Annotated in this window: 47 protein-coding genes, 1 tRNA gene and 1 pseudogene (2 of these 49 cut by a window edge); 33 read left to right on the top strand and 16 right to left on the bottom strand. The window is 35.3% G+C overall.

Annotated features, from left to right (window positions below):
• The 3 genes from BLQ19_RS06945 to BLQ19_RS06935 form a co-directional block, all read right to left on the bottom strand.
• Positions 1 to 2485 carry the 5' portion of a PAS domain S-box protein gene (locus BLQ19_RS06945; RefSeq protein ID WP_175444407.1) on the bottom strand. Its footprint begins 995 nt before the window's first position, so only the first 2485 of its 3480 coding nucleotides appear in the window; it begins with the start codon at positions 2483 to 2485; the stop codon falls past the left edge of the window.
• Between the two features lie 163 nt (positions 2486 to 2648).
• Complete coding sequence (locus tag BLQ19_RS06940; RefSeq protein WP_074537837.1) at positions 2649 to 4856, bottom strand: SulP family inorganic anion transporter; 2208 nt, start codon at positions 4854 to 4856, stop codon at positions 2649 to 2651.
• A complete protein-coding gene (locus tag BLQ19_RS06935; protein ID WP_074537836.1) occupies positions 4853 to 5716 on the bottom strand; it encodes a universal stress protein in 864 nt (287 codons plus the stop codon). Before BLQ19_RS06935 ends, BLQ19_RS06940 begins: the two co-directional genes overlap by 4 nt.
• Before the next feature lie 199 nt (positions 5717 to 5915).
• On the opposite strand from BLQ19_RS06935, the gene BLQ19_RS06930 reads away from it, so the two are divergent.
• Positions 5916 to 7751, top strand: a complete 1836-nt coding sequence (locus BLQ19_RS06930) for a cation:proton antiporter (protein ID WP_025616330.1) — start codon at positions 5916 to 5918, stop codon at positions 7749 to 7751.
• A gap of 74 nt (positions 7752 to 7825) precedes the next feature.
• Here BLQ19_RS06930 and BLQ19_RS06925 read toward each other — a convergent pair whose 3' ends face one another.
• Entirely contained in the window at positions 7826 to 8023 is a 198-nt protein-coding gene (locus BLQ19_RS06925) for a hypothetical protein (RefSeq protein WP_074537835.1), read from the bottom strand.
• Between the two features lie 39 nt (positions 8024 to 8062).
• A complete protein-coding gene (locus BLQ19_RS06920; RefSeq protein ID WP_074537834.1) occupies positions 8063 to 8620 on the bottom strand; it encodes a hypothetical protein in 558 nt (185 codons plus the stop codon).
• 217 nt (positions 8621 to 8837) lie between these two features.
• Between BLQ19_RS06920 and BLQ19_RS06915 the strand changes: the two genes are divergently transcribed.
• Positions 8838 to 9107, top strand: a complete 270-nt coding sequence (locus BLQ19_RS06915) for a hypothetical protein (RefSeq protein WP_139150212.1) — start codon at positions 8838 to 8840, stop codon at positions 9105 to 9107.
• Positions 9108 to 9167: 60 nt separating this feature from the next.
• Here the strand turns inward: BLQ19_RS06915 and lepA are convergent, their stop codons facing one another.
• Entirely contained in the window at positions 9168 to 10964 is a 1797-nt protein-coding gene (lepA, locus tag BLQ19_RS06910; RefSeq protein ID WP_074537832.1) for a translation elongation factor 4, read from the bottom strand.
• 389 nt (positions 10965 to 11353) lie between these two features.
• On the opposite strand from lepA, the gene dusB reads away from it, so the two are divergent.
• Together dusB and BLQ19_RS06900 are read left to right on the top strand one after the other, a co-directional pair.
• Positions 11354 to 12352, top strand: coding sequence for a tRNA dihydrouridine synthase DusB (dusB, locus tag BLQ19_RS06905; RefSeq protein WP_025616334.1), 999 nt, complete (start codon positions 11354 to 11356; stop codon positions 12350 to 12352).
• 88 nt (positions 12353 to 12440) lie between these two features.
• Positions 12441 to 13040: a hypothetical protein gene (locus tag BLQ19_RS06900; RefSeq protein WP_029450458.1), complete on the top strand. Its 600-nt coding sequence runs from the start codon at positions 12441 to 12443 to the stop codon at positions 13038 to 13040.
• An 8-nt stretch (positions 13041 to 13048) separates the two neighbouring features.
• Here BLQ19_RS06900 and BLQ19_RS06895 read toward each other — a convergent pair whose 3' ends face one another.
• Together BLQ19_RS06895 and rbfA are read right to left on the bottom strand one after the other, a co-directional pair.
• A complete protein-coding gene (locus BLQ19_RS06895) occupies positions 13049 to 14251 on the bottom strand; it encodes an ABC transporter permease (RefSeq protein ID WP_074537831.1) in 1203 nt (400 codons plus the stop codon).
• A 3-nt stretch (positions 14252 to 14254) separates the two neighbouring features.
• Positions 14255 to 14647: a 30S ribosome-binding factor RbfA gene (gene rbfA, locus BLQ19_RS06890; protein WP_025616337.1), complete on the bottom strand. Its 393-nt coding sequence runs from the start codon at positions 14645 to 14647 to the stop codon at positions 14255 to 14257.
• A gap of 60 nt (positions 14648 to 14707) precedes the next feature.
• Between rbfA and mce the strand changes: the two genes are divergently transcribed.
• The 20 genes and pseudogenes from mce (at position 14708) to BLQ19_RS06790 (ending at position 38420) form a co-directional block, all read left to right on the top strand.
• Positions 14708 to 15118: a methylmalonyl-CoA epimerase gene (gene mce / locus BLQ19_RS06885; RefSeq protein WP_074537830.1), complete on the top strand. Its 411-nt coding sequence runs from the start codon at positions 14708 to 14710 to the stop codon at positions 15116 to 15118.
• Between the two features lie 112 nt (positions 15119 to 15230).
• Positions 15231 to 15304 (top strand) — tRNA-Ile (locus BLQ19_RS06880).
• 367 nt (positions 15305 to 15671) lie between these two features.
• On the top strand, positions 15672 to 16340 hold the full coding sequence (locus BLQ19_RS06875) for an RNA polymerase sigma factor (protein WP_029447552.1): 669 nt from the start codon (positions 15672 to 15674) through the stop codon (positions 16338 to 16340).
• A gap of 126 nt (positions 16341 to 16466) precedes the next feature.
• Positions 16467 to 17516, top strand: a complete 1050-nt coding sequence (locus tag BLQ19_RS06870) for a FecR family protein (RefSeq protein ID WP_074537829.1) — start codon at positions 16467 to 16469, stop codon at positions 17514 to 17516.
• A gap of 136 nt (positions 17517 to 17652) precedes the next feature.
• Positions 17653 to 20259: a SusC/RagA family TonB-linked outer membrane protein gene (locus tag BLQ19_RS06865; protein WP_074537828.1), complete on the top strand. Its 2607-nt coding sequence runs from the start codon at positions 17653 to 17655 to the stop codon at positions 20257 to 20259.
• 264 nt (positions 20260 to 20523) lie between these two features.
• The gene (locus tag BLQ19_RS06860) at positions 20524 to 20994 is read left to right on the top strand and encodes a hypothetical protein (RefSeq protein ID WP_074537827.1); all 471 of its coding nucleotides are present in this window, start codon (positions 20524 to 20526) and stop codon (positions 20992 to 20994) included.
• A gap of 12 nt (positions 20995 to 21006) precedes the next feature.
• A complete protein-coding gene (locus tag BLQ19_RS06855) occupies positions 21007 to 22410 on the top strand; it encodes a RagB/SusD family nutrient uptake outer membrane protein (RefSeq protein ID WP_074537957.1) in 1404 nt (467 codons plus the stop codon).
• Between the two features lie 152 nt (positions 22411 to 22562).
• Complete coding sequence (locus tag BLQ19_RS06850) at positions 22563 to 23714, top strand: dipeptidase (protein WP_074537826.1); 1152 nt, start codon at positions 22563 to 22565, stop codon at positions 23712 to 23714.
• Positions 23715 to 23770: 56 nt separating this feature from the next.
• A complete protein-coding gene (locus BLQ19_RS06845; protein ID WP_074537825.1) occupies positions 23771 to 25768 on the top strand; it encodes an amidohydrolase family protein in 1998 nt (665 codons plus the stop codon).
• Positions 25769 to 25855: 87 nt separating this feature from the next.
• Entirely contained in the window at positions 25856 to 26977 is a 1122-nt protein-coding gene (locus BLQ19_RS06840) for an FG-GAP repeat domain-containing protein (protein WP_074537824.1), read from the top strand.
• 42 nt (positions 26978 to 27019) lie between these two features.
• Complete coding sequence (locus tag BLQ19_RS06835) at positions 27020 to 29086, top strand: amidohydrolase family protein (protein ID WP_074537823.1); 2067 nt, start codon at positions 27020 to 27022, stop codon at positions 29084 to 29086.
• 8 nt (positions 29087 to 29094) lie between these two features.
• On the top strand, positions 29095 to 29580 hold the full coding sequence (locus BLQ19_RS06830; RefSeq protein ID WP_083332211.1) for a RidA family protein: 486 nt from the start codon (positions 29095 to 29097) through the stop codon (positions 29578 to 29580).
• A 77-nt stretch (positions 29581 to 29657) separates the two neighbouring features.
• Positions 29658 to 30569, top strand: a complete 912-nt coding sequence (locus BLQ19_RS06825) for an MBL fold metallo-hydrolase (protein WP_175444406.1) — start codon at positions 29658 to 29660, stop codon at positions 30567 to 30569.
• Positions 30570 to 30627: 58 nt separating this feature from the next.
• Complete coding sequence (locus BLQ19_RS06820; RefSeq protein ID WP_074537821.1) at positions 30628 to 31491, top strand: creatininase family protein; 864 nt, start codon at positions 30628 to 30630, stop codon at positions 31489 to 31491.
• Positions 31492 to 31525: 34 nt separating this feature from the next.
• Entirely contained in the window at positions 31526 to 32002 is a 477-nt protein-coding gene (locus BLQ19_RS06815) for a hypothetical protein (RefSeq protein ID WP_139150211.1), read from the top strand.
• Between the two features lie 18 nt (positions 32003 to 32020).
• Positions 32021 to 32416: pseudogene (locus tag BLQ19_RS06810) on the top strand (BPSS1187 family protein); the annotation flags it as partial.
• Positions 32417 to 32502: 86 nt separating this feature from the next.
• Positions 32503 to 33306, top strand: coding sequence for an aspartate/glutamate racemase family protein (locus BLQ19_RS06805; protein WP_083332210.1), 804 nt, complete (start codon positions 32503 to 32505; stop codon positions 33304 to 33306).
• A 2-nt stretch (positions 33307 to 33308) separates the two neighbouring features.
• Positions 33309 to 34751: an SLC13 family permease gene (locus BLQ19_RS06800; protein WP_029450469.1), complete on the top strand. Its 1443-nt coding sequence runs from the start codon at positions 33309 to 33311 to the stop codon at positions 34749 to 34751.
• A 250-nt stretch (positions 34752 to 35001) separates the two neighbouring features.
• The gene (locus BLQ19_RS06795) at positions 35002 to 37638 is read left to right on the top strand and encodes an MGH1-like glycoside hydrolase domain-containing protein (RefSeq protein ID WP_074537818.1); all 2637 of its coding nucleotides are present in this window, start codon (positions 35002 to 35004) and stop codon (positions 37636 to 37638) included.
• Between the two features lie 122 nt (positions 37639 to 37760).
• A complete protein-coding gene (locus BLQ19_RS06790) occupies positions 37761 to 38420 on the top strand; it encodes a M90 family metallopeptidase (protein ID WP_217637577.1) in 660 nt (219 codons plus the stop codon).
• Positions 38421 to 38422: 2 nt separating this feature from the next.
• Here BLQ19_RS06790 and BLQ19_RS06785 read toward each other — a convergent pair whose 3' ends face one another.
• Positions 38423 to 39337 carry an alpha/beta hydrolase gene (locus BLQ19_RS06785; protein ID WP_175444405.1) on the bottom strand — a complete coding sequence of 305 codons (915 nt, stop codon included), beginning with the start codon at positions 39335 to 39337 and terminating at the stop codon, positions 38423 to 38425.
• 97 nt (positions 39338 to 39434) lie between these two features.
• On the opposite strand from BLQ19_RS06785, the gene BLQ19_RS06780 reads away from it, so the two are divergent.
• Together BLQ19_RS06780 and BLQ19_RS06775 are read left to right on the top strand one after the other, a co-directional pair.
• On the top strand, positions 39435 to 40142 hold the full coding sequence (locus tag BLQ19_RS06780; RefSeq protein ID WP_074537955.1) for a DUF1003 domain-containing protein: 708 nt from the start codon (positions 39435 to 39437) through the stop codon (positions 40140 to 40142).
• Entirely contained in the window at positions 40139 to 40912 is a 774-nt protein-coding gene (locus tag BLQ19_RS06775) for a patatin-like phospholipase family protein (protein ID WP_074537817.1), read from the top strand. Before BLQ19_RS06780 ends, BLQ19_RS06775 begins: the two co-directional genes overlap by 4 nt.
• A gap of 27 nt (positions 40913 to 40939) precedes the next feature.
• Here the strand turns inward: BLQ19_RS06775 and BLQ19_RS06770 are convergent, their stop codons facing one another.
• The 7 genes from BLQ19_RS06770 to nirB form a co-directional block, all read right to left on the bottom strand.
• Positions 40940 to 41809: a DUF4249 family protein gene (locus tag BLQ19_RS06770; protein ID WP_074537816.1), complete on the bottom strand. Its 870-nt coding sequence runs from the start codon at positions 41807 to 41809 to the stop codon at positions 40940 to 40942.
• Positions 41810 to 41813: 4 nt separating this feature from the next.
• Positions 41814 to 44234 carry a TonB-dependent receptor gene (locus tag BLQ19_RS06765; RefSeq protein WP_074537815.1) on the bottom strand — a complete coding sequence of 807 codons (2421 nt, stop codon included), beginning with the start codon at positions 44232 to 44234 and terminating at the stop codon, positions 41814 to 41816.
• 258 nt (positions 44235 to 44492) lie between these two features.
• On the bottom strand, positions 44493 to 44855 hold the full coding sequence (locus BLQ19_RS06760; protein WP_025616367.1) for a DUF7009 family protein: 363 nt from the start codon (positions 44853 to 44855) through the stop codon (positions 44493 to 44495).
• A 10-nt stretch (positions 44856 to 44865) separates the two neighbouring features.
• A complete protein-coding gene (locus BLQ19_RS06755) occupies positions 44866 to 46716 on the bottom strand; it encodes a sensor histidine kinase (protein WP_074537814.1) in 1851 nt (616 codons plus the stop codon).
• A gap of 36 nt (positions 46717 to 46752) precedes the next feature.
• On the bottom strand, positions 46753 to 47343 hold the full coding sequence (locus BLQ19_RS06750) for a DUF4202 domain-containing protein (protein ID WP_024482460.1): 591 nt from the start codon (positions 47341 to 47343) through the stop codon (positions 46753 to 46755).
• 24 nt (positions 47344 to 47367) lie between these two features.
• Positions 47368 to 47748: a nitrite reductase small subunit NirD gene (gene nirD / locus BLQ19_RS06745; RefSeq protein ID WP_175444404.1), complete on the bottom strand. Its 381-nt coding sequence runs from the start codon at positions 47746 to 47748 to the stop codon at positions 47368 to 47370.
• A 41-nt stretch (positions 47749 to 47789) separates the two neighbouring features.
• Positions 47790 to 50303, bottom strand: coding sequence for a nitrite reductase large subunit NirB (gene nirB, locus BLQ19_RS06740; protein WP_024482462.1), 2514 nt, complete (start codon positions 50301 to 50303; stop codon positions 47790 to 47792).
• A 130-nt stretch (positions 50304 to 50433) separates the two neighbouring features.
• Here nirB and cobA point away from each other — a divergent pair, with 130 nt between their 5' ends.
• The 7 genes from cobA to BLQ19_RS06705 form a co-directional block, all read left to right on the top strand.
• Positions 50434 to 51204: a uroporphyrinogen-III C-methyltransferase gene (gene cobA / locus BLQ19_RS06735; protein ID WP_369798356.1), complete on the top strand. Its 771-nt coding sequence runs from the start codon at positions 50434 to 50436 to the stop codon at positions 51202 to 51204.
• A gap of 310 nt (positions 51205 to 51514) precedes the next feature.
• Positions 51515 to 52921 carry an MFS transporter gene (locus tag BLQ19_RS06730; protein ID WP_024482464.1) on the top strand — a complete coding sequence of 469 codons (1407 nt, stop codon included), beginning with the start codon at positions 51515 to 51517 and terminating at the stop codon, positions 52919 to 52921.
• Positions 52922 to 52934: 13 nt separating this feature from the next.
• Positions 52935 to 53693 (top strand): Crp/Fnr family transcriptional regulator, encoded by a 759-nt coding sequence (locus tag BLQ19_RS06725; RefSeq protein WP_254788268.1) that lies wholly within the window; start codon positions 52935 to 52937, stop codon positions 53691 to 53693.
• 261 nt (positions 53694 to 53954) lie between these two features.
• Positions 53955 to 55328 carry a CmpA/NrtA family ABC transporter substrate-binding protein gene (locus BLQ19_RS06720; RefSeq protein ID WP_074537813.1) on the top strand — a complete coding sequence of 458 codons (1374 nt, stop codon included), beginning with the start codon at positions 53955 to 53957 and terminating at the stop codon, positions 55326 to 55328.
• 31 nt (positions 55329 to 55359) lie between these two features.
• Positions 55360 to 56460: an ABC transporter permease gene (locus BLQ19_RS06715; protein ID WP_024482467.1), complete on the top strand. Its 1101-nt coding sequence runs from the start codon at positions 55360 to 55362 to the stop codon at positions 56458 to 56460.
• Positions 56461 to 56479: 19 nt separating this feature from the next.
• Complete coding sequence (locus BLQ19_RS06710) at positions 56480 to 57325, top strand: ABC transporter ATP-binding protein (RefSeq protein ID WP_024482468.1); 846 nt, start codon at positions 56480 to 56482, stop codon at positions 57323 to 57325.
• Between the two features lie 10 nt (positions 57326 to 57335).
• On the top strand, positions 57336 to 57671 hold the 5' end (the start) of the coding sequence (locus tag BLQ19_RS06705; protein WP_074537812.1) for an ABC transporter ATP-binding protein. It continues 492 nt past the right edge of the window; 336 of the gene's 828 nt are visible here — the first part of the coding sequence; its start codon is at positions 57336 to 57338; its stop codon lies beyond the right edge, outside the window.

The following is a 57671-nucleotide window of genomic DNA, read 5'->3' as shown; positions in this document are numbered from 1 at the left end:
TTAGATTTTCTCGGGTAGTTTCAAGCAAATTGGCTACCGTATCATTAGCTTCAAGAATGATCCTATTGGCATCTACGATAACTTTTCCAACGAGGTTAGAATGAAAGGATTTATAAAATTTCTCTTGACTTTCTTTAAGTTCTTCTTTAACTCGTATCGTATCTGTCATGTCTATAACAGTACCGTGAAATTTATGGATCTCATCATTTTCATCGACCAAAATTTCTAGTTCTACTAACACATGATGTATAGAATTGTCTTTATGAACTACGCGATAACTAAAAGGGGTATTGTCTTTATTTTGAATTCTGTGGTTGATTAATTCTTTATGTTTTATTCTGTCTTCCGGGTGTATACATAAAGACGCATTTTCAAAAGTTAAGGGGGTATCTGGATGCAAATCAAATATAGTATACATTTCGTTAGACCATTCCAAGCTATTGTCTTGCATATCCCAGCTCCAGTAGCCTATTTTTCCAATACGAATAGCAGATTCCATTTTAGCTTTGGTTTTTAATACCTGCTCCTCGGTTTTTTTTATTTTAGTGATGTCTTTAAAATACACTGAAATTCCTTCAGCAGACGGGTACATTCTATATTCATACCAGCGGTCAAACTCTTCTCTATACTGTTTGATATACCTATACTGCTGCGTCTGCATGGCCTCCAGAAGCATTTTATAGGCATCAGTTTGCGTAAAATAGGGTAAAGTATCCCAAGCAACGGTGCCTATAAGTTCTGAGTATGATTTTCCTATGGCATCACAAGCTTTGGCGTTTACATAATTAAATTTCCAATCTTTGTCTAAGGCTACAAAGCCATCAGAAATACGTTCCGTCAATTCTCTATATTTAAGCGCACTGTTACGAAGTATCTCTGCTGTTTCTTCGCGTTCGGTAACATCTTGAATAATGCATAGAAAATGATGATTGGGCATCATTTTTACATTGGCCTGAGCGGTAAAAGTAGTCCCATCTTTGCGGAGCATTTTTTTCAGCGCTTGAATGGTCTTTCCTTCGGTGAGCTCTTTTATCCTTAAAGGTTGTGCTTCTAAATCCTCAGGGAGAATTAAGGCTATAAGACTGCTACCTACACAAACGTCTTTAGTGCTCCTAAACATCTTACAAAATTGGTGGTTAACATCTGTAATAGTTAACTCTTTATTTAAAAGGAAAATACCATCTGAAGCCTCTTCTACAAGCATTCTATATTTTTCTTCGCTCTCTTTTATCTGTTTTGCATTTTTACTCGCAATTTGTTCTAATGCAATGCGCGGACTTACATCTCTAACAATTCCTTGTACAAGTTTATTAGGGAGTACCGTAGCACTGATCTCACCATAGAATTCCGAGCCGTCTTTTCGTAACAATATACGTTGAGAAATCAAAGAGTTTTCTTGAAAAATTTTGTGAATTCTTTGCGGTATTTCTTTAGCGTTCTCTTTAGTGACTAATGCGGAAATATTGAGTTTTAATAATTCTGATTTTGTGTATCCGAAAAGCTCACAGGCTTTGATGTTTACTTCTAGAAGGTTACCGTGTTTGTCACCTAGTAAGATACCATCGGAGGCTTGTTCTACTAGATTTCTATATTTTTCTTCGCTTTCTACGAGTTCTAAATTTTTTTTCCGAACCAGTTTATCTAGGTGTTTGGGTTGTTTAAATAGATACCAAGCCATACTACCCGCAAGGATAGAAATAAACAAACCGATAACACCAAATAGTAGTATTCCTACAATAGGCATGCTTTCTTTTGCAGATACGTAAAGTTTCCACTCACCATGCGGCATTTCTACGGTTGATGAAAATGAATTTGAAGTAATATTATCATAAGTAGAAAAGTATATCTTTTCAGTTTTATCCGGATTTACCTTGGTGAGGCGGTATAAAAACTGGCTGTCTTTGTTATGAAGTTTAGCAGATTTTAGAACGTTATTTAAAGAAATAACAGCAGAGGTGAAACCTTCAAATTTGTTGTCTTTAAAAATAGGGGTTCTCCCCACAAATCCTATCCCACCCTGTTTAAGACGTATAGGGCCAGTTACAAAATAGTCCTTCCTTTTAATGGTTTCATTAGCACCTTTTTTTCCGAGAGAATCCTTTAAGATATTAAACCCTAAAACGTTATTTTCCTCTATAGGAAATACATGAGTTATGACACCTTGTTTATTTACAATTTCTAAGGCGCTAATTTCTTTGTGGGTAACAATCAATAAATTGGAAATAGAATCAAAATTTTTAGGTACGCCGTAATGCGCAACGATAAAAGCCAAGGTCTGTGTGGTGGAATAGCCTTGATCTAGCGTTTTTTTAAACTCTTGTTCCACCCAATTGGCTTGAGTGACTAAATTCTTTTGCTTTTGGGTTTCAAAAAGGAGGTAGCGTTGGTAATTAAGAAATTGCGTTAAAGCTAATGTGATTGCAAATACGGTTAGACCAAAGGTAAGAGGGCTCTTAAAAAACCGAAAAATATTTTCTAGTTTCATTATTTGGTCGGTGTTTAGTTTTTTAGGCAATTTAACTCCCCATAAAGTATAACCTAGTAATACCATAGGGAGATTACTGTAAATTACAAAAAAGGATAATTCCTACAAAAGAAACCGTCTATATTTATTAGAATTCACCTATTTAATCAATTAACAAGACGTATTACTTTAGTAAAGAATGTAATTGCTCTCCAAAATAGATCATTGCTTTTACTTCTTGTACACTTAGTAAGCGTTCTTTTTTAAAGATTAATAAAGAACTGCCGTTAGACTCCACATGGTAATACGGATTGCTTTCAAAGAATAAAATTAGTTCATCATTAAAGATTCTTTTAATGTCGAGCTCATTAGCTCCTTTAAGGTAAAAGCGCTTATTAAAATCTGGCCTGTTTTCAATAGTAATATCTTTTAAACCGGCCAATTTATAAAGCATCTCTAGCAAACCTTCCTTGTCTAATGTAAAAACGGGTATTTTGTGATCTAGGCGCAAATGTAACACCGTAGTTTTTACTATTTCTTTAGCGATAAATGCCCCTTCTGTAAACTCTACATCAAAGACACTTTTCTGTTTATCCTTTTTGGATAATGAATTGTAAATAAAATTAATTTCTTTGGTTCTAAAGAATATAAAATTAGATAAGAAATCTACTTCTTTATTTTTTTTAGGAACATAGTTCCACCCTAATTTTTCTGCCGTTAACTCTATGTTTTTTTGGCGTTTGGTAAAGTAATTTTCAATAGGTTTAAGTGCCTTCAGGGGTAATATTTTCCGAATAGCAAAAGGGTGTTTAGAATCGGCCTCATGCTTATCTAGCCCTATAAGCTCTATACTTCCACCTTTTTTAGAAAAGGTTTGCACGTAATTTTCTACCCCTTCAAAAGAGGTATGGTCCACAAAGCTACACATAGAAAAATCTAAAATAACATGTTCATTTTCAGGAATCATGTCTAGCTTATTTTTCAGTTTATAAAAGTTGATAAAACTGCAGAAATATTTAATGCTCACATAATAATTATCACCATCTAATTCTTTAAACATAAGAATATTTGGCTTAAATAAATGTTTAAAAAATAAACCGAAACTGTGGTTGATAACCACGTGTATAATAAAGGTGATAAGAATACCTACACTAATACCCGTCATTAAATTGGTGAATAGGGTAGTTAATAACGTGGCTAGGAAAATTAATATTTGCTCCTTACCAATTTTGGCAATCTTTTGGAAGTTTTTTGGTGTAGCAAGCTTATATCCTGTATAGACCAAGATAGCGGCCAATGCAGCTAATGGGATGCTTCGTAATTGCTCTTGAAACAAAACAATAAATAATACTAAAAATAGGGCATGAAATAAATTTGCAGAGCGGTTAGAGGCTTTGTTGTTAACGTTTACAGAGCTTCTTGCAATCACGGTCACCACATTAAGTCCGCCTAAAAAACCACTAATAGTTGTAGCTAAGCCTAGCGCTTTTAAATCTTTATTTACATTAGATCTTCTAGATTGTGGATCCAATTTATCAACCGCTTTTATGCTTAATAATGATTCTATACTAGAAATGAATGTTAGGGCAAAAACTACGGCAATAAATTTTTTAGAATAGACTATGGAAAAATCTGGGAATGCTAAAGAACTGAATACATTATCCGGAATGTTTACTAAAAATTTAGCGTCCATTGGGTAAGCAATATCCATTCCTTTATAAACATAGCTCAACCCTATCGTTAAGATTAAAATCCACATAGGTGCTGGAATTAACTGGAAGTATTTATTTCTAATTTTCGAATAAAAAACCATGATACAAAGACTTATAATTCCAATAGCAGCAGCAAATAATTTACTTTGGTTGCCTTCTGTGAAAAGTTGTAATAAGCCTTCTGGAATTTGTAGAAGTAAGGAAATAATACTACCGTGTTCATTATTATGGCCAATCATAATATGAAACTGTTTGGACAAAATACCAAGGCCAATGGCGGCAAGCATTCCTTCAATAGCCGATGCAGGGAAAAAATCTGCTAATCGCCCCATTTTTAAAAAGCCTAAAAGCATTAGGAGGGCACCAGAAATGACTATGGCGGCTAAAGTATATAAATACCCTTGGTACATATCTCCGCCACCTAGAGTGGTTATGGCTCCAAGAACTACAATGACCAAGCCATTTCCCGGCCCTGTAATTGTTACATTCGATCCTCCTAAAATAGACACTACAATACCGCCTACCACAGCGGCTATAATACCTGAAATTGGAGGTGCCTCACTGGCAATAGCTAATCCCAAACCTAAAGGAAGCGCTATTAAAGACACAACAAACCCCGCAAAAATATTTTTAGGAAGGTCTTTTATAAATGAAGCAGATTTCTTTTGTTTAGGTGTCAATTTGGTCTACGGATTATTAATAAATCTGTTGGAAGGTCAGATAAAATATATTCAATATCATGTGGGAATAAACGGTCTATGAAGCGTGTTTTTTTAGGTGCATTCATTACTAATAAATCGGCCCTGACCACTTCTGCATAATGCCCAATAGAATACCCTCTTTCTCCAAAGATATTTTGAGTTTTAATTTTTATATTTTGAGTATACGTATCGCACTGGTCGCTGACAATTTTACGTACTCTAGAGTCTTCTCTATGTTTTAATCGTTCTTTCATGATATTCGCTTTTTTAAGCGATTTATCATCTTCTACTTTAACGTGTATTTCTCGTTGTAAAATTTCTTCTACAATGGTAATTTGTTGCGCACCAAGAGCATTAGCCACATAAAAAGCATCTTCAATAGCAAGCGGAGTATCTGGGGCATCTAAGCCATTCACTACAATGTTTTTACAGGACACCCTTTCTTCAGAGGGCTTAATTAATAACAGTACGGAACAACACACCTTACGGGTTAATTTACGAGCAATAGAGCCTACGTAAAATTGGTAAGCGTTCTCATGCTGTAATGCCCCCAGGATAAGTAAATCTATCTTTGAATTTTTACAAGAATCTAAAATAACCTGAATAGGGTCTCCTGGAATCCACTGAATTTCTACGGTTAAGTTTTCTATAGACAGTTCATTTAAAATCGCCGTTATCTTATCAGACTTTTCGGCGGTCTTCTCACCAACATGAAGTAAAATTAATTTTGAATTGAAAAACCTTGCAATTCGTGTAGTTTCAATAATGTTTACTCTAAGTTTTGGTGAAAAAGCGAATCCAAATAATATGGTTTTAAATGGATGTATTTTTTCTTTCATAACTTATCGTTAGCCTTGTAATTCAATACAATAATACAGCTATGTTATTTAGGATAATAATTTGAAGGCGATAAATGTGAAATTACAACCATAGGATTAGACCTTTTAGGGGTAGTTTTTATGGTCTTTAGAACATTAATTCTTACTGTTCAATTCATAGTTTACGAATAAAAGCAGTATTTTTCCCCTAAAAATAAGAATGGTTGAACTTGCGGGGATTATTGTTCTGGGTATAATAGCCCAATGGGTGGCATGGAGGTTAAAATTACCTGCCATTTTACCACTGATATTGATTGGATTATTAGTGGGACCAATTGCAACACTATACACAGAAGACGGTCTTAAATTAATAGAACCAATTTGGAATGGTGAAAAAGGCCTTTTTCCAGGAGAAAGTTTATACTACTTTGTTTCCTTAGCGATTAGTATTATTCTTTTTGAAGGGGGTTTAACCTTAAAGAGGAATGAAATTAAGAATGTAGGACCTGTGATTACTAAACTAATCACTTTAGGGAGTGTGGTTACCTTCTTTGGTGCCGGTATAGCTGCGCACTATATTTTTGGATTAAATTGGCAAATATCGTTCCTGTTCTCAGCATTGATCATTGTTACTGGGCCAACAGTAATTACACCTATATTACGTAATATTCCGCTAAAGAAAGATATCTCTACGGTCCTAAAATGGGAAGGTATTTTAATAGATCCTATTGGTGCCCTAGCAGCCGTTTTGGTGTTTGAATTTATAAGTGTAGGTGAAGGACAAGCCTATACGCAAACGGCATTGATTGAGTTTGGTAAAATCTTGCTCTTTGGGACCACTTTTGGTTTCACGTTTGCACATGCACTAACTTTTGCCATCAAAAAGAATTTTATACCACATTACCTGCTCAATGTAGTTTCATTGTCCTTGGTATTAATGGTGTTTGTAATGTCTGATGTTTTTGCTCATGAATCAGGGCTATTAGCCGTAGTGGTTATGGGAATGGTCTTGGGGAACATTAACCTGCCGAACCTTAAAGAATTATTGTACTTTAAAGAATCATTGAGTGTTTTATTAATTTCGATCTTATTTATTCTCCTTGCGGCAAATATTAATATTAGCGATTTAGCGCTTATCTACAACTGGCAAACAGCGGTGCTTTTTGCAGTAATTGTTTTTATCATTAGGCCCTTGGGTGTGTTTTTAAGCACGCAGGGATCATCCCTTAAGCTTAATGAAAAGCTTTTTATAAGTTGGGTAGGTCCAAGAGGGATTGTGGCGGCAGGTATCGCCTCGTTATTTGGCTCCAAGCTATTAGCAAAAGGAGAAGCGGGTGCAGAGTACATTACGCCTTTGGTGTTTATGATTGTTTTAGGAACGGTAATTTTAAACGCTACAACTGCCCGTTTATTTGCGAAGCTCGTTGGTGTTTTCTTAAAAAAATCTAACGGGATACTAATTATAGGAGCTTCTAAAGTCTCTAGAATTATTGGGAGTTATTTACAAAAGAATAATAGGCATGTGGTGCTTATTGATAACAACCAAACCAATGTAGATAAAGCTAAGAATATGGGATTAGAAGCTATTGCTGCCAACATCTATTCAGATACATTGAGTGATAACATAGAATTGAACGATGTTGGGTATTTAATGGCGTTAACGGGGAATTCTGACATCAATAGATATGCCATCAGTAAATTCTCTAAACATTTTGGAGAGAATGGTGCTTTTAGATTGGTAACCGACGATGAAATGAGTAATCCGGATACGAATCCTAAAGAGGGACTTTTTTCACATACAGATGATTTTATAAAGTTAACAGAAGCGGTACGTAAGTATCCGTCTATCCATGAAATAGATTTAAAATCTACGGAGCATTATAATAGTTTGATTGAAATTACGAAGGCAGATCCTAATTCAATTCCAGTATTTTTGAAAACACCAGAAGGAGATTTAAAGATCATCTCTTCTTTTAGTGAGGAGTTTGAAGATATTACGGAACAATTTAAATTGGTGTATTTAGGGAAACGTTTTGAAGACGATCAAGAAGCCTAGCCTAAATTAAAACGTATTAAAAAGCCCTTTGTATGAAATATACAAAGGGCTTTTTAAGTAGTATCGTAGGGGTATTATAGGGTAACCTCTTCAGTAACTCCATTAGGATAAATTATGTTGGCTTTGTTATCACAAGTACCATCACCCAGATCTATAATAACCTCAATTCCATTTTTAGATAAGGTAAATTGTCCATCAGAGAAATACTCACAATCTAATAATTTGGTTAAATTTTCAGTAACGGTCACTCTATAGGTATCTCCGTTTTCCACAAGAGCCCAAGTACCTGTTACGGCAATGACAATATTATCTTAAGCAAAAATGATACTAGCTGTTTTAGTTCCTGCTTCGGTAATTACTTCACCATCCTCCAGGATAATAACCATATCTGAAGTTACGGTAAAGTTTATATCACCTTCATTCTCAGTGGTACTTATCGTAAATGTTCTTGTGCCGTTTAATTGGATGGTTCCAATATAAAAATTGCTATAGGTTGCTGTAAAAGTAGTATTTGTCTCTCCTATAGTATAGGTGGCATTTATAGTGCCGCTGACGTTATCTGTTTCGTTGTAAATACAATTATTAAAGATCATGGTGAAACCAGCATCGGTATAGGTGGTATTATAACATTCTGTGTCTTTCTGAGAAGAAAACCTTTTTCCAGTGCTATTCTTGCCTAAAAAAGCTTCGGTGATAGCATTGTCTACAATACCTGAATAATCATCAATAGCTAATACTTTTTGAACCTCAAATTCCGAAATTTCTATAGCTTCAGAATTGGTATTATCTGTGGAGCAGCTAGTTAGGGCCAAACCAAATAAAGCAATAAGTATAAAAGTAGAATATTTTAGTTGGTTGAGCTTTTTCATGACATTTACAATCAGGTTCTATTTTGTAACGTAAAAAGTTCGCAAATAGTATACCAATTCTTAAAATTTGTTAAAAAAAAGATCAATTTTAAGTTTTTACCTAGTATTTGACTTCATCCACGCGATAGGCGATTTAATTTCTTTTTGCAGTAATTGGCAATATCACTTAAAATAATCTGTTTTGAAATACATAACCAAAACCAAAACTATTTTTTTTATGAAAAAATCAATTTTATTCGCCGCACTAATAGGAAGTGTTTTATTTTTTTCTTGCGCTAAAGATAACGATGATAAAGGCATCTGCGAAAGTTGCGAACTTATAGGGGTTTCTATAACAGCTTGTGATAATGGTGATGGTACAGTCGTTATTTCCTCTGGGGGGAATTCTGAAACTATTTCTGAAGAAGAACTGGGAGGCTTGAGTCCGGAGGACTATGTAAAGGGAATCTGCTCTGCTGGTGCTATTGACTTGGGGCAAGCCAATTAATTAGGCGTGTTTATTCCATAGTATATAAAAAAAGGCTACATTTTAATGTAGCCTTTTTTGTTAATCGTTTAGCTTTAAAACAGCCATAAATGCTTCTTGCGGTACTTCTACGTTACCTACCTGACGCATTCGTTTTTTACCTTTTTTCTGTTTCTCTAAAAGTTTACGTTTACGAGAAATATCACCACCATAACATTTGGCGGTAACGTCTTTACGTAAGGCTTTTGTTGTTTCTCTTGAAATTACTTTTGCTCCAATAGCTGCTTGAATAGGAATATCAAACTGCTGACGCGGGATTAGTTCTTTTAACTTTTCACACATTCTTTTACCGATATTAACGGCATTATCTGCGTGAATAAGTGCAGATAGGGCATCTACTGGTTGTGCGTTTAATAAAATATCTACACGTACTAATTTAGAGGTACGCATTCCAATAGGCGTATAGTCAAAAGAAGCATAGCCTTTAGAAACTGTTTTTAATCGATCATAAAAATCGAAAACTATTTCTGCCAAAGGAATATCAAAATTAAGTTCAACACGTTCTGTTGTTAAATATGTCTGATTGGTGATAACCCCTCTTTTTTCAATACAAAGAGACATAACATTACCAACAAAATCTGATTTAGTAATGATTGTAGCTTTTATATACGGCTCTTCTACACGATCTATACTAGACGGATCGGGTAAATCTGTAGGGTTATTAACTATTAACGCTGTATCAGGGTTTTTACGAGTGTATGCATGGTAACTAACGTTAGGTACCGTAGTAATTACGGTCATGTTAAATTCACGCTCTAAGCGCTCTTGAATAATTTCCATATGAAGCATTCCTAAGAAACCACAACGGAAACCAAAACCTAAGGCTACACTACTTTCTGGGGCAAATACTAAGGAAGCGTCATTAAGTTGTAACTTTTCCATAGAAGCTCTAAGCTCTTCAAATTCGTCGGTATCAACAGGGTAAATACCAGCAAAAACCATCGGTTTTACATCTTCAAAACCAGCAATCGGGTTTTTTGTAGGGTTCGCGGCATCCGTAATTGTATCACCTACTTTTACTTCACGAGCATCTTTTATTCCTGTAATTAAGTAACCAACATCACCAGCCTTAACACTTTGCTTTGGGTGTTGTGTTAGTTTTAAAGTACCTACTTCATCAGCAAAATAGTCACTGTCTGTAGCTACGAATTTTATTTTTTGACCTTTTTTTATTTCACCATTAATAACTCTAAAATAGGTTTCTACCCCTCTGAAAGGATTGTAAACAGAGTCAAATACTAAAGCTTGTAATGATTCATCAGGGTTTCCTTTTGGAGGAGGAATACGCTCAATAATTGCCGTTAAAATTTCTTCGATACCAATACCTGTTTTAGCACTGGCAGGAATAACTTCACTAGGATCACAGCCTAATAAATCAACGATATCATCCGTAACTTCTTCAGGGTTAGCACTTGGTAAATCTACTTTGTTTAATACGGGAATAATTTCTAAATCGTTCTCAAGGGCAAGGTATAAGTTACTTATCGTTTGTGCTTGAATACTTTGTGCAGCATCAACAATTAATAAGGCACCTTCACAAGCCGCAATAGATCTAGAAACTTCATAAGAGAAATCTACGTGGCCAGGAGTATCAATAAGGTTTAATATGTATTGCTCACCTTTATAGGTGTAGTCCATTTGTATAGCGTGACTTTTAATGGTAATACCACGTTCACGCTCTAAATCCATACTATCTAACAATTGTTCTTTTTTCTCTCGATCTGTAACAGAACCAGTGAAATCTAACAATCTATCTGCCAAAGTACTTTTACCATGGTCAATATGTGCAATAATACAGAAGTTTCTAATGTTTTTCATGTAAGCTGAATAAGTTCAGTTGACTAAAATTATGGTTTATCAAAAAAAATATATCGAAAACCAATTGCAAATATAAGTGATTTGTTGAGCATTAAATATGACAAGAATAGAAATAAGAATGAAATACGATTAAAAGCAGTAAAATAAGAACAGATTGTACTTTTTTTTGACAAAAAACAAGTTTAACATGCTAAAATAGTTGATAAAAAATGCGTTCTCCTACCTAAAATAGTACGGTGACTTTTTTCTTTCTATAATTGGGTATATTCCTAAAAATGAAGTTTAAACAGGCTAATGCTTTAGAATTCCTTAAATACTTGCGTTCATAATTAGGGTGTGATAACTTCCTAAAAATTACGTAATTTTGCCTCGTATTAAATTAGAAAGTTTTGCCAAAAATAGGAGACATACAACTGCCAGATTTCCCATTATTACTTGCGCCGATGGAAGACGTGAGCGATCCACCTTTTCGCGCGCTATGTAAAGAGCAAGGCGCAGATGTGGTATATACGGAGTTTATCTCGTCTGAGGGTTTGATTCGTGACGCTGCTAAAAGTGTTATGAAATTAGATATCTATGAGAAAGAACGTCCGGTGGGGATTCAAATTTTTGGTGCCAATCTAGAATCGATGTTACAATCCGTAGCGATTGTAGAAAAGTCTAATCCAGATATAATAGATATTAACTTTGGTTGCCCTGTAAAAAAGGTAGTAAGTAAAGGAGCTGGTGCAGGTATTTTAAAAGATATAGATCTTATGGTTTCTTTGACGGAAGCCATGGTTAAGCATACTAAATTACCTATTACGGTAAAGACACGTTTGGGTTGGGATGATGATTCTATTAAAATTGTTGAGGTTGCAGAGCGTTTACAAGATGTAGGTTGTAAGGCCATTGCTATTCATGGAAGAACGCGGGCACAGATGTATAAAGGTGATGCCAATTGGGGGCCGATAGCAGAAGTGAAGAACAACCAAAGAATGCATATTCCTGTTTTTGGAAATGGCGATGTTAATACGCCAGAAGCGGCGATGAAAATGCGTGATGAATACGGATTAGATGGTGCTATGATAGGTAGAGCTAGTATTGGTTATCCTTGGTTTTTTAATGAGGTAAAGCACTTTTTTAAAACAGGAGAACATTTAGCACCGCCTACTATTCAAGAACGTGTAGAAGCTGCACAGCGTCATTTGCAAATGGCAATAGATTGGAAAGGGGAACAATTAGGTGTTTTTGAAACAAGAAGACACTATACCAATTACTTTAAAGGTATTCCTAATTTTAAGGAATATAGAATGAAAATGGTAACCAGTGATCATTCAGAAGATGTTTTTAAAGCTTTTGAAGAAGTGCTAAAGATTTTTGGGGACTACGAGTTTGACTCCATCTAATTAGTGTATTTCAATGGTTAAAGTTAAGAAAACTAACTTTTTACTTCTACTCATTATTACCTGTGTTACTATTAACTGTAAACAAGATATGGAAGTTTTTAGCTTTCATCATTTTGATAGAAAAGCAGATACCATTAATATAGATTTTTCATTGAATAATATCGATTTTATTCATTCTCTTGAAAAAAATAATAAAATAAATCTTTGCCAGGAAAGATATAAATTAGGTGTATTTGAGCTAGAAAATTCTAAATATATATTTCCTGTAATTATTGACAAGGACTGTAATGATGCAGTATTAATTCATAATATCATTGATGTAATATGTAATGAGAACAACCAAGTACTAGTAGAAAGCGAATTGGTTGGTCTTAATGAAAACCTTAAGAATGAAATTTTCAGACACACTAAAGAAAGGCTAGATTCAAAAAAGTATAATGGTCTTTTTTATAACTTTAATTGGGATGTAAGGTTGGGTGAAGTGGCAAATAAAAAAAAATTAGTTGAGGTTTTGAAAGGAATTGATCTAGTATTAGAATACAAATCCATGGAACTATTAGAAAAACCTTTAAGGTCTCTTAGTGAAAAGGAATTAGAAAAATTGAACGATAACTTTTACGCTATTATTTTAATTGTAGATTATTCTCCAATTACTAATGTGCCACCACCTCCTTTGATGATTAATTAACGTGCCTCTTAAGTTAATAGCGCCTTATTAATTCTACTGCTTGCAATTTTTGATGCGATAATTCCTAAGACCGTAATCGTAGCTAAAACCACCAATACGTTTGCCCATAGATATTCTACTGGGTAGGCTAAATCTCCACTAATCTTTAACCACTCAAAAAGAAGTTGTGACCAAATTAATAGTGATCCTAAGGCTACACCTATGAGTCCGCCTAAAAAGGTAACAATGACCCCTTGAATAAAGTAAATTCTTCTTAATTGGCGAATGCTGGTACCTAAACTATATAGGGTTTTAGAATTTCCTTGTTGGTCTAAAATCATCATAATAAAAGCTCCGACTACGTTGAACAAAGCGATGATTAATACCAGGGTGAATATTAAATAAGTCGCCATGTTTTCGGTATTTAACATGCGGTAAAGTATGCTATTAAGCTCTTTTCTATTTTTTAAAAGGATGTCTTTTCCAAGAATTGCTTTAATTTCTTCTCGAGTCTTTTCGGCAGTATCGGAATTCGAAAATTTAAAATTGACTCCAGAAACTTCGGAGCGCTCTTTATCTAATAAAGCTTGTACCAAAGCAAGATCAGCAAATACATACTTATTATCTAGATCTGCTTCTACAGCATAAACGCCACTAATTACCACACGTGCTGTATTGAAAAATTTAGCATTAGGGCCTTGCTGAGTTAAAGATTGGGTTCCTGCTCTAGGTACTAAAATTTCTAGAGGACTGCGGACATTGTTAATAGATAATCCAAGGAGGTTAGCAATTCCTATACCTGTGACTACTTGCTGTTCATTGATCCACGTACCAATGTATAAAATACTATCTATTTGGGTAACGTTATTGTAGTTGGTGTCTACCCCTTTAACATAAGCAATATGGTCTTTTTGCTTGTGGGTAAGATAAACGCGGTCTTCTAATTCTTTTGAGTAGGCAGTTATTCCTTCAAGCGTACCAAGTTTCTCTTCTTGTTCTGGAGAGATATGAAAAAACTTACCAGTTACGGGTAAGGCTTTTAAATCTGGATCAAAAGAATTAGTATAAGAAAGGCTATATGTTTTTAAGCCAGAAAATCCAGAAAGGACTATAAATAGTGCTGCTGAGCCAATGACAATAACGCAAAAAGTAACCAAATTGATGATATTGACGGCACTTTGCTTACTTTTTGACCTTACGTAACGCTTGGCGATGTACAGCGGAAAATTCAATGACTATGCTTTTTTTCTTTTTTCTAATAAATCAGGATTGTCAATTGGGTTATCCTTTCCTTTTAAAGATTTTTCTATTCCGTCTATATATTCTAACGAATCATCTAAGAAGAACATAAGTTCTGGCATACGACGTAATTGATTTTTTGTACGCTGCGCTAGTTCATGTTTAATTAATGGCTGATTAGACTTCATGCCTTTTAATAACTCCTCAGCATCTTTTGTTGGAAAAATACTTACGTATACTTTTGCAATAGAAAGATCTGTAGTAACAAGAACTTTTGAAACGGAAATTAAAGTCCCTCTAAGTCCACCATCTGTTGCGGCTCTTTGTAAGACATCAGCGATATCTTTCTGTATGACGCCACCTATTTTTTTTTGTCTCTGTGTTTCCATGGGACAAAAATACGCAGATTATTGCGTATTTTAGTGCATTAGTACTATATAGTAGAAAAAATGAAAAAAATTGAGCATATTGGTATTGCTGTTAACAACTTAGAAACCTCTAATGACTTGTTCGAGAAGCTTTTGGGGGCGGCGCCTTATAAAGAAGAAGAAGTACAATCGGAAGGGGTAAAAACATCATTTTTCAAGAACGGGCCTAATAAAATAGAACTTTTAGAATCAACCAATATAGACGGACCTATTGCAAAATTTTTAGAAAAAAAAGGGGAAGGCGTTCATCATATAGCTTTTGCAGTAGATGATATTGTAGCAGAAATCGCACGATTGAAAGCAGAGGGCTTTACTATTTTAAATGAAGTTCCTAAAAAGGGTGCAGATAATAAATTGGTGGCTTTTGTGCATCCTAAAACTACAAATGGGGTATTAATAGAGCTTTGTCAAGAGGCTCCAGAAACGCTCTAATTTTTTGTATATCAGTACAATTAGAAATAAAATTGGGATTTGTAGCATTTTTGTAAAAGAGAATGCTTGCAACGTATAAAAATAAGTGGTAATATTGCATCCGCAAATTGCCGGTCCTATAGCTCAGTTGGTTAGAGCACCTGACTCATAATCAGGTGGTCCCTGGTTCGAGCCCAGGTGGGACCACTTTTACAGTTTGTTAAGCCTTTCGAGAAATCGAGAGGCTTTTTTTATTTCTATTCCTACCCCAACCATTATGAAGCTTATACTCCTTTTTATGGGATTAAATCCTCAATAAGCCGCGCCAGCATTTAGAAGTGTTCTTTATGATTTTAGAATTAGTAGTGCGCTTCTTAATCAAATTAGTTTTATATTATATGTATCATATTGTCAATATATGTAAACATTACATATCATATACTTAAAATACCTACTGATAATTTATGATTTTATTTTTTTTGATAAAAAATCAATAATAGTGTCTATAAGAAGATCATATATTACTTATTTAGTATGAAGGCATAAGCAGAACATAATTATAAATTCAAGTATCATGCAAGAATATGGTGAGTTAGCATTGGCTTTAGCTACAGAAAGAAATCGAGATACGGACGAACAGATGTTCACACATCAGCCAGAAATTAGCAGTACAGATTTCTTTATAGAGAAGGAAAAGGAAATTTTAATTTGGCAAAAATTAATTGATGGAGACAAGGCTGCTTTAGGTAATCTGTATGATATCTATATCAACATCTTATTTACCTATGGTATGTATCATTCCAAAGATAAAAGCTATGTTTCTGATTGTATCCATGATTTATTTGTAGACCTATATAAGTACAGAAATAATTTATCTATGACGGATAATGTAAAATATTACTTGTTTAGATCTTTAAAGCGTAAAATCAATAAAAAGTACAGAACTAAAAATTTGGCTGTCTCTTTAGATGATTTTCAATTTAAGCCAGATTTTACCAAAGCAAACCATATTAGTTCTTGTGAGAAGTCTATCATCCATCAAGAAGGTATTAAAGAGCGAAACGAAAAATTGGCAGAAGCGATAAGTACCTTAACCAAAAAACAGCAGAAAATACTTTTTTTAAGGTTCGATCAGGAAAAATCTTACGAAGAAATTTCAACAATTATGGATATTTCTATACAAACTGCAAGAACATCAATCTACCGTGCTATTAAAACCTTGCGAAAGCTAAAATTTTATTAATTCAAATAAATTGGATTAATGATGTCTATAAAAAATAAACTAATTACTTATTAGTAATAGAATTCAATTCAAATAGTCAATTTAATTAAAGTTTAAAAGGTAAGATTATTGAATCTAAGTAAAGACATGAAAGAAATTAAATCTAAATATAATAACCAGTTATCTGAAGTTGAGAAAGCGTTGTTGAAGAAGAACATACTTGCTTCTATAGACAAGACTTCAAAAAAGAAGAAACACTTTGGGAAGGCATTGTCTATCGCATTTGTTTTGATACTCTTTGTTTCTGGTTTTTTTTGGTATCAGAATAGAACGCAAGAAAGTTCTATTGCAGATGTGGTATCTACTTCAAAGAATTTAAATGTTAATGATTCTGATAAGGTAGTATTGATTTTAGGAAGTGGTGAATATTTAAAAATAGACCCAAATAATAAAAGCATTAACTACTCTAATACAGGCCAGAAAATAACTTTAGGCAATTCAAAAGAAGTAAACCAAGAGACTTCTAAAAATAATAAAACGGTGTACAATACCCTGTTAGTTCCTTTTGGGGAACGCACAAAAATAAATTTATCTGACGGGAGTACTGTTTGGTTAAATTCCGGATCAAAAATGGTGTATCCTGCTGTTTTTAATGGGGATAGAAGAGAAGTATATTTAGAGGGAGAAGCTATTTTTGATGTAGCTCATAATAAATATCACCCTTTTATAGTAATGTCTCAGGACCAAGAGATAGAGGTGTTAGGAACTGTTTTTGGCGTAACCAGTTATGCAGATGAAAGCACAATAAACACAGTACTAAAGAGTGGTAGTGTACAAATTAGCTACAAAAACGAAACCTCATCAGGACACCTCGATAAAATGAAAATTACTCCTGGAACAAAGGCGAGTTATGATAAAAATAACAAAAGTATTTTTTCAGAAAAGGTAAATGTTGATCATTATTTTTCTTGGAGAGATGGTGTGTTTGTATTCAGGAAAAACGATTTAAAGCATATTATGAAAAGGATTTCTAGGTACTACAATAAAAATATACTGATTGAAGACGAAACCTTGAGCTCAGAAAGTTTTTCTGGGTATTTAGATTTAAATGAAGATATAGAGAGTGTCTTAAAAAATATTAAGGCGAGTACAAATATGAACTACAGCTTTAAAGGAAATAGTATCATCATTAATTAAAACACACCGTGAATGAATTAAACCTATTATTTATTTGAATTAGTAAAAAAAACCAGAAGATGCGTCCAACATCTTCTGGGAATTTAAATCAAGATCACTTAAAACTAAGTGACATTAATTAACCAAAACCAAAAATATGAAAAAAACTTTAAGTTTAGGAATCCTTACGCTTATGAGAATATTTTTATTGTTTATTACTATCGGTCTTTCAAGCGCTTATGCCAATTTGGCTATGGGGCAAAATAAGATGGATGTGGAACTTAACAATTTATCCGTAGAGCAATTTTTTAGTGAAATTCAGAGTACTAGTAATTACATCTTTTTTTACAAGGATGATGTTATCAGTACCAATAAGAAGATCTCTTTAAAACTTAAAAATGTAAAGATTTCTACCGTACTAGATAAAGCCTTTTCAAATACAAATCTTACGTATAAGATAGAAGGGAAGCAAATTGTCGTTAAAAAAGTTGAATCGAGAGCAGCTATCAAAAATATTTCAGACGATGATACTTCTGTACAAGAAAAGACAATAACAGGAACTGTTTATGGTACTGATGGCATACCATTAGTAGGTGTAAATATTCTGGTGAAAGGTACTACTCAAGGTACACAAACAGATTTTGACGGGCACTATGCTATTAAAGCGAATGATACAGACGTATTGGCTTTTTCTTATATAGGAATGCTAACTCAAACGGCTACTGTAGGTGCAAAAACGGTCATTGATATTACGTTAAAGGAAAATGCAGCAGCCTTAGAAGAGGTTGTTCTTGTGGGGTATGGTTCACAGAAAAAAGAATCTTTAACAGGATCTGTAGGTGTTGTAAAAAGTGCAACTTTTGAACAAGCACCGGTTTCTAGTTTCGAGCAAGCATTAAGAGGTAGTACTGCGGGTTTACAGGCAAGTGCAGTAGATGGTGCTCCGGGAGGAAATACACAGGTTAGAATAAGAGGTATTGGTTCTATATCAGCTTCTAGCGAGCCATTGTATGTTATTGATGGTATTCCAATACAAAATGGTAGTATTGGTACTATAGATAATGGCGGTAGTAGTACCAATGTTATGGCATCTATTAACCCTAATGATATTGAATCAATATCAGTATTAAAAGATGCGGCTTCAACTGCAATTTACGGGTCTAGAGGTGCAAATGGTGTTATTTTAATTACAACAAAATCAGGAAAGTCTGGGAAGGCAAAAATTACCTTAAAAACATTAACAGGCTTTAACTCGCAAGCATACAATAATATATTGAAACCGTTGAATGCAGCAGAATATACAGAACTTTTTCTTGAGGGTTATGTTAATGGTGGAGATACAGCAGCAGAGGCGCAAGCAAGATTTGATGCTACTTTTCAACAACTAATTGACCCTTCAACTGGCGAACCTACGGATACCAATTGGTTAGATGCCATTACTAGAACGGGAATAACTCAAAGTTATGATTTGAGTGCTAGTGGAGGTACTGATAATTTAAAGTATTTTTTCTCTGGAGCTTATTATGATCAAGAAAACTATATTATAGGATCAGGTTTCAAGAGGTTAAGCGCTAGGAGTAACATAGAGTTTAAAGCAACAGATTATTTAACCATTTCCAATAATATATCGGTTTCAAACAGTACAACTAATACGTTTTTTGATGGTGGCTCTTTCAATAATCCGTTTAAAAACTCTCTAGAGTTATCACCGTTAATACCTATTTATGATGAAGAAGGAAGATTTAATGGGGAACATGCTGATTATTTTCCTTTAGGAGGTGCTAACCCAGTTGGAGCTTTAAGTGGTGATGACCTTTGGGAAAATAAGCAATTTAGGGTTATTGATAATTTTGCGGTTTCTATAAAACCAATAAAGAATTTGACTTTACGTTCACAATTGAATTTTGATTTACTTACGTTAACCGAATCGCAATATCAAAATCCAAGATATGGCGGAGGAAGAAATTCAGGGGGTATCGGTTATGAAGCGAATACGTCACTTAGAACCTTTGTAGGTACGCAAACTGCAGATTATAATTTTATTTTAGGTGATAACCATAATTTTAATGTCTTAGGAGGTTTTGAAGCTCAAGAAACTAATAACGAATCTTTTAGTGCTTCTGGAACGCAATTTCCTAACCAAAGTTTAAGAACGTTAAATAGCGCATCGGCAGAGTTTGCTATTAGTGGATCAAAATCTGAGTATACTTTTGTTTCTGCCTTTTCTAGGTTAAATTATAACTACGATGGAAAATATTTTCTTTCAGGTAGTTTAAGACGAGACGGTTCTTCTAGATTTGGTGCGGACAACAGATGGGGTACTTTTTATTCCTTTGGAGGAAGTTGGGTTGCTAGTAGGGAATCTTTTTTAGAAGATGTTTCCTTTTTAGATTTGCTAAAAGTTAGAAGTTCTTGGGGTGTAACAGGTAATGCTGCCATTGGTAATTTTCCTTCACAAGGGCTTTACGTTTTTGGTCAGGATTATGATGGTAATCCAGGTGGTAGTCCAAGCCAAATAGCGAACCCTGATCTTACTTGGGAGAGTCAACAGAATTTTAACGTGGGTGTAGATTTTGGTCTCTTTTCAAAAATTAGTGGTACGGTTGAATATTTTGAACGTACTTCTTCAGATCTTATTTTGAATGTGCCTATTACCTTGACCTCAGGTTTCTCTTCGTTGACCCAAAACTTTGGTGAAATGAAAAACTCAGGTTTAGAACTCTCAATCAATGCAGATATCATTAGCAGTGATAATTTTAATTAGAATATTGGGTTTAATACCACTTTTTTAAAGAATGAAATTACTGAGCTAACAGACGATTTTACAGATGGTGCTTTTAGAAGACAAGAAGGCGAAGATTTTCAATCTTTCTACCTATATAGCTGGGCAGGTGTAAACCAAGAGAATGGTGATCCACAATGGTATACAGATGCTTCAAAAACTACGATAACTAATGATATTAGTGATGCAGAACGCTTTTTAGATGACAAGTCTGCCACTCCTGAATTTTTCGGTGGTTTCAATACGATGTTTACTTACAAGGATCTTAGTCTAAGTGCCAACTTCATTTATTCTTATGGCAATTATATTTTCGATGATAGGGCAAGAGGTACATTAGGTGATGGAAGACTTACGCCAAGAAGTACAGCAGACTTTATTTATGATAACAGATGGCAACCTGGTTCAACAGACGCATTAGTACCTCAGTTTGTTTGGGGTGGTCGTAATGGTAGTAATGAAGCAAATCAGACAAGATGGTTGTATGACGGTAGCTATATTCGTTTAAGGGATTTAACGGTTGCCTATAATTTCACCGAAAAAGTTACTTCGTTGTTAGGCTTGAATTCAATGCGATTGTATGCAAGAGGAACTAATATTCTAACTTTTGTAAAAGAGGATATCCTTTACATTGATCCAGAACAGGGAATTAATGGTACCTACACGGGGCAGACGCCTGCAGTGAAGACTATATCCATTGGTTTAGATATTCAACTTTAAATGATGAAACACATGAAAACATATAAAATATTTATATTAACGATAGTAGCTGGACTCGTATTATCTTGTTCAGACTCCTTTTTAGAACTTACTCCGCAACAATCTGTTTCGGATACTGACGCCCTTTTAGATCTTGATGGTTATGAATCTTCTATTACTGGTATCTATAATAAACTGTCCGGTTCCGAATATTATGGGCGTTACATGATTATGATACCTGATGTTTTGGCAGATGATGTTAAACAAAATAGTCAGGCCAATAGAATTGTCGACTATGCCGAGCACATTCAAAGAGTATCAGATGGTGATGCACTCTCATTGTGGGGTAGTGCTTATGAAGGAATTAATGCAGCTAACGCTATCATCAATTCGGAAACAATTTTATCTGATGCAGTTATAGCAGAGCAAAATCATATTATCGGGGAGGCCTATGCTTTAAGAGGTTTGATGTATTTTGATTTAGTGCGCATGTTTGCTCAGCAATATAATTATACGGCAGATGCTAGTCATTTAGGGGTGCCTATTGTTCTGAATTTTGATTTAGATAATGAACCTTCTAGAAGTACTGTCGCGGAAGTATATGAACAAATTGTTTCTGATATGACTACGGGTATTTCTTTCATGAATGGCAATTCTAGAAGCGGTAATTCTAGTACGTTATCTCCAACATCGGTAAGGGCATTATTGGCAAAGGTTTATCTTTTTCAAGAAGATTGGAATAATGCAGAAGCTATGGCTACGAGTGTCATAGACTCAGGTGATTATACGTTGATTTCTAACGATAACTATTATGATTTATGGACTACGGACAATAGTTCTGAGTCAATTTTTGAAATATCAATGACCGAAGCAGATAATGTGGGTGGCGCTGGTATCGCTGGTCTTTATCTACAAGCAGGTTTTGGAGATTACCTGCCCTCTAATGATATCGCTGATCTTTACCCTGAGAACGATGCTCGCTTAAGCACCTTTGAAGTAGATCCTTTATTAACTGGAGAATTTGCGCCTTATAGAATGATCAAATATTCGGACATCAATGGTTTTGACAATGTAAAAGTTGTAAGACTTGCTGAAATGTATTTGATACGTGCCGAGGCTAGAGCAGAGATCGGTACAGATATAACGGGTGCACAAGATGATTTGGATGTGGTACGACAACGTGCAATTGCAGATGAACCTGATAATACAGATACTGGAGACACTCTTAAAGATGCTATCTTTTTAGAAAGAAGATTAGAATTAGCCTTTGAAGGTCAAAGATTATGGGATTTAATGCGTAATCAAATGGATATTATTAGAACCAACTGTACGGCACAGATATGTACCATTCCTTATGGAGCAGATACTGTTATAATGCCAATACCACAAGATGAAACAGATGTTAATCCTAACATAGCGCAAAATCCAGGGTATTAATTAAAACATTGAAGCTATTTACTTGTACGCACATTGATACCTAATTAATGTGTGTACAAGATTTATTTCATGATGATGAACAATGCTAAAAAATAGCTTTGTTCTTTATCTATCTCTTTATGCCAATTTTTAAATAGTGATACTAGAATATTTTGAAACAAAACCGTAGAAATTTAGTCAAACTATTATCGCTAGGAGCACTGTTTCCAGGACAAACCGCACTTGCTTTTAATTCCATTTTAGAATCTGTTCATCTGGATCCAAACCAAAACATTATCAGTAGTATAACCAATCTTTCCGACAAAAAGATTGAAGAACTGTACAAAAAAGCGATGGTTATAGATGGTCTCGTGATTCCGAAAGGATGGAATGAAGATTCTTTTAAAGCCTTAGAGCAATCTGGTTACACGGGCTTTAGTACATCCTTACTTTCTGGAAGTTTAAAAGGGGCCTTAAAAAATATAGGAGAGTGGGATACGCGAATTCAAAACAATTCAGATGTTTTACTCAAAGCGACTAGTGCCGCAGATTTTATCCGTGCAAAAAAAGAGGGCAAAACAGCTGTATTATATGGGTTTCAGAATGCTACAATGATAGAGAAATCTATAGATAATATAGACACGCTATATGACGCGGGTACCCGTTGGATTCAGTTAACATATAACCAAAGAAATTTATTGGGAGATGGGAGTACGGAGCGTACCAACTCGGGCTTGTCAGACTTCGGCCTTGAGGCTTTAGCACGCATGAATGAGTTGGGAATTATGATAGACCTATCGCATTGTGGGCGACAAACAACCAATGAAGGTATTGAGTTTAGTACTTCCGGAGCTTGTTTTAATCACTCTATGTGTGAAGCACTCTATAAAGACCATCCGCGAGCAAAAACAGACGATCAAATAAAAGCTATGGCCGCAAAAGGTGGCGTCATAGGAATTATATGCTTGGGTTATATGATTGGCCCGGATCTAGGCACAAAGACTACCTTAGAAACTTACGTAGACCATATAGACCATGCAGTAAACATAGCAGGAATAGAACATGTGGGTGTTGCAGCAGATTTTGCTATCCAAGGTTTAGAGGCTACAGGAGCTACAAGAGAAAATTGGTATGTTCCAAGATTAACAAGATTTAAACCTTCTTATAAAATACAGTGGCCCCCTTGGATTCCTGAATTAGATAAAGCAGACCGCTATTTGCAAGTGGCAAAAGTGTTAGATAAAAGAGGGTATAGTACAGGAGATATAGAAAAAATATTAGGACTTAACTGGTTAAGATATTTTAAAGATACTCTAAAATCATAGCGCCTTATTCGTAACCAAAAACCAGAAATTTAAACCCTTAAACATACCTGTAACTAATGAAATATATATGCACACTCTTCTTTGTTTTTATAGTTACAAGTAGCTTTAATACACCTTTTTCCACCACTAAAAATAGTTCAGAGAAGGTGGTTTATGATGTGGTTTTTAGAGAGGGTTTAGCGGGTACCTATGAAAAATGGAAGACCAATAAAAACACAGTAAACTATTATTATACGTATACTGATAGAGGTCGTGGTCCAGAATTTTCAGAAGAACTTCGGTTTAATAAAAACGGATTTATTTCCTCGCAAACAGTAACTGGCGTCAACTATCTAAAAGATTCTATTCAGGAGTTTTTTAAGAGTGAAAAGCATAGCGCAACTTGGTTAAATCCAAAAGGAGAAAAGAAAGGAGCCTTTAATGGAGATGCTCTTTATTTTAGGTATGATGGCTCTCCTGCTATTTATGAAATTCTTGCAAGACTTTTAATGGCGGCAGAAGACCAAAAAGTAAAATTATTCCCCATAGGTGAAGTTGAACTTGTAGAAAATCTGCCAATAACACTGTCAAATAATACAGAAGTTAAGTTGCTGATGGTAAAAGGCCTTGATTTGAATCCTACGTATTTATGGATGATTGGTAATGAAATGGTTGCCAAAATATCAGGAAATCTACATGTTATTCGGGCAGATTTGAAGGAGTTGCGTCTAGAAATGAAAGGAATACAGGATGCTATTGAAGATAAGTACTTGGCTCGTCTTATTAAAAAACTATCCCACACATTAGAGGATGTACTCATAAAAAACGTGAATATCTTCACGCCTCAAGGTACAATCCTAAACAATCAAGATGTGTTGGTCAATGGCGATCGTATCACGGCCATTAACAGGAGTGATGACCACGAAATAGGTAGCGAGATTGAAGTAATCAACGGACAAGGAAAAACATTACTTCCTGGAATGTTTGATATGCATACTCATAACACCAAATTTAGAGGCATGCTGCATGTGGCAGGAGGGGTAACTTCCGTAAGAGATTTAGCCAATAACAAGCAACTAAAAACGTTAAGCAATCAGTTTAATACAAATGAAATTATCGGTCCACGAATTGTCACATTTGGGGGTATCATAGATGGAGATGGGCCTTATGCCAATCAACGAAATGTAGTGAGCTCGGTAGAAGAGGGTTTAGCTGAAATACAAGAATATAAAGAGTTAGGCTATCAGCAAATTAAATTATATAGCTCTATTCGGCCAAAATGGGTGGCCCCTTTAACAAAAAGGGCACATGAATTAGAGATGCGTGTAAGTGGGCATATTCCTGCTTTTATGACCGCAACGCAAGCCATCAATCAAGGGTATGATGAGATACAGCATATGAATATGGTATTCCTCAATTTTTTATCAGATACCATAGATACCCGAACGCCATTAAGGCATACGATGTCTGCATACCATGGTGTAGATCTTAATCTTAAATCGAAAGAATACCTCGATTTTGTAGAGCTGTTGAAAACAAAAAACATACGTATAGACCCTACCGTTTCTATTTTCGAAAACATGTTTGTATCCGTAAAAGGCGAGCCTAGTCCTACTTATGTTAAGATTATAGACAGACTTCCATTACTTAACCAGCGAGATTATTATAGCGGGGGACTCCCGAAATCTGGTGAAAAAATAGCACGGTATAAAGGGAGTTTCAATAAGATGTTAGCGGTCGTGTATGATTTACATCAGAAAGGGATAGAAATTGTTCCGGGTACAGATGGTCTTCCTGGATTTTTGTACCACAGGGAGCTTGAACTTTATGCGCAAGCCGGTATTTCTGCCTCTGAAGTTTTGCAATTGGCAACTATAAAATCGGCAGAGATGACGGGGGTTTCAGCATCCTATGGTACAATTGAAGTGGGTAAAATGGCAGATCTTATTCTTGTAGATGGGAATCCATTAGAAGATATGAGTGCTATACGCAATGTAGAATGGACGATGAAAGGTGGTACTCTTTTTTACGCTAAAGAGGTTTATCAAGCCATGGGAATTAAACATTTTAAATAAATAAAAATTCAGCAGGAATAAGTGTCTATAAAAAGGCACCTGATTACTTATTAATACTAGCAACTCATACCAACTATTAGTTACCTTATGAAATATATTTTATTTGCACTTTTTTCTTGTTGCATGCTTTCCGTTCATTCTCAAAAACCAAAATTTTTTAATAATAGTAGAACCATTCTAGGAATCAATAAAGAGCGTACCGCTTCTATGGGGGTTGGAGATATTGATAATGATGGCGATCTAGATATTGTTGTGGCAAATGGTAGACACTGGCCAGGTCAGAATCGAATTTTTGTAAACAACGGACGTGGAATTTTTACCGTTTCAAAAAATTTAGGAACAGAGCAGGAGACAAGTTATTCTACAGAACTCGCAGATTTTGATGGTGATGGTGATTTAGATATTGCTGTCGGAAATGATATGGCTCCCAATTATATTTTTATAAATGATGGAGCAGGAAACTTTATTAAAGGAGAAAGCTTTGGAGAAAAATATGGGCATACTAGAAATATTGTGGTTGCAGATATAGACAATGACGGCGATATAGATGTATTGATTACCAACAGAGGAAGCGAAAATGAAATTTGCTTAAATAACGGAAAGGGAGTCTTCACAGAAGTAATTGGCTTTGGTGATAAAAAAGATTCTACCATAGATGTTGAGGTTGCAGATATGAATGGCGATGGCCATTTAGACCTGATATTGGCTAATAGAGATGACCAACCTAACTATGTGTATCTGAATAATGGTAACCTGAAATTCTCTAAAAAAATACCTTACGGAACAGGCAATGATGTTACACGATCTTTAGCGGTAATAGACCTGGATAAAGATGGGTATAAAGATATTGTTACCGCAAACATAGGTGAGCCAAATGTGATTTATTTTGGAAGCAAGAAAGGAACTTATGACCGTAAGGTTGTTTTTGATGATAGTTCAGCAGAATCCTATTCGCTTTCTATAGGAGATTTAAACGGTGATGATAGTATAGATCTTGTGGTAGGAAATGTAGGTGGACCCAACATGGTTTTTATCAACTCGGGAGATGCAAATTCTTGGGAGAAAATAAAATTAAATGATCAGAATTTTAGCACCTATGATATTCTAACCTATGATTTAAATGGAGATCATAAGCTTGATATTATCGAAAGTAATTCAGATGAACTAAACCTTTTTTACTTCAATAGGTTTACGCCAAAATTTCCTTGATTTTAAGGGTGAGCCGCTAGTACAACACTAAAAAAAACCAAAATGAAAGTTAAAAATAAATCAAAATTTATGATGCATAAAGCCAACCACCTGCTACAGATAGTCGTGTTGCTTTTAGTTACCGGATGTGCAACTACGCCATCAAAATGGCAAGATATCAATGAAGAAGGTACATTTTTGGTGTATAGAAGGCAGTCTTTAATTGGAGAAGAATCCTATGCAATCAAAGCCACCAAAGATTCTATTGTAGTTACATCACTACAAGGAGAAAACGAAAGAGGCAGAATTACAGGGGTAGCCGCAGAGTTGCATTTAGATATGAACTTAACGCCTTCTTATTATTTAAATAGAAGAATTACAGCAAAAGATACAATAGTTAATCTAGAAGTAAAAAGAACAAAAGATAGCATTTTCGTTTGGGAAAAAAACAGAGACTTTGTTCAATTAAAAAACACAGACTTTTTCCCGGTACACAGCAATATTCCAGCGGGGATAGAAATGATGCTATACCACTATTACTTTAAAAATGGAGGTAAAATAAGTATACCGACGCTACCAAGAGGTGAGGTTACCATGAATTTTATTCAAAAAGATACGGTAGCAATAAAAGGTGAAAAAGTGCCTTTAGATCGTTACGTTGTTGAAGGTATTAATTGGGGAGGAAGAACAATATGGGTTGATGAATCTCAAAATTTAATTGCACTGGTTAAAGCAAATACGCAAATAAGAGAATACATAAGAAAAGGATACGAAGAAGCTAAGCCATTCTTTGTGCAAGGTAATGTAGAAGAACAAATGGCCGCTTTAACTAAATATACAGAAGATTTGAAAGGAACACAAGCTAGTGTTAAAGCGCTTGTAGGTGTAGACCTTGTTGATGGAGTACATGATACTACCCAAAAAGACATGACTTTAATTATAGAGAATGGTCGTATAAAAATAATAGGGAAACGCACTGAAGTTAGTATCCCAGAAAATGCTAAGCTTATTCATCTTAAAGGAAAGACCATAATGCCAGGGATGTGGGATATGCATGCCCACTCCAACCAAGTACAATGGGCACCTGCTTATTTAGCCGGCGGAGTAACTACCATTCGTGATAATGGAAATGAGCTTGAGTTTGCAACATCTTTTAGAGATGCTATTGCAAAGAAAGGTGCTTTGGGTCCTGATATTTTACTAGTGGGGATGACAGATGGTGCAGGGATACAAGGTAATGGAGTGGTCAGAGCAAGAACGGTTCAAGAAGCTAAGGAGGTAGCAGATCTATATTTTACAAATGGCTACAAGCAAATAAAAATCTACTCATCCGTTAATCCAGAATTGACAAAAGTGTTGGCAGAGGAAGGACATAAACGCGGAATGTCTATTACTGGTCACGTACCAAACGCTATTGGTAATGCCCGCGGTGCTATTGATGCAGGAATGGATATGTTGAGTCACACCTCTAGAGTATTAACGGTGCTTTTTCCAGATAAAAAAGTAAAAGAGCTTGGAAGCAATTTTATTTCTAAGAATGACATTAGTCAAAAACAAATGGATGAGGCTACGGCTTTTCTTTTAGAACATAAAACAGTACTAGACCCTACAATTGCGTTAAGTGTTGTAAGAGCAATGCCTAAAGGTGATGTGATTGAAACGTTAGAACCGTTTTCGGATCGAATAGCTTATGAATTGTTTGAAGGCAAAAGGTTTAGAAGTGGCGTAACCCCAGCGCGGTCTGAGGCAGCTAAAGCAGATTATATAAAATCTATGAATATCTTAGGGCAATTTTATAAAGCGGGAGTTCCTATGGTTGCCGGAACAGATAATGTAGTACCTGTTTTTGGTCTGTACCTAGAAATTGAAACCTATCAAAAATATGGCGATTTAACGCCTTTACAAGCAATACAAACAGCAACAAGTGTTCCTGCCAAAGCCATGGGTTTATATACAGAAACAGGAAGTTTAGAAGTAGGTAAAGAGGCTGATATTGCCATTTTAGAGAAAAACCCATTAGAAGATATTAGAAATATAAGAACGGTAGAAGCCGTAATTACAAATGGTAATTATTATGAAAGTGAGCCGCTATGGCATGCTGCAGATTTTAAATCTAAAAACGATAAGTAAAAAGAATAATGTTAGAAAGGATAGAAAAAGAATATGATCCAGAACAACGATTAAGAGAATTAAATATAACGTTACCTAGTCCCCCCAATCCTGTAGCAAACTATGTTAATGGTGTACAAACAGGTAACCTTATTTTTTTAGCAGGCAAAGGCCCTAGATATGCTGATGGAACTGAAATGACAGGGAAATTAGGGCTGGATGTCTCTATTGATCAAGGCTATGAAGGTGCTAGATTAACAGCGATAAATCAAATAGCAGTATTAAAATATATGCTAGGCGATTTAAAAAAGGTAAAACGCATTGTAAAAGCCTTAGCATTTGTAAACTCAGAGCCTGCTTTCGTAGCACAACCAAAGGTCATTAATGGCTTTTCAGATCTTATGGTAGCTGTTTTTGGGGAAAGAGGTATTCATGCTCGTGCTGCCATTGGTGTAGCCACATTACCTAGAGCACAAGCCGTAGAAATAGAAGTAATCGTTGAGGTTTACGATTAGCATCACTCTTTTAATGCCAACTTAAATTTATACACTTTATGTTAAATACAGCAATTAAAAAATCAGTTATAAAAATCATGAGTTCTAAAACAATGTTTTTTGGATTTCTGTTTTTAGGACTTCAATATGCAAGCAGTCAAGAACTGAAATTAAAATATTTTGGTGGCGCTGGTTGGGAAATGACCGATGGGAAAACAACCATTTTAGTAGATCCTTATTTGTCTAGAGTAAAATTAGGAGATAGCCCTGCAAATAGTAAGGAAGATCCGCGCAAAAATTATTATGAAAGTGATTACTTTCAATCAGATACTGTGGTAATCAATACACACATTACAAAAGCTGATTATATTTTGGTACACCACTCTCATTTAGATCATTTGGGAGATGTGCCCTATATCGCAAAGAAAACAGGAGCCAAAGTGATTGCAGCAGAAACGAGTTGTGCGATACTAAGAGCGTATGGAGTTCCAGAAGAACAGCTGCTTACGGTTAGAGGTGGCGAAGATTACCAGTTTGATGAGTTTTCAGTAAAAGTGGTTCCTTCTATACATTCTGCCTTAAATGACAAGCATTATTTTGATGCTAGAACACATGAAAAAGAACTAAAAGCACCATTGAAACTGGAAGATTTTATAGAAGGAGGTTCCTTGATGTTTTATGTGAGATTTAATGAGCATAAAATATTAACCGCAGGTTCTATGAACTTTTTAGAAAAAGAAGTTCAAGGCTTAACGCCAGATATTCTTTTACCAGGAGTAAACTTTTCAAGATTGGAAATTTATAAGTATACAGAACGCTTGTTAAAAGCTACAAATTTCCCTAAAACAATAATACCTACGCATTGGGATAATTTTAGGGTGCCTTACGGCTATTCTCAAGAACAAGCCATAGATAAAAAGATTAAGCCTTTCATAGAAGAAGTAAAAGCTGTTTCTCCCGATGCTAAAATTATTGTTCCTGTACATCTAGAAACAATAACTATAAAATAGCGTAGCTTAATTTTTAAGTAAAACTGATGTACTATAATTTATACTAAATTCTTTTTTTATGCCTACGAGCTCTTTAATAAATCCACTTTGGAACGAAAAAAAAGTAAAGAATTATTTACCTCATATGACGGTTCCTGAGGTGGATGATTTTTTGACAAAATCTGATTTGGTTATTATTCCTATTGGGGCATTAGAGCAGCATTCTAGTCATTTACCTATTGGTACCGATTTTATAAACGGCGTTGAGCAATGCAAACTTATCGCACAAGAACGGGATGTTTTGGTAGCTCCTGTGCTAATGGCGGGGCAGTCTCCTTATCATATGGCCTTTTCGGGATCAATTACCTTATCGGCAGATACCATTATTCAAGTGCATATGGAAACGGTAGTGTCCTTAATTAAGCATGGGTTTAAGCGTTTTGTGTTTATGAATTCTCATGGAGGAAATAGGGCTATTACTACGTTTTTAGTAGATCAAATTAACCAAAAAACGGCAGGGGTAGCTGTAGATTTCGGGGTGGCGATACATCCTTATTTGAAATCAGATACCTATAAAAAACCAGAAGTATTAGACCGTCATGCAGGTACAGGAGAAACCTCAGACTCTTTGTATTTAATGCCAGATTTGGTGCAGTTAGATAAAGCTACGGCAACAAAATTAACGCTTCCAAAACATTTAGAGCAGATGCTTCCGGAAGTAATTAATGAGGAACCAACAGCTAAGTTATTGTTTCTTTCAGAAGCCTTAAAAGGGGAAGAGACAGGGAAAAAGACCTCAACATTAGAAATGACTAAAACGGGAGTGTGGGGAGAGCTAAACCCTAAGGAGGCAACCGTAGAAAGAGGAGCGAAAAATATCAATAACACTGTACAAGCAGCGGTCAAATTTATTGATAAATGGAATGACCTTATTAAAGAATAGCACACATTTTATAGTTAACCTTTACCATAGAAAAATGAAGAACTCTTTACTTACGCTAATTTTTATTTTCTTGTTTTTTGCTCATGCTGGGGCTCAAGAGGTGGGTGTAGAAGCAACATCAAACATTGTTTTAAATATTAAGCCTTCGCAAACAGATAGCAAAATTAATAGGGCAGATACGCCTCATTTTGTGACGTATGATCCTGCTATCAAACAAGGCAAATTGCTCCTTTTTATACCAGGAACAAATGGTATTGCTTCAAGAGGGCCAAAGAATTTTTTTAATACAGCGCTCAAACAAGGGTACCATGTCATTAATTTATCCTACATAAACACACCCGCTATAGCTCAAATTTGTAAGGGTGCTGCCTTGGAAGAAAATGCTAATTGTGCCGAAGATTTTAGAAATAGAAGGGTATATGGTACGACTCCTTTTTCATTGATCAGTGATGCCTCGTATGATGCTATAGTTAACCGTCTTACTAAGCTTTTGCTATACCTATCAGAATAAAATGTAGAAGGCAATTGGGATAAGTATTTGGAAAATGGGCAACCAAAATGGGAAGAAATTGCTTTAGCAGGACAATCTCAAGGAGGTGGAATGTCTGCCTTTATAGCCAAGACACACCGGGTTGCTCGAGTTATTGATTTTTCTGGCGGATGGGATTATTCCGCAAAAAATAAGATTGCAGATTGGTATTTTAAAGACAGTAAAACGCCTCTTGATCGGTGGTATGGAACCTACCATGTAAAAGAGCTTGCTGCTCCCACAATTATTAAAACCTATAAGGCCATGAATATTCCTGAAAAGCATATTTATGCTTTTGATTTGGAAGTTCCTGATAGAAAAAAAGCACATTCCAACGGCATACGGAATATTGCGTATGTAGCAGATTGGATTGCATTGCTTGGAAAAGGAAATTAACATTTTATCTAAATAGTAGTTACCATTTCATGATACGTTCTGAATAATTCTGTTCGCTCCAATTCCTTATTTAAACAATTACACCTATGAAAAAATACATTTTTGGATTCTTGATTTTAGCGCTGACATCGTATGCTTTTGTAGAAAAAAAACCCATACAAGAACATAAAATCACTACTAAAACACATTCAAGAATGAATACATTAGGATTAATTGGCGGCACTTCGTGGCATTCTACTATAGATTATTACAGAACCATCAATCAAACTATAAATGATCATTTTGGAAATAACACCAACCCACCCTTAATTGTCTATACCCTTAACCAAGCAGAAGTACATCGGTATCAAATAGAAAACAAATGGGATTCTATAGCTACTATGTTGGTCACTGCGGCTTTAAATTTAAATAAAGCGGGTGCTAGTGCTGTTCTTTTCTGTGCAAATACCCCTCATAAGGTATATGATGATGTTCAAGCAAAATTAGATTTTCCTGTAATTCATATTGCAGATGCTACGGCTCAGGCAATCCATGAAAAAGGATTAAAAAAAGTATTGTTTCTAGGGACTAAGTACAGTATGGAAGAACCTTTTATAACCAAAAGAATTGAGGACAATGGAATTGAGGTATTAGTACCGAAAAAAAAGAAGCAAATTGAAGAACTACACAGGATTATTCAAGAAGAACTAACCTACGGTATCATTGACAAAGAGTCTAAAAAATATGTCCTGGGTATTATTGCAGAAGCTATAGCTGCAGGAGCTCAAGGAGTTGTTTTAGGCTGTACAGAGTTTCCGCTAATGATCTTTCAAGAAGATTTAGAAGTACCTGCGTTTAATACCACGGAGATTCATTCAAAAGCAGGGGTAGATTATATTTTAAAAAATTAAGTATGCAGATTTCAAAGCAACGTATCGGATTAGTATTAGGGCCATTTGTGTTTAGCATTATTCTTTTTTTTCTAAAGGTTGAAGGTTTAGATTATAAAGCAAAAGCAATTTTAGCCTCTGTTGCTTGGATTGCAATTTGGTGGATTACGGAAGCCATTTCAATAGCGGTGACTGCATTATTGCCTATTGTGCTTTTTCCATTATCTGGTGGCTTAGCGCTGAGCCAGACGACCGCTTCTTATGGTCATAAATATATTTTTTTATATGTGGGTGGTTTCATTCTCGCTATTGCCATTGAAAAATGCAACCTGCACAAGAGAATAGCCCTTTCTATCATAAAAATAGTGGGAACTAATATTACCAATATCATTTTGGGCTTCATGATTGCTACAGCACTTTTATCGATGTGGATTTCTAACACAGCAGCTACTGTTATGATTTTACCTATGGGAATGGCTATTGTTTCGCAATTGCGCGATAACCCACACACGATTAAAAACGAAAACATTCTTTTTGGTAAAGCATTAATGTTAGCAATTGCGTACAGTGCTTCTATTGGGGGTATTGCTACTTTAATTGGTACACCTACTAATTTGGTGCTTGCAGGCGTTGTGCAGACCACTTTTGGAGTAGAAATAACATTCTATCAATGGTTTGTTTTTGGTTTTCCTATTGCTTTAATTTTATTGTTTCTGTGTTGGAAATACTTAACAAAATTTGCCTTCAAATTTCAACAGAAAGAGTTTCCGGGAGGTAGAGCGGAAATTAATGCACAGTTCAAAGCATTGGGTAAGATGTCTTATGATGAAAAGATGGTTTTAGCGGTATTTTTATGTACTGCTTTTGCTTGGATTACAAGATCTTTTTTACTTCAAAAAATTATCCCACAAATAGACGATACCATTATTAGCGTATTTTTTGCAATAGCATTGTTTGTGTTGCCATCTAGCAGGAAAAAGGAAGGATTAATTTCATGGGAAGATGCGGTAAAATTACCGTGGGGTGTTGTTTTACTCTTCGGTGGTGGTATGGCCTTGGCATTAGGTTTTGAAACTAGTGGTTTAGCCCTGTGGATTGGTAATAAATTAGTAGCATTAGAAGCTGTTCCTTTTATTTTCTTACTCTTAATCTTAATTTTTGCCGTAAATTTTTTAACAGAAATAACCTCTAATATAGCAACAACAGCAATGTTACTTCCTGTGCTCATCTCTTTGGCGCCTACATTAGGCGTGCATCCGTATTATTTAATGATAAGCGCAACGGTAGCGGCATCATGTGCCTTTATGCTTCCTGTAGCCACACCACCAAATGCAGTAGTATTTGGTTCTGGGTATTTAAAAATTGAGGATATGGTTAAAAAAGGAATTTGGATGAATCTGATTTCCATTATCATTCTAACTTTATTTGTGTACTTTGCTTTGCCTTTAATTTGGGATTTAAGCTAAGTATAGTACTAAGTTTTCTGCTTTACGGTGTCTGTTTAATTTTCACCAAAAGAAAATTCCATCAGGCGGAAAAATGTAATTTCTCAAAAAAACGAATAAATAGTAACTTTTCGATAATAATAGTGGTTTCCAATTTCAGATTATTATAACAACTCCAAAACATTAGTATATTTATGTACGATCTATATATGATAAAGAGCAATTTAACGTTCTTTATGCTGCTATAGCATATAATTTGATACATCAGTACATGAATAATACTACACCAGAACATAAACGCCTAGAAGAAAATTATTCCGAAGAAAAAGATTGGTTAAAATGGGGGTCTTATGTGAGTGAACGTCAATGGGGAACGGTTAGAGAAGATTATAGTGCTAACGGAGACGCATGGAACTACTTTCCACATGAACATGCTAGAAGTAGAACCTATAGATGGGGAGAAGATGGTATTGCAGGTATTTCAGACCGCTATTGTAATATTTGCTTTGGGGTTAGTTTATGGAATGGAAAAGATGCTATTCTTAAAGAACGACTATTTGGATTAACAGGACCTCAGGGAAATCACGGAGAAGATGTAAAGGAATTGTATTATTATCTTGAAAATACGCCTACACATTCGTACATGAAGCAATTGTACAAGTATCCACAAAAAGCTTTTCCATATGCAAAATTAGTAGAAGAAAATGCCAAACGTAATAGAACGGAACTTGAATACCAATTATTAGATACAGGTGTTTTTGATAACGACGAATATTTTGATGTTTTTACAGAATATGCGAAAGGCGATAATGAAGATATTTTAATTAAAATCACGGTAAATAACAAGAGCAAAAAAGCAGCGCCATTACATTTGTTGCCCACCTTATGGATTCGTAACTATTGGGATTTTAAGGAGATGCCAAAAAAGCCTAAAATAGAAAAGCAAACCCAGAATGGCAGCCCTTTTGTTAAGGTAGAGCATTGTTACGTGGGAGATTATAACCTGTATTTTGAGGAAGCAGCAGAATTGTTATTTACAGAGAATGAAACCAATATGGAGAGCGTTTATTTAGCAAAAAACGATCATCCTTATAAAAAAGACTTATTTCATAAAGCTGTAACTTCAAACGATTATAAACTAGCCACAAAACGTACGGAAGGGACGAAATTTTCTCCGTTGTATAAGCTGAATTTAAAAGGTGGGGAATCTAAAACGATTAGACTTCGTTTTACAAAGGAAACTCTTGAAAACCCTTTTAATGATACGTTTGATACCCTTTTTGATACCAGAGTTGCAGAGTGCGAAGATTTTTACACAGCTACTATTGGTGAGGTGCAACATAAAGAAATTCAAAAGCAAGCATTAGCGGGCATGTTGTGGTCTAAAAACTACTATAATTATGATGTAGAGCAATGGCTATTAGGAGATTCTAAGGCATCGGTGCCTGCAAAAGAAAGGTTGTCTGGTAGAAATAATTCATGGAAAACCTTACGGAACCATGATATAATGTTGATGCCAGATGCCTGGGAATATCCATGGTATGCTGCCTGGGATTCTGCCTTTCATTGTGTGACCATGGCACTAGTAGATGCTAATTTTGCCAAGCATCAATTATTGTTATTTACCAAAGAATGGTACATGGCTCCAAACGGTCAAATACCTGCCTATGAGTGGAATTTTAGTGACGTTAATCCACCGGTACAAGCATGGGCCACTTTAAATGTTTATAAAACAGATAAAGAGCAAACAGGCAAAGGTGATTTACGTTTTTTAAAGAAAATGTTTAATAAACTAGCTTTGAACTTTACTTGGTGGGTAAACCAAATAGATGGCAGTCAGAATAACGTTTTTGAGGGCGGGTTCTTAGGTCTTGATAATATCGGGGTTTTTGATCGTAGTCATGGTGTGCCAGGTGGCGGTACATTAGAACAGGTAGATGGTACCTCATGGATGGCACTCTACTGTTTAAATATGTTAGAGATAAGTTTAGAATTGGCATTGCATGACGATTCTTATGATGATATGGCGATTAAATATTTTGGTCATTTTGTCTTTATCGCAGAAGCATTAAATAAATTGAGCCTTGAAACAGAAGGTATCTGGGATGAAGAAGAAGGCTTTTTCTATGATAAGTTACTCTTTCCTAATGGTAAATCTGCTTCTATAAAAATACGTTCTATTGCCGGAATGCTATCTATTGCAGCAGTGCTTTGCATCCGAAAGGAAACCTTAGAAAAACTTCCTAGGTTTAACCATGCGGTGCAGTGGTTTAAAAACCATAGAATGAAAACACTGAAGTATCCGGTGGTTCAAGAATATGCAGATGGTGATGATTTGTTACTTTCATTAGTCCCAAAAGATCGTTTAAAAAGGTTGGTTAATGTGCTATTGGATGAGAAAGAATTTTTGAGTCCTCACGGGATTAGATCCTTATCTAAAATACACGAAACTCCTTATAATGTAGATATTAATGGCGTTAATTATAGCATTAACTATGAGCCAAATGAGTCTACCACATCTTTATTTGGAGGTAATTCTAACTGGAGGGGTCCTGTTTGGTTTCCTTTAAATTATTTGTTTATACAAGCCTTAAAAGAGTACCATAGTTATGGTGGTGATAGTTTAAAATTTGAGTACCCAACAGGGAGCAAGAATAAACTAAGCTTAAAAGAAATAAGTGTAGAGATCAGCAAACGTTTAATTTCCATCTTTGAGAAGGATAAAGATGATAACCGTATTGTTCATGCCTTACATAAAGACATCTATGCGCGAGAAGGTTTTAAAGACCTAATTCTTTTTTATGAATATTTTGATGGTGATAATGGTCGGGGTGTAGGAGCATCTCACCAAACTGGGTGGACTTCTCTAGTAGCAAATTTAATAGATGAAATAAACAAGAAAGAATAATAGCAGATGTTTTATTTTATAGCTTGGTTATTGCCGGTACTCTTTTTGGGGTATATGGTCTGGAGGATTTGGATTAAGAAAAAACTTTTGAATTAAAGGCGCTTCCTGAGGCTTGGAAAAAAATACTGCAAGAGAAAGTTTCGTTTTATGCTGAATTAAATGCAAAGGATAAGGCCAAATTTGAGGTAGATGTACTTTACTTTTTAAATACGGTAACTATCACCGGTGTTAAAGTACAGATTGATGATGCAGATCGGTTACTCGTAGCGTCAAGTGCTGTCATTCCGCTTTTTGGGTTTCCAGAACTACGCTATCGTAATATTAATGAAGTGCTATTGTACAAAGATTCATTTAATGAAGACCATCAAACCGAAGGAGAGAAACGCAATATTTTAGGCAAAGTTGGTTCTGGTGATATGAATAGATTAATGATTCTTTCGCTTCCTGCATTGCGTGCAGGTTTTGCTCTTAAAGACAGCAAGAATAATGTGGGGATCCACGAATTTGTCCACTTGATTGATAAGGCAGATGGCGCAGTAGACGGACTGCCAGAAAGTATTATGAGTCAACAGTTTGTATTGCCGTGGTTAAATCTAATGCATCAAGAAATAGAAAAAATTAAAGAAAATGATTCTGATATCAACCCTTATGGTGCTACCAGTCAAATAGAATTTTTGAGTGTAGTAAGTGAGTACTTCTTTAATCAACCAGAAAAATTCAAAGAAAAGCATCCTCAATTATATAGCTTGTTAGCCAAAATATATGCCCAAGATAGTGCCTAGCCTTACTTTTTTGAAGGAGGAGGACTTATTGTTTCTATGGTTTGAATTTTAACGCCGTGTAATACATTTTCATATAAAAAATTGGTGATAATATCTTTATAAGCATATCCCCATTCTGCCCAATTATGTCCGCCTTCTAGGTCTACATATAACGAGTAGGATTCGTTGAGTTCTTTTAGTTTTTGAGTAATAATTTTAGGTCCGTCAAGAAGTACATACCCATCAGAACGCTCGTTGCAATTATGATGTGCTGCAAGAGCATAAGGTACTTTAGGATCTAATTTACCGTGAAAGAATAGCATAGGAACTGCATTTTCTTTAGTTAAATAGTCATTATTTAAAGTGGCTCCAGAAAAACTAATGATGCCTTTGATTTTTGCATCGCTATAGTAAATCGTTTTAAATAAATAATGATTCTTCATGATAACAGCATTCAAAACCATTTCTGCGCCAGCGCTACTACCCACAAGAATTACATTATTAGGGTCTACATTAAAACTTTTATAGTAATTGGTGAGATACCAAATAGATTTATTTAAGTCTGCAGCAGTTTCTAAATAGGTTCTCATTTTCTGCGAGGTACGATAATCACACCCAAAAGATTGCTTTCTTTGAGATAAACGGTAATCAATAGAAGCTACCGCATATCCTTTTTTAGCCAACGCCCTACCTAAACCTTTTTCGTCACCACCATTTCTTTGACCAGCCACAAAACCACCACCGTGAACAATAATCACAAGCGGTTTTAGTTCTTCACGATCTTTTTTGACATCATAAAAATCTAACTTTAACGTATCTGCATACACAAGCGTTCTTATTCTAACATCAGAAAAAATATCGTCTTTATATCTGGTTTGACTAAAACAGGTATTTAAACCGAATAAGAAAATAAGTAAAGTTGAAAAGTATGTATTCATTTGTTTAAAATGACGCAAAGATATGTAAACATTCATACCAAGCTTGGCATTAGACTTAAAAGAAAAGATTATTTTTAAGAACCATAAATACATGATAATGAAAACCTTTGTTAGTAGTATCTCTCAAAAAGAGTTTCCGATTAATGAAAAATTTATAGGAGGAGCGATAAGGAAATCAATCTTTGATAGCATACTAAAAGATCACGCCGACTTCACTAAAAAAAGTACCATAGCATTATCTGAACTTAATTTTTACCGTCAAAAATATTTAGCAAACTACCTGCTTGAAGAAGTAGGAGAGTTAACAGGCTTAGAGAATGATGTATTGGAAACTATTGCCAACAATGAGATGATTACTGCCAAAAGCATTACGACGGATGAGGGTGCAGATTTTTCCGTAGGGCAACGTTTGGCAGATGCTGTTGCTAGTTTTGGGGGTAGTTGGAAATTCATTATTATCTTCGGGTTGTTCATTGCTATATGGATTACGTCCAATATTGTTTTCTTAATGAACAAAGGCTTTGATCCTTATCCTTTTATTTTACTAAACTTAATACTCTCTTGTTTGGCAGCATTACAGGCGCCAGTAATAATGATGAGCCAGAACAGGCAAGAAGAGAAGGATAGAGAAAGGGCACAAAAAGATTACATGATTAATTTAAAGGCAGAGTTAGAGATACGCACCTTACATGAGAAATTAGATCATTTAATCATACACCAACAACAAGAGCTTCTAAGCATTCAGCAAGTACAAGTAGAGATGTTGGATGATATTATGAAGCAGCTAAATCTAAAAAGAGAATGATAGAGACCACTATTGGGATAGCACTTTCTGGAGGAGGTGCTAGAGCCGCAGCGCATATTGGAGTATTGCATGCCTTAAATGAAAACGGCATTTATCCTACCCACGTATCGGGTACTAGTGGTGGCGCTGTTATTGGTGCTTTATATTGTTCTGGATACGCTCCCTTAGAAATTTTAGAACTGACCAAAACTGCCTCTTTTCTGCATATTTTTAAATTAGGTTTGGAGTTTAGATCTATTCGGGATATGTCTCGTTTAAATGAGTTTCTGTATTACCATATTAAGCACGATTTTAAGGAACTACAAATACCACTCTTTTTATCTGCTACAAATTTAGATTCCGGATTCAATGAAATTATGAAGGAAGGACGTTTATTACCTGCGATAATGGCTTCTTGCGCTATTCCGTTGGTATTTAAACCTGTGGTTTTTAATGGCAATACGTATGTTGATGGCGGAATATTGAATAATTTACCGGTAGATGTGCTCAAAGAAAAATGCCAGTTTGTATTTGGTTCTAATGTGAGTGGTTTAGAAAAAGGGAAGAAAGTAAATAGCCGCTTAGAAATTGCACACAGGTGCCTTCAATTAGCTATTAGTACCAATGTAGCACCAAGATTAAAAATGTGCGACCATGCCATAGAAATCCAAGACGCCTTTCATTTTGGTATTTTTGATATTGAAAAAGCCCAAGAGTTATTTGATATTGGGTATACGACTACTATAAATGAAATGGATGTCATAAAATTAAAATTAGCGGCAAAACGTTGATTTTTGAATCTTTAGTTTATTTTTTAGCTAGTATTGAACTTCTATGATTTTTTCAGTCAGTTGATATCCTCCAAAAACACCAACTCCGTTTTCACCATCTATATTATCTGGTGCAATACTATATTCAATAAATGGGTTGCCGTCCGAGTTGTCATTTAAATAGGAGGCTCTCAAATTTTGATAAATTACTTCTTCAACGTTTGCTACCTGTAAGGTTAATTTAACAGAAGTTCCTTCTTCTAAAAACCCTGTATACGCCGATGTCTTATCATTTAAAATAACACCATCTCCGATAGCATCTGTAAGAAAGCCACCCGTTTCAAAATATAGTGAGCCTTGATACGTTTCTTCTTCAAATGTCTCTTCGTATTTGGCTCCAACGATATAAAAATTGGCTGTACCCACTATATCTTCAAAGCTTATGTCTACATCGGTATAGACACCGTAATCATCCTGACCTCCAGCGAGATTCTCTAGAATAGTAGCTACTTTTTCAGGAATTCTACAACTTGAGGTGTAGGTGTTTTCTGGTGTAATTACTTCCAAAAAATATTGAGATCCCTCTGTTATTTTAAGATTTTCTGCATTGGTAGAATACATAGAATTTTCACTAGAATATAGAAGCTGTACAGAATTTCCTTCAACATCTGCGATGCTTACTATAGCGTCTTCAATAATAAAAGAGCTGTAGTTTTCCGTGTCATCAAAGCTTAATGCTGTTCCTATAGCGGGTAATGCTTTAGAAACGCTCACGGTTAAAAGAGTATCTGTAGGGGATATATAACTCAAAATATACACTTTTTCTTCTGCATCTAATAACTTGTCAGCATCTACAACTTTTTGACATCCCGAGAATACAATTAAAAGAAGAAACAGTAGGGTGGTTAATGTTTTCATAAACTTAGAATTTTAGATTGTAATTTATAGAAGGTATGAGCATAAGTACAGAGGTTCTAGTTAACTCTTTTTCTATTGTGGCATTTGGGTCATTGTAATCGTAATATTTATCATCGAGAGTGTATATGAACGGATTTTGTCTAGAGTAAGCATTGTATAATGAGATTCCCCAAGTACGCACTTTGTTGTTCTTTTTCTTTTTATGAAATTGAATTCCTAGATCTAATCTGTGGGTAGTTTCTCCTCTAAAATTATTTCTTCCTGAACTAAATTCTTCACTTCCATTATAATAGCTGTAATTCGTGTTGATTGGAAAATTCCCTAGGTTGTTCAAACGTTGTAAATTAGGAAGTGTATAGTTATTACCTGTAGATAATACCCAAGTTCCAGATACTGTTATTTTTTCGCTAGGCTTATAAATACCTACTAATGATATATCATGTCTGCGATCATAGCGGTCAAAGAATTTCTTTCCTAAGTTTAGTTCATCAAATTGTCTTTCAGACCAAGAAAGTGTATACCCCAGCCAACCCGTTAATGGTCCTGATTGTTTTCTGAAGAGAAGCTCTGTGCCGTAGGCCCAACCTTGACCTGTGGTTATATTTTCTTCCCAATTTATATTTTTCCCACTTTCTAAATTGTCAAGGGCTAAAAATGAAGCCCCTTCCTTATAAGAAATTACATTATCTAATTTTTTATAGTAGGCTTCAGCAGAGAATGAATAGTCTTTTTCTTGAAAATCTTTTGCTATTCCAATAGCATATTGTTCTGAGCTTTGAGGCTTCACATTATCGGTAGAAGAAACCCATAAATCTGTTGGTAAACCGATGCCTGAACTTGATAACAAATGAATATATTGATTCATTTTAGAATAAGATGCTTTGAAGGCTAAATCGGGTCTTAAATTATACGACAAGGCAATGCGAGGTTCAAAATTTAAATAATTCTTTGCTTTATAGTTAAAGTAACTGGCCCTGAAACCAGGAGAAAAATTAAGCTTATCAGTAATCTTCCAATCATCTTCTAGGTATACTGCACCTTCAAAAGAATTGAGTTCTTGTGTTTTGTTAATAGAACCACTGTAGGGATCTTTAATTACAACTCTTTGAGGAGTAAAATTATGTCTTGTTGCAATAGCTCCAAATTTTACGCTGTGTTTGTTATTTGGATAGTAATCAAAATCTGTTTTTATAGAATAGTCATCAATACCAGAGCTTGTATTAAATAAGTAGTTGTCATCATACTCATCAATTTTTAAATCTTTATTGTCAATATCAATTTTGAATTCGTAGTTACTAAAAATAAGAGAAGAATTCGCAAATAGTTTATTGCTAAATTGATGATTCCAGCGTAGTGTTGAGGTAATATTCCCCCAAGCAAGGTTTGTTTTTTCTTTAGCTGTTGCATCAAGATATCTGCTGTAAAATTTATCTTTTCCGTAGTAATTACTCCAATACAGTTTATCTTTTGAACTAAAGATGTGATGTATTTTAAAATTTAAATCTGTAAAAAAATAACCGCCATTTTCATCTTTATCAAGAAAAGGTTGCACAATTAAATCAGCATACGTACGTCTTCCGCTCATGATAAAGGAAGTCTTCCCTTTATTAATGGGTCCCTCAAGTACCACGGATGATGAAATTAATCCAATATTTATATTTCCAGAGAGTTTTTCTTTGTTACCATCTTTCATGCCTATATTTATGACAGAAGATAATCTGCCGCCATAACGGGCGGGAAAACCACCCTTAAAAGCTTCAACAGACTTTACAGCATCTCCGTTAAAAACGGAAAAGAAACCAAATAGGTGATTGGAGTTATACACAACAGCATCATCAAGAATTATTAAGTTTTGGTCTGGTGTACCTCCGCGTACATGAAATCCGGAACTACCTTCTGACCCTCCTTGAATACCGGGTAAGAGTTGTAAGGTCTTTAAAACGTCTTTTTCACCGAGTAATGCAGGAAGATCTTGCACATCCATAGGGTTAAGACGAACAGCGCTCATTTGAGTTACTTTACTTTCTTTAACATGCTGGTCAGCTATAACCACAACTTCAGATAAGGCTTCAGACGATGCTATTAAATTTACGAATACTTCCAAGTCAGCATTTAAATCAATTTCTTTAACCTGTGAGGTAAAGCCTATATAGGAGAAGACTACACTATGCTTTCCTTTAGGGGCGGTAAAAGAAAAGAAACCATACTCATTCGTGATGGTACCTACTTTTAATTCTGGAATATAAACAGACACTCCAAATAAATTTTCACCACTACCTTGTTCTTTTATATAACCACTTACAGTATATTTTTCTGCCTGATGAGGCGTGGATTTTTTGTGGGTAAAATTCCGTTTTTCTTGTGCTGATAGGCTGTTCGAAATAAAAAGAATAACGAATACGGAGTGGAGTAGTTTTGTTTTCAAGTAGCGCTAGTTTTATCCAATTACTTGGATGTGGTTAGTTTTTGCAAAACTTATCGTTTTTAATAAACGCTAAGAGCTATGTGTCAGCAATTAAGGTTTATTTTCTAAGTTTTCTTGTTAAACAAAACACAAATACTCTTTTTTAGGCTATAATTTAACTTTGATTTAATGTTTAGCCTGTTTGTTGTAGAAATAAGTTTATTCGCTATTATGTTGTCTCTTTAATAGCTGGAGCTCAAAATGTCAAATTCTAGCTTTTTAAAGCTTAGGATTTGGGTAATGGTTAGCTTGATCTTCTAAGGTTTGATCCATACAAATAAAATCCTTTTCAATAAGAATACTGATGGCATCGCCTGCAGAGGTGGTGTGAATGTTTTCAAAGCCTACGGTTTCATTGGTAGCCCAATCTTTCGTGTATGCTTTAGGAAAATAGAGGGTGATGGTATTATTGGTATAGTCTGCCTCTAGTTGTGAGATTCCTTCTTTTGCTATTAATTCATAAGAGAACTGAGTGGTTGCAAATGCTGTTTTCTCACTTAAAAAACCTGTGGAACAAAAGGTTTCTACATCACTTTTTGTAAGTCTATATCTTAAGGTATTTCCTTTAATTCTTATTTTCATGGCTGTGAATTTACGAGACTAAATTTACATCTTTTTCTGGTGCAGTAGTTTTATAATTAATAGTAACTCGCGTGCCTTCTCCTGGAATTGAATTAATAAATAAACGACCATTGATATAGCTAATGCGCTCTCTCATATAAAAAAGCCCCATACCACCTTCGCTGTTGTTTTTAGGCAATTTATCTAGGATGGTTTCATCAAAGCCTTTGCCGTCATCATCTATGACAATACTTAGGACATTGTCTGTGTATTTTATACTTAATAAGATGTAATTGGCTTCTGCATATTTTATGGCATTATTTACAGCTTCTTGCGCTACCCGATAGATATTGGTTTCTGCGAGCGAATCAAAACGTATAAATTTTTCTGTTTTGTTTTCAAAAAGAATATTCTTTCCAGTGAGTTTGGCCAATTCGGAAGTCATTTTATGTAAAGCAGGAAAAAGACCATGGTCTTTTAATTCTGGTGGCGTTAAATTAAAAGTGGCTGTTCTAACTCCTTTTATTAAATCGGAACAGAGGGTTTTTAAATAGGCAATTTTTTCTGCAGTCTTATCTTTATTATCTAGGTTAATAGATTCTATATTAAATTTTAGGGCAGTTAACATTTGCCCAATTCCATCGTGGATGTCTTTAGCAATACGTTTTCGTTCTTCTTCTTGCCCCTCAACAATCTGACTCGCTTGTACCTTTTTTTGAAGTATTTTATCTTCAAAATTTTGTTTGATGAGCTGCTCAACTTTTTCTTGGTTTTGTTTTCGTTCTGTGATATCAGAACAAAGAATAAGTACGTTTTGTTTTTTACTAGATTGCTGTAGTGGTATGATAGACATATCTAACCAAATACTTTCTCCCTTTCTGGTTTCTACATTAATTTCTTCAGATCTAATAGTCTTACGGTTGCTTTTTAAAACTTCTTTTAAGTACTGCTGCTGGCCTTCATTCGCGGTTAGAAGTTCGGATAATGGCTTAGACAAATCTTCATCATTGCAGGCTAGAAGTTCTTGGAATTTTTTACTGATAAATACGACGCTTCCATCATTTTTTGCACTAGCAAATAAGGCTGCATTGTCTATTACAAAATTAAGTTCTTGTAATTCTTTAAGCGATTTTTCGTTCTCCTGATATAGCTGCTGAATTTTATCGGTATTGGCATCAGATTCTAGCTGATTTTTCATCAACCTAGAAATTGTGTTTTTAATTTGAAGTGATAGAGGTTTAAATATAAAGAGGATTTCTAGAAATAATATGAGTAGTGAAAAGATAAGTAGAAGGTATTCTTTAAATTTTAAATTTTCTAGTTGTGTTTTACTCCGATTATCGTATTCATTAACAATAACATCCATCAACCTTAAAAAAGTACGTTCGTTATCAAGAAGTGTTTGAATATTTTTTTGCGTAGTACCAGTGGGGCTTAGTCCTGATTTTTCTTCTTCAGCAATTACCTGTTGTGCAGCTGTAATCATTGCGGTATGGTGTGGCGTTATTTTTTTAAATAAGCCGAGTATATCTTCGTGGGTTTCTTTTTGAATCCCCATAGAATCATTCCCGAATTGTAAGGCCGCATGAGATATTTTCCAAGTAGTGATGGTCTTTTTTAATTCCGTAAGTATTTGCTTCTTATCAGAGCCAAGCTGTTTTAATAGCAGTGCTTCTTTGACTAATTTCTGACTATATGCACGCTGCCTTCCCGCTACATTAATTACCCTAGAATCATCAAGTTGAGCGTTTAAATGCACTTGTATTAAAATTTGAGCTACAATAATAGTAAGTGCAATTGCGGCTAGAGCAAGTAAATACCATTTTCGAATTCTCAAAAAGGTAGAAGAGTCTAGCGGTTGCTCAAATTTTGGTTTACTCATGTAATGGATACTAATAAAAGTGCAAAATACAAAGATTTAGCCTTGCAAAGCTTTCCCTACTAAGGTCAAAGAGTTTGCAGATAACGGAAGTTTTAATGCAGCTTCTTGACCTTCCTTAGACATCTTACGCCATGTTTTTTGTAAAATATCAATCAGTTTCTCTTCTGAATATTTCTGGGCAAAAGATTCAAAGTAATATTCAAGAAACACCAAGCAGATAACATCTTCCAACGTTTGGGTTTCTTCATTCTTTTTAAGTTGCTTTTTTTCTAAAAGAAAAGCAACATTGTCAATGGTTTCCTGATCATAACCAATGCTTTCTAGCAGTTCGCCAGCTTTCTTAGCATGAAACTTCTTTAGATCTTGGCGCCATGTGAGGTAGCCAGTTCTGTTCATTTCATAAGAATCACGGGCAATCTCCCATCGGCAAATATGTTGGCACCTAGCAGTAAGCTGTAATACTTCTGATGCATTAGGAGCAAAAGAATTTAACTTTTCTGTCATCCGGATAGCATAAAGTACTTCTTTAGCATATTCTTTGCCTTCAAAAATTTCTTTATTGGGATCTTGCTCGTTCGCTTTATCAAAAAGTATAAAAGCCTTTTCTAATTTATCCGATGATGCCATAGTATTCTTAGGTTTGCTCCAAAGCTATTCAGAAAAACCAATATACACAAAACCATCTTCTATTTTTACAGGATAAGTTGAAATGGCAGATAATGTACCGTTTAAATTTTCTCCTGTTTGTAGAGAGAAAGTATTTTTATGCAAAGGACAAGCTACTTTTGGAGTGCCCATATCTTCGCCAACCATACCTCGAGAAAGCACCATTTCCATTTTATGTGGACATAAGTTTTGGCACGCATACCATTTTCCTTCTCGTGTAAAATTAAAGACCGCTATTTGTTTTTCATTGTACTTTACACAGGCACCGCCATTTTTTGGAAATTTTGTGACTGCAGCAGCTTTGAACCACACCGTTACATTCTCAATAGGGGTTGTATTGTATTCTTTTAAAATGGAATCTATCATTTTATTAGCTTTTAGTTCAACATTAGGTGATGCATTATATTTTAGGCCCAAGGTGCGGGCATTTTTTGTTCTCTTAAAGACACAAATTCTATATTTTCGTCTGCTGCGGTAGAATTCACGAAATGAGTGTATTTTGCTCTAATTTCAGGATTCTCAACGGCCTCTTTCCACTCACATTTATAGGTATCTACTAAATGTTGCATTTCTTTATCTAGCTGATCTACAATTCCCAAACAATCATTAATCACAACATCCTTTACATAATCAATACCTCCTTCTAGTTTATCTAACCAGGCGGCGGTACGCATTAAGGGTTGTGCAGTTTGTATGTAATACATTAAAAAACGATCTACATATTTTATGGCGGTCTCTTTATCTACTTTCTCCGCCAATAACAATGCGTGTTTAGGAGTTGCACCACCGTTTCCGCCGATATAAATATTCCAGCCACCTTCTACAGCGATAAAACCAAAATCTTTACCACGTGCTTCGGCACATTCACGGATACAACCAGAAACACCACCTTTAAATTTATGTGGAGAACGAATGCCTTTATACCTGTTTTCTATTTCTATTGCAAAACTTACGCTTTCATCCATACCATACCTGCACCATGTAGAGCCTACACAACTTTTTACGGTACGTAATGATTTTCCGTAGGCTTGTCCGGTTTCAAAACCTTCTGCGATAAGCTCTTCCCAAATCAATGGTAATTCATGCAGTTTGGCACCGAACATATCTATTCTTTGTCCGCCGGTAATTTTGGTATACAAATCATATTTTTGAGCAATTCTACCCATAGCAATCATTTGCTTTGGAGAAATCTCACCACCCGCAACACGAGGTACTACAGAGTAGGTACCGTTACGTTGTATGTTTGCTAAATATCTATCATTGGTATCTTGTATAGTATCTTGCTTATTGGCAGTTTCGTTAAATATACTTGCAAATAGTGAAGCCGCTAAAGGTTTGCAGGTTTCGCAACCATTCCCTTTTCCATGGGTGTCTAATAATTCATCGTAATCTTGAATGTTTTTCATTTTTACGATGTCATACAATTCTTGACGGGAATAATCAAAATGCTCACAGATACGTTCTTTTACAACCTTACCTAAAGATTTTAAAGTTTCATTTACAAGATCGGTTACCATGGGTTTGCAACCACCACAACCGGTAGTTGCTTTGGTAGCTTTAGCAACAGCTTTAACGGTTTCATTACCATCATCTTTTACAGAGCAACAAACTTGTCCTTTAGTCACCGCTTCGCAAGAACAAACTACAGCAGTATCTGGTAAATCCATAGCGCTACCAAAAGATGCACCACCATCACCAGCAGGAAGTATTAATTGTGATGGATCTGAAGGAATAGGCATACTATTCAAGTAAATTTGATGCAGCATGCTGTAGTCAGAAGCATCCCCGACTAAAATACCTCCTAGTAATCTTTTGCCGTCAAGGCTTACATTTATTCTTTTGTATAAGTGTTGTGTTTTATTTTCAAATATTATAGAATGCCCTTTAGCGGCGGGCATAAAAGGCTCGCCAAAACTAGCGACATCAACTCCTATTAATTTTAGTTTGGTAGACATATCAATCTCTGGAGCCATGATATTATCAGTTTTTCCTGTAATCTGGTCTACGGCAACTGCTGCCATTTCATACCCAGGAGCTACTAAACCATATATCATTTGGTTGTACAAGGCAATTTCTCCAATAGCATATATGTTTTCATCGGAGGTTTGCATTTTATGATCTACTACAATGCCCCCACGAACTCCCATTTTTAAACCACTAGATTTTCCTAATTCATCTCTGGGGCGAATACCGGCAGAAATTATAAGCATTTCGACATCCAAGACATCATCCTCGCCAAATTCCATTCCAACAATGGCATCGTCTCCTAATATCTGATTGGTTGCTTTACTTAAATGAATGTGTAAACCAATAGATTCTAACTTTAATTGTAATACTTGGCTACTTCTAGAATCTAACTGTCTTGGCATTAATTTGGGCGCAAATTCTACAATATGCGGCTCTAGACCCATATCCATTACTGCTTTCCCTGCTTCTAATCCTAAAAGTCCACCTCCTAAAACGGCAGCTTTAGCATTAGGATTTTTTGCTTTTAAGGCTGCTGCGTAAGAGAGCATGCCTTCTAAGTCTTCAATGGTACGGTATACAAAGACTCCTTTTTTTTCTACTCCTTTAATAGGGGGTACAAAAGCAGAAGAACCTGTTGCTAAAACAAGGTAATCATAAGAGAAATCTCGATTCTTAGCTGTGGTAATTGTTTTTTCTTCGCGGTTAATATCTGCAACACGTTCATTGACCATGAGTTCTATACCATTTTCTGCATACCATGCTGCCGGAGCCATTTCTAGAGCTTTAGCATCCTGGTTTTCAAAAAATTCACTTAAATGAACACGGTCATAGGCAGGTCTTGGTTCATCACCAAAAACAATAAGCTTATAATCTTCACTTGTTTCTTTGGCTACAAATTTTTCGCAAAATTTATACCCTACCATTCCATTTCCTACTACGATTACGGTTTTCATACGTACGTCTTTATCATGTTACAAGACAAAATTACGTATAATTACGTATATTTTAGGTAATTTTATAAAAATAAATACGTAGTTTTGTTGTCATATTAATAATTCTACACCTTAAAAAATAGAAATTATGATGTCAAACAAGAATCCAAAAGTAAGTTTAGTAGGCGCAGGCCCTGGGAGTAGCGACCTTATTACACGAAGAGGTTTTAAGGTGTTACAGGAGGCGTCTGTAATTTTATATGATGCTTTAATCAGTAAAGAATTACTTGATGAGATTGATGGAGCAATCCCCAAAATATACGTAGGTAAACGTTGCGGAGAGCATTCTTTCACTCAAGATGATATCAATAGATTAATTGTGGAAAACGCTTACCAGTATGGCCACGTGGTGCGGTTAAAAGGAGGAGATCCTTTTGTATTTGGTAGAGCGAGTGAGGAAATAGAATATGTAGAATCTTTCGGAATACCAGTAACCGTCATCCCGGGAGTAAGTAGTGCCATCTCTGTACCTGCCAGTCAAGGTATTCCTGTGACCCGAAGAGGTATTAGTAGTAGCTTTTGGGTAATGACTGCCACTAAAAAAGATGGTTCTTTTTCTCAAGATCTGAAATTAGCAGCGCAATCAGCAGCAACCTTAGTCATATTGATGGGGGTACGAAAATTTGACGAAATTGCGGAAGAAATTTGCAAGTATAGAAAGGGCATCACTCCTTTTGCTATTATCCAAAATGGTACTTTGGCTAAAGAGGTATGTATCACAGGAACCTTATATAATAGAACAAAACAATTGGCTCAAATAGATACTTCATTACCTGGAATCATAGTTATTGGTGATGTGGTGGCAGAACATCCTTCCTTTTTTGAAGAAGAGCTACAACGGGTATTACATTCAACCATATAATCAACTATTTTTTATAGCCGATATGATCAGTATTTTTGGTTCTGCCTTGATCCAAGTACTGGTCTGTATATCGGTGAATGTCTTCATTTTTAACCACTTGCATAGGTTGTGAAGCAATCCTTTATGATGAATATGCTATCATAGATTGCTATTTTCTTCTTTTTGATAAAATTAGTACACTAAAATTGACACTTCAATAAAAATACGTACAACAATACTTATTTCTATTCTTTAGTACGTATAAATACGTATTTATACTTATTTTTGAATTGTATGCAATACAATGTTTAACCTTCTTAAAAATAGAGACATGAACAATACGACATCAAATAAAGCAACAAAATTAAATTTAAGGGATTTTAAGAGCATCCAGATGAAAACGTTTTGGATCACTTCCTTAGCATTTTTCCTTTGCTTTTTCGCATGGTTTGGTATCGTGCCTTTTATGCCAGATGTAGTTAAAGATTTAGGCTTGAGTCCGTCTCAAAAATGGAATTCTATTATACTAGCGGTGTCAGGAACAGTATTTGCCCGTTTAGCTATTGGTAAATTGTGTGATAAATATGGACCAAGATTATGCTATACCTATTTATTAGTATTTGGGGCTATTCCGGTAATTTTACTTGGATTTGTACAAACACCCTTGCAATTTTTGGTATGTAGGTTATTTATTGGGTTCATTGGAGCATCATTTGTAATCACACAATTTCACACGTCAATTATGTTTGCACCAAATATTGTGGGGACGGCAAATGCCACCTCTGCAGGATGGGGTAATCTTGGTGGTGGCGCCAATCGTTTAGGTATGCCTTTAATTGCTGCGGCAGTAGTGAGTTTTGGGATAGCAGATGAAATTGCTTGGCGTTATTCTATGGTTATTGCTGGGATATTGTGTTTAGCAATGGGCTTAGTGTATTTCTTCTTTACAAAAGATACACCGGAAGGAAATTTTGCAGAGTTAAAAGAACGAGGCGAAATGCCAGTCTTCAAAAAAGATGAAGCTTCATTTGCTAGTGTGTTAAAAGATTATAGAGTTTGGATTTTATTTTTTGTGTATGCCGCTTGTTTTGGTATTGAGCTAACGGTATATGGTACTATGGATGATTACCTTCAAAATAGATTTGGTTTAGATAGAACATTTGCAGGGAATCTGGTCCTTTCTTTTGCTTTGATGAATATTTTTGCACGTACACTTGGAGGGTATTTTGGAGATAAATTTGGAAATAGTAAAGGTTTACGAGGTCGGGTTATTTTCTTAGCGGTTATTCTAGCGGCAGAAGGGGTAATGTTATCATTCTTTTCAATGACGACGAGTCTTGCGGTAGGAATGATTTTTCTGATAGCTTTTAGTTTAACAGTACAAATGGCAGAAGGAGCTACCTTTTCTGTGGTGCCATTTATCAATAAAAAAGCGATTGGTTCCATATCGGGTATCGTAGGAGCAGGAGGTAATGTAGGAGCTTTTCTTGCCGCTTTATTATTAAAATCAAAATCTGCCGTAGCAGAAAGTGCCGCTATTTCTTCGAATAAAGGTTTAGGGGAAGAGGCTATTAAAACGGCACAAACCATCGCTTCAGCTTCTGCGGTTTCAGCAGGGTATTTTGTAATTGGAGGGTGTATTTTAGTGGCAGCATTACTGTCTTTAGCCATTAAATTTGCCACTTCAGAAGAGGCGGTTCCTTCGGAAAAATTAAATATACAATTAGCAGATAAATAACAGGGTAAAGATATTGAATACGCTAACAGTACATACTAGGAATGCAAGTTCAAAAAGATATAACGCTTTAAAAACCGCTTGTGAAAGTTGTTTGAATGCTAATTGTCTTATCAATAGAAATGTGTCTTCAGAGCAGGTGGCGCTATTTTCTAATGAAAAAACAGAGATCACTTGCAAAAAAGGGCAGCAATTTATCATTGAAGGCGCACCTGTAAATGGACTTTTCTTTATATTAAAAGGAAAGGTTAAGGTGTATAGGACGGGAATACATGGCAAAGAACAAATTGTTCGTTTTGCCAAAGAAGGAGAAATTATTGGGCATCGCGGTTTTGGTACAGAAGAATATTATTCTATTGGGGCTATAGCGCTAGAGCATACGGAACTTTGTTATTTCTCTAAAGATACATTGCAAAAAGCGCTAAAGAGTAATGCTAGTTTTGCATATGATTTAATGCTTTTTTATGCTGATGAATTGAATAGAAGTGAAGCAAAAGTCAAATCTATATCGCAAATGACGGTAAGAGAACGCGTGGTAGATACCTTATTATATATCAACAGGAAGTTCAAAGATCAAAACGGATTCTTAAATCTTGCCTTAAGTAGGAGAGAATATGCAGATTATGCAGGCACAACAGAAGAACAGGTCATTAGAATATTTTCAAGTTTAAAAAAAGAAAACCTTATCCATACAAAAGGGAAAAAAGTTGGCATTACAAACGTAGAGCTACTCAAAAGAGAAATCTCTGAACATAACTTTTATTTAGATTTATAACCACATATTCTATCTGGTTTATTTTAGACTGGTTTAGAATAGAAAATCACAAAACACCAATTACGTACAGCTACGTAATTGGTGTTTTTGTTTTAATAGCCTATATGCTAGTTATTTATGGTTAAAATATGTTTTATCGCAGGTTTTACTATGTTATAAAAAGAGGTTTGCTTCTGTGCTATTTCATAAAATTTGAATTTAAGTACTTATATATTTGTTATTATTAAGTATTAGTACGTAGAAAACTATAAATAATCAACTATGAAACATGTAATCAAAAAAGTGACTTTTTCTTTTATGGCAGCTATGCTTCTTTCGGCTTGCGGAGGGAAAGAGAAGAAAGCAAAAGAAACGTCTTCAGAAGAAGTAAAAGCAAACACTTTAGAAATAGAAAAACCTCAGTTAACCTTTGGTTTTATCAAATTAACAGATATGGCACCTTTAGCAATTGCTAAAGAGAAAGGATTTTTTGAAGAAGAGGGGCTTTATGTTTCTGTAGAAGCGCAATCTAACTGGAAAAATGTTTTAGACCGTGTTATAGACGGGCAATTGGATGGCTCACATATGTTAGCAGGGCAACCTATAGCTGCAGGAGCGGGTTTTGGTAGACAAGCAAAATTAGTCACCGCTTTTTCTATGGATTTAAACGGAAATGGAATTACAGTTTCTAATGATGTTTGGTCTAAGATGAAACCAAATGTTCCCATTGATGAAAATGGAAAACCTGTTCATCCAATAAAAGCAGATGCATTAAAACCAGTGGTTACCGAATATAAAAATAGCGGTAAACCTTTTAAAATGGGAATGGTATTTCCGGTATCTACACATAATTATGAAATACGCTATTGGTTAGCAGCAGCGGGTATTCACCCAGGAATGTATACCGCAGAAAATGTGCAAGGACAAATAGATGCCGAAGTTTTACTTTCTGTGACACCTCCGCCGCAAATGCCAGCAACATTAGAATCAGGAACTATTTATGGGTATTGTGTAGGTGAGCCATGGAACCAGCAAGCAGTTTTTAAAGGAATTGGAGTGCCTGTTGTCACTAATTATGATATCTGGAAAAACAATCCAGAAAAAGTATTTGTAATGACAGAAAAATTTATTGAAGATAATCCAAACACTGCAGTAGCAGTTACAAAAGCACTTATTAGAGCCGGTAAATGGTTAGATGATCCTGCAAATAGACCAGAGGCTGTAAAAATATTATCTATGTCTCAATATGTCGGCGCACCGGAAGAGGTCTTGGCAAATTCTATGACAGGAACTTTTGAATTTGAAAAAGGTGATAAGCGTTCTATGCCAGACTTTAATGTGTTTTATAAGTACAACGCAACATATCCTTTTTATTCTGACGGAATTTGGTTTTTAACACAAATGCGTAGATGGGGGCAAATTCCTGAGGCAAAACCTGCCGCTTGGTATGAAGAGACTATTAAAGATATCTACAGACCAGATGTATGGAAAAAAGCAGCCGACTTATTAGTAGCGGAAGGTAAAATACCGGCAACGGATGTGCCAACTACGGATGGATATAAGCCGGCAACCGCAGATTTTATTGATGGGACAACATATGATGCAAAAGATCCTATTGGATACATTAACAGTTTTGCCATCGGTAACAAAGATTAAGTAGTACAATAACCAAGGAAAAGAACAAAAGATGAAACAAGAAATCACATTGGAAAAAGAAAGCCAAGGCCTTACATTTTTAAAGCCTCTAGCTACACTCTTCAAGGCGAAATTTGAAAAAGATGTTGTATTAAAGTCTTTCAAGAAAACAGGAATTACACTGGTGTCTATTCTTTTGTTCTTAGGCTTATGGCATCTTGGCTCTAAGGCATTATACAATAAGGAAGCTACTTATAAAATAGAGAAAGCTTTGTCAGAACAAGGTCAAGAAGCAGCAGATGCAGAAAGGGCTTGTATAGCATCTGGTGATAGTAGTTGCCAACCTAATACCTTGCCTTCTCCAACACAAGTATGGGCTTCTTTTCAGTCCTTAATAGCAGACCATCAACTTATAAAAGCAAAGAAAGAGGCTTTTGCCACGAAAATGGCAGCTACCAATGAAAAATTGATAGCACAGGGTAAAGATGCTATCATTTATACGGGGCGTGCGTCTTTTGTAGATACGGTTCTAACAAGTATTAAAACGGTGTTCGCAGGCTTTCTGCTAGCACTGATTATTGCTGTGCCTATTGGAATTGTGATTGGTTTGAGTCCGTCGTTACGGAGTGCATTCAATTGGTTTATACAAATATTTAAGCCAGTATCCCCAGTAGTATGGTATTTGCTTGTTTTTATGATTGTAAAGACCTTGTATATAGGTGCAAGCTCTGATAACGCCTTTGTTATCTCGTTTATTAGTGTTGGTCTTTGTGCCATGTGGGCAACTTTAGTAAACACGGCAATGGGGGTTGCATCAGTAGATAAAGATTATATCAATGTGGCAAAAGTGCTAAAACTAGGTACTTTTCAAAAAGTATTTAAAGTAATACTACCATCATCTCTTCCTTTAATTTTTACAGGATTACGCATTACACTGTCTGTAGCATGGATGGTTTTAATTGCGATTGAATTATTGGCACAAAGTCCGGGATTGGGATTATTTGTTTGGGAAGAGTTTCAAAATGGGGCTAATGATTCTAACGCTAAAATTATTGTTGCCATGTTTGTCATCGGGATTATAGGATTTCTTCTAGATAGGCTGATGCTTATGGTACAGCAAATGGTATCATTTAATAAAAATGAAGGAATATAATTTCTTTAAAGCGAAACGTATGGCATATTTAGAATTAAAAAATGTTTGTAAAACTTATGGTCAAGGGGAAAATAGTACAGCGGTGCTTTCTAATATCAATTTGAAGATTGAAGAAGGAGAATTTGTAGCTATTGTGGGCTTTACAGGTAGTGGAAAGACCACTTTGGTGAACCTTATAAACGGACTCATAAAACCTACCAGTGGTGAAGTGTTATTTAAAGGAGAACCAGTAGTAGGTACGAGTCATGAACGTGGGGTTATTTTTCAAAATTACTCATTGCTTCCTTGGTTAACGGTTGCACAGAATGTATCCATGGCGGTGAAAGAAGCTTTTCCTAAAGAAAGTAAAAACGAAATAAAAGATAGGGTTGCTAACTATGTAGAAATGGTAGGTTTATCACATGCAATAAATAAAAGACCAAAAGAATTATCTGGGGGTATGCGTCAACGAGTAGCGGTAGCAAGAGCATTAGCAATGAAACCAGAAATGATTATTATGGATGAACCCTTGGGTGCACTTGATGCGCTGACAAGAGGAAATTTACAAGATGAAATCCTGAATATTTGGAATCAAGATAAGCGTACGGCACTGTTAATCACGAATGATGTTGATGAAGGTATTTATATGGCAGACCGTATCATTCCTTTGAAGCCAGGTCCTAAAGCAACCTTAGGTCCAGAGTTTAAAATAGAAATAGACCGCCCTAGAGATAAGACGGAGCTTAATGATAATCCTAATTTCATGAAAACTAGAAATGAAATTATCGCCTATTTAATGGCTATAGGAGAAGACCGTAAGTCGGTTTCAGAAATAGAATACCTGCTCCCAGATATAGCTCCAAAAAATTTTGTAGACCAATTTTAATAGTAGAACCATGAATTCAGCAACTATAGATACTAAAGACTCTTATTTAGAAAATGGGATTTACTACCCTTCAAAAGTAATGTTAGATCTTAAAGACCTGAAAAAGGTATATCCTACGCCCAAGGGAGATTATGTAGTTCTTGAGAATTTGAATTTGCAAATCATGAAAGAAGAGTTTGTGACCATCATTGGGCACTCTGGTTGTGGTAAAACAACCATGCTTTCCATGATTGCAGGTCTCAACCCTATATCTGGCGGAAATATTTCCGTATTAGGGAACCCCGTAAAAGGTCCTGGTCCAGATCGTGGGGTTATTTTTCAATCACCAAGCTTAATGCCTTGGATG

The organism is Cellulophaga baltica, assembly GCF_900102165.1.
In the GTDB taxonomy this organism is placed as follows: Bacteria; Bacteroidota; Bacteroidia; order Flavobacteriales; family Flavobacteriaceae; genus Cellulophaga; species Cellulophaga baltica.
The sequence above is the reverse complement of the archived record's forward strand: the minus strand, read 5'-3'. Positions and strand labels throughout refer to the sequence as shown.

Bases quoted from the DNA above. Each gene is read 5' to 3' on its own strand.
- BLQ19_RS06760 (WP_025616367.1), bottom strand. From the start codon at position 44,855: ATGAAAATAAGAATTAAAGGAAATACCTTAAGATATAGACTTACAAAA.
- BLQ19_RS06875 (WP_029447552.1), top strand. From the start codon at position 15,672: ATGCAAGAATATGGTGAGTTAGCATTGGCTTTAGCTACAGAAAGAAAT.
- BLQ19_RS06775 (WP_074537817.1), top strand. From the start codon at position 40,139: ATGATAGAGACCACTATTGGGATAGCACTTTCTGGAGGAGGTGCTAGA.
- BLQ19_RS06825 (WP_175444406.1), top strand. From the start codon at position 29,658: ATGAGTTCTAAAACAATGTTTTTTGGATTTCTGTTTTTAGGACTTCAA.
- BLQ19_RS06785 (WP_175444405.1), bottom strand. From the start codon at position 39,337: ATGAATACATACTTTTCAACTTTACTTATTTTCTTATTCGGTTTAAAT.
- BLQ19_RS06815 (WP_139150211.1), top strand. From the start codon at position 31,526: ATGAAGAACTCTTTACTTACGCTAATTTTTATTTTCTTGTTTTTTGCT.
- BLQ19_RS06770 (WP_074537816.1), bottom strand. From the start codon at position 41,809: ATGAAAACATTAACCACCCTACTGTTTCTTCTTTTAATTGTATTCTCG.
- BLQ19_RS06920 (WP_074537834.1), bottom strand. From the start codon at position 8,620: ATGAAAAAGCTCAACCAACTAAAATATTCTACTTTTATACTTATTGCT.
- BLQ19_RS06935 (WP_074537836.1), bottom strand. From the start codon at position 5,716: ATGAAAGAAAAAATACATCCATTTAAAACCATATTATTTGGATTCGCT.
- BLQ19_RS06860 (WP_074537827.1), top strand. From the start codon at position 20,524: ATGTTTACTTACAAGGATCTTAGTCTAAGTGCCAACTTCATTTATTCT.
- BLQ19_RS06715 (WP_024482467.1), top strand. From the start codon at position 55,360: ATGAAACAAGAAATCACATTGGAAAAAGAAAGCCAAGGCCTTACATTT.
- BLQ19_RS06855 (WP_074537957.1), top strand. From the start codon at position 21,007: ATGAAAACATATAAAATATTTATATTAACGATAGTAGCTGGACTCGTA.
- nirB (WP_024482462.1), bottom strand. From the start codon at position 50,303: ATGAAAACCGTAATCGTAGTAGGAAATGGAATGGTAGGGTATAAATTT.
- BLQ19_RS06755 (WP_074537814.1), bottom strand. From the start codon at position 46,716: ATGAGTAAACCAAAATTTGAGCAACCGCTAGACTCTTCTACCTTTTTG.
- BLQ19_RS06865 (WP_074537828.1), top strand. From the start codon at position 17,653: ATGAAAAAAACTTTAAGTTTAGGAATCCTTACGCTTATGAGAATATTT.
- BLQ19_RS06730 (WP_024482464.1), top strand. From the start codon at position 51,515: ATGAACAATACGACATCAAATAAAGCAACAAAATTAAATTTAAGGGAT.
- mce (WP_074537830.1), top strand. From the start codon at position 14,708: ATGAAAAAAATTGAGCATATTGGTATTGCTGTTAACAACTTAGAAACC.
- BLQ19_RS06795 (WP_074537818.1), top strand. From the start codon at position 35,002: ATGAATAATACTACACCAGAACATAAACGCCTAGAAGAAAATTATTCC.
- BLQ19_RS06750 (WP_024482460.1), bottom strand. From the start codon at position 47,343: ATGGCATCATCGGATAAATTAGAAAAGGCTTTTATACTTTTTGATAAA.
- BLQ19_RS06840 (WP_074537824.1), top strand. From the start codon at position 25,856: ATGAAATATATTTTATTTGCACTTTTTTCTTGTTGCATGCTTTCCGTT.
- lepA (WP_074537832.1), bottom strand. From the start codon at position 10,964: ATGAAAAACATTAGAAACTTCTGTATTATTGCACATATTGACCATGGT.
- BLQ19_RS06820 (WP_074537821.1), top strand. From the start codon at position 30,628: ATGCCTACGAGCTCTTTAATAAATCCACTTTGGAACGAAAAAAAAGTA.
- BLQ19_RS06780 (WP_074537955.1), top strand. From the start codon at position 39,435: ATGAAAACCTTTGTTAGTAGTATCTCTCAAAAAGAGTTTCCGATTAAT.
- BLQ19_RS06915 (WP_139150212.1), top strand. From the start codon at position 8,838: ATGAAAAAATCAATTTTATTCGCCGCACTAATAGGAAGTGTTTTATTT.
- BLQ19_RS06805 (WP_083332210.1), top strand. From the start codon at position 32,503: ATGAAAAAATACATTTTTGGATTCTTGATTTTAGCGCTGACATCGTAT.
- BLQ19_RS06900 (WP_029450458.1), top strand. From the start codon at position 12,441: ATGGAAGTTTTTAGCTTTCATCATTTTGATAGAAAAGCAGATACCATT.
- BLQ19_RS06800 (WP_029450469.1), top strand. From the start codon at position 33,309: ATGCAGATTTCAAAGCAACGTATCGGATTAGTATTAGGGCCATTTGTG.
- BLQ19_RS06830 (WP_083332211.1), top strand. From the start codon at position 29,095: ATGTTAGAAAGGATAGAAAAAGAATATGATCCAGAACAACGATTAAGA.
- BLQ19_RS06835 (WP_074537823.1), top strand. From the start codon at position 27,020: ATGAAAGTTAAAAATAAATCAAAATTTATGATGCATAAAGCCAACCAC.
- nirD (WP_175444404.1), bottom strand. From the start codon at position 47,748: ATGATAGATTCCATTTTAAAAGAATACAATACAACCCCTATTGAGAAT.
- BLQ19_RS06720 (WP_074537813.1), top strand. From the start codon at position 53,955: ATGAAACATGTAATCAAAAAAGTGACTTTTTCTTTTATGGCAGCTATG.
- BLQ19_RS06845 (WP_074537825.1), top strand. From the start codon at position 23,771: ATGAAATATATATGCACACTCTTCTTTGTTTTTATAGTTACAAGTAGC.
- cobA (WP_369798356.1), top strand. From the start codon at position 50,434: ATGTCAAACAAGAATCCAAAAGTAAGTTTAGTAGGCGCAGGCCCTGGG.
- BLQ19_RS06930 (WP_025616330.1), top strand. From the start codon at position 5,916: ATGGTTGAACTTGCGGGGATTATTGTTCTGGGTATAATAGCCCAATGG.
- BLQ19_RS06710 (WP_024482468.1), top strand. From the start codon at position 56,480: ATGGCATATTTAGAATTAAAAAATGTTTGTAAAACTTATGGTCAAGGG.
- BLQ19_RS06870 (WP_074537829.1), top strand. From the start codon at position 16,467: ATGAAAGAAATTAAATCTAAATATAATAACCAGTTATCTGAAGTTGAG.
- rbfA (WP_025616337.1), bottom strand. From the start codon at position 14,647: ATGGAAACACAGAGACAAAAAAAAATAGGTGGCGTCATACAGAAAGAT.